Consider the following 45,487-nt stretch of genomic DNA (forward strand, 5'->3'; position numbering starts at 1 on the left):
CCCGGAAAATTCCATTTTGAAAACAAGGATTACGCAGCGGCCAAACCTGAACTTGAGCAGGCGCTGACCAAGGAAATCACGACGCTTCCGGCCAAAAAGGAAATGGAGAAAATGCTGCGCAAAATCAACAAGAAATTACGATGATTCCCACCATAGAAACTGCACCGCTGTCAGAAATCAAGGCTTTTCAAGAAGCAAAATTGCGCGAGACGTTGGCCTATGTGCAATCGCATTCGCCATTTTATCAAAAAAGATTTGCCGATGCGGGAATTTCGGTTTCGGACATCCGAACGCTCGAAGACTTGCAAAAGCTGCCGGTCACGACCAAGGCCGATTTACAGCAATTCAACGACGATTTTTTGTGCGTCCCGCGCCATCAAATCATCGATTACGCGACCACGTCGGGCACGTTGGGCGATCCGGTCACTTTTGGCATGACCGACAACGACTTGGACCGACTGGCCTACAATGAAGCGATTTCGTTCGACTGCGCAGGCATCAAACCGGGCGATATCGTCCAGTTGATGACGACGATGGACCGCCGATTCATGGCCGGGCTGGCTTATTTCCTCGGATTGCGCAAGATGAAGGTGGGCGTCGTCCGCGTCGGCGCTGGGATTCCCGAACTGCAATGGGATTCGATCCGCAAGTACCAACCCTCGCATTTGATTACGGTGCCATCGTTTCTTCTGAAAATGATCGAATTTGCAGAACAGCGCGGCATCGACTACAAAAATTCAGGTATCAAAGGCGCCATTTGCATAGGCGAGGCGTTGCGCAACCAGGATTTCTCGCTCAGCACGCTGTCGAAGAAGATCACCGAGAAGTGGGACATCAAACTCTATTCGACCTACGCCTCGACCGAAATGAGCACGGCCTTTACCGAATGTGAACATGCGATTGGCGGCCACCACCACCCTGAACTCATTGTCGTCGAAACGTTGGATGACAACAACCAACCCGTTCAAGATAGCGAGCCCGGCGAACTCACCTTTACGACGCTAGGCATCGAGGCCATGCCTTTGGTGCGCTTCAAGACAGGCGACATCGTCAAATTGCACCATGAGCCGTGCGCGTGTGGCCGCAATACGTTGCGCGTTGGCCCCGTGATCGGACGCAAGCAACAGATGATCAAATACAAAGGCACGACGTTGTACCCGCCCGCGATGACCGACGTGTTGAGTGGTTTTTCGAACATCGAGAACCACATCATCGAGATCTATACGAACGATTTGGGCACCGACGAAATCGTCATCAAGCTCGCGGTCAAGCAAGAATCGGAAATATTTTTGCGCGAGATCAAGGAGCATTTTCAAGCGAAATTGCGTGTGACGCCCAAGATTGTCTTCACATCAAACGCCATTCTGAACCAACTCGTCTTTAATCCGATGAGCCGAAAACCGATTCATTTTTTTGATCACCGGACGCATTGATTTAGGGTGTGCGCCCGTTCCAGATGAATTTTTCAGACGACGCGGGGATATCGGCTGCACCGCGACGCCCGCCTCCTAGGGTGTTGGGACTTCACGAAGAACGGTTGATATTTAGATTGCGGCGCTTGAAAAAGTATAGTTTTTCTGTGTCTACGGTATCGAAAAATTTTGTATTTTCTACCCAATAGGGTAGGGGAAATAGGGTTTATCCCTACGAAACGGCGGCCAATCTGCGCTACAGAAAATCTGTATATTTTGTTAAATGTTGCCTTTATACACAGGGGCTAATCAAAAGTACAAGTTTCGTGCGTCGTCGGGCTGTTAGCGCCACTTGGGAGTCTGTTGTATTCGATGCGTCAGGATCCGCGTAAGCCCAATCCACTTTCGGTTTTCGACATTTGACTTTAAATCGTACCTTTGCGCCATGGTCAAAATCGGCAACATCGAACTTCCAGAATTCCCGCTCTTGCTTGCACCCATGGAGGACGTGAGTGATCCGCCATTCCGACGCCTGTGTAAGACGCACGGCGCCGATTTGATGTTTTCGGAATTCATCTCGTCCGAAGGATTGATCCGCGACGCGATCAAAAGCAGGCAAAAGCTCGATATTTTTGATTACGAACGCCCCGTTGGTATCCAGATTTTTGGTGGCGACGAAGAGGCGATGGCGATGTCGTCTAAAATTGTATCGGCGGTAAATCCAGATTTGATCGACATCAATTTCGGATGCCCGGTCAAAAAAGTCGTTTGCAAAGGCGCGGGTGCTGCCGTGTTGAAAGACGTCGACTTGATGGTGCGGCTCACCAAGGCCGTCATCGACGGGACCAATTTACCAGTGACCGTAAAAACACGCCTGGGCTGGGACGACGACTCGATCAACATCGATGAGGTAGCCGAACGTTTGCAGGACATAGGTGTCAAAGCCTTGTCGATCCATGGGCGTACGCGCGCGCAACTCTACAAAGGCGAAGCCGATTGGTCGCACATCGCGCGTGTCAAGAACAACCCGCGCATCACCATGCCGATTTTTGGCAACGGCGATGTCGATTCGCCCGAAAAGGCCCTCGAGTACAAAAACCGCTATGGCGTCGACGGCATCATGATCGGGCGCGCCGCAATTGGCTATCCGTGGATTTTCAACGAAATCAAGCATTATTTCAAGACAGGCGAAAAACTATCCGCCCCGACCATGCAGGACCGTATCGAAGCCGCGCGCAATCATTTGACGTGGGCGATGGAATGGAAAGGCGAATGGGTGGGCATTGTAGAAACGCGACGTCATTACACCAATTACTTCAAGGGCATTCACAACTTCAAGGAATACCGACAGAAATTGGTCACGATAGACAATGCACAAGGGTTGTATGCGGCCTTTGATGAAATTTCACAGGCGTTTGCCGACTATCAGTTTGTATCGTAAACCAGATTGCGGTTCAATTGCATTGGTGCCGAAGCATCGAGAGGGCAAGCTGCAATAGTGGCCGAACGCCAAATCACTCCATCAATTTCTTGCTCACGCGGCTCGACGCAATCCACGACGCGATAAAGCCAAGCGAAACGATCGTGGCAAAAACAACCAGCACGTTTTGCCAGGAATAGACCACGGGATAGGCCAGGCTGGGCGTGATCATGATAAGCTGGAATTGTTGCTGCACCAATACAATGATCGATCCGAGCAACAGCCCGAACAACCCGCCAATGACGCAAACCAACGTGCCTTGTAGTAGAAAAATGCGACGCAGATCGGCCATTTCGGCGCCCAGATTGTAGAGTGTCTTGAGGTTTTGCTGTTTGTCGATGATCACCATAAAAATCGACCCCGAAAACGCGAACAAAACCAAAATAATCACCAGCGTAAAGATCAGGTAAATGGCCACATTTTCTGTGTTGAGCATTTTGTACAAACTGTCGTTGAGCTGCGCGCGGTTCTTGACCTCGATTTGATCGGGGAAAATTTTTGCAAGCGATGCACGTACGGTTTGTTCGTCCACGCCGGGTTTGAGTTTGATTTCGATGCCCGAGATTTGGTTGGTTTTGAACTCGAGCAGCGCTTGGGCCAGCCGCAATTCGCAAAACACAAACTTGTCGTCGAGCTCTTCGCTCAGCGCATAAATCCCAACGGGTGCCAACGTGAATTGGTTGAACGCGTCTTCGGGACGTTCGATGGTTCCCGTGCCGGGTTTGGGGACGTATACTTCGAACGGATGGTTAAAATCCATAAGCCCGAGCGAGAGTTTTTGCGAGGTACCGTTGCCAATGACCACCTGAGAGGTGTTGGGTTCGAGCCAATCGCCCTGGTAAATGATTTTGGTGATGTCGTTGACTTTGGAAAAAATCGAATCGACGCCTTTGAGATATGCCACTTGTTCCTTGCCATCAAAGACAAACAACACGCGTTCTTCGATGATCTTGGTTTGGTGGTCGATGCCTTGAATTTGATGTAATTTTTGCTCCTGGTCTGTCGAAACCAAAAACGACTTGCCGCTTTTTGGGCCTACTTTCAAATCGGGATCAAAGTCGTTGCTGAACGACAGGCTAAAATCGCGCAGCCCGCTAAAAACCGACAACACAACAAACAACGCCATCGACCCGACCACAATGCCCACCGACGAAATGCGGTTGATGATGTTGATCGCATTGTTGGTGCTTTTGCTGCGCAGGTAGCGGCCGGCTATGTAGAACGGGAAGTTCACTACGATTTTTTGCGGCGTTCGAGCAAATCGCGGTTCTCGATCGGGTTTTCGGTGCCTTTGAGCGCGTTGTCGATTTTTTCGATATAATCGAGCGAATCGTCCAGGTAAAAGTTAAGGTTGGGCACCTTGCGCAGTTGCAATTTGACGCGTTGCGCGAGGTCGTGCTTGATCAGCGGCCCGTTCGACTTGATCGCGGCCAGCGTTTCGGCGGCTTTGTCCTGCGGGAAAATGCTCAGGTGTACGCCCGCAATCGACAAATCGGTGGTGACGCTCACCTTAGACACCGAAATCACGAGATTCGAGATGTTGTTCTTGCGTATTTCGCCTTGCAAAATATCGACCAGGTCTTTTTGCAATAGCGCGCCGATTTTCTTTTGTCTGTTCGTTTCCATGGGGCAAAAGTACGAATTATAGTCGAACGTCGAATGTCAAAAGTCTGAACGATGTTGACGTTGGGTTCGATTTTTTGGAGCCGGGAACCTGCTATCCGCTCTATCTTTCACTTCGCTACGCTACGTGAAAGGATGCCGCTGCTATCAGGGCTAGGGCATTTTGGTTCGCATGAAATAAATCCAAACTTTGAAGTCTTTGGGAAAAACTTTGCGAACTTTGCGGCAAATCAACATCCATGAGAAAAATCGAACACATCGGCATCGCGGTCAATAGCCTCGAGGTATCGAATGAAGTTTTCGCCAAGCTCTTCGGCGCGCCGGCGTATAAAATGGAGGAAGTCGCGAGCGAAGGCGTCAAAACTTCGTTCTTCCAGAACGGTCCCAACAAAATCGAACTGCTCGAAGCAACCAGTCCCGACAGCCCGATTGCAAAATTCCTAGAGAAAAAAGGCGAAGGCATCCACCACATCGCCTTCGACGTCGAGGACATCGTTGCCGAAATCGCCCGACTAAAATCCGAAGGGTTCACCGTCCTGAACGAAACGCCCAAAAAAGGCGCCGACAACAAGCTTGTGGCATTCCTGCATCCCAAGACCACCAACGGCGTGCTGATTGAATTGTGCCAGGAAATTCGGTAGTCGAAAAACCCGCGAACATTTGGCGCAATGCAAAAATAGTAGTATTATTGCATCCTCTTTAACCGGTCCTATAGCTCAGTTGGTTAGAGCACCTGACTCATAATCAGGTGGTCCTTGGTTCGAGCCCAAGTGGGACCACACTATTTGAAGGCTTTCTAAATAAGGAAGTCTTTTTTTATCGGCGATGGCGGTAAATGGTGCGTAATTTTTGACGAACAAAAACTAAAGTGCTCAATTTTACGTTAATATAACCGTTTGGATTAGGAATTTTGGCTGGAAGTCGTATTTTTGCAGTCGGTTTAGAAATTTGGAATTAACAAACAAAAAATTTTGTTAAATAGATTTTTTATTTATTTTTACACCCTATGAGAATTGTCCCGAATAAAAATTTTTGTGGTTTGGCGCTACTTTTTTCAAGTTTCGCGTTTGCCGGACCTACCGGACCGCCACCACCCCAAGTACCGCCACCACCAGGATTACCTGTGGACGGAGGTGTCGTTTTGTTATTCGTTGCAGCAATCTCCTACGGCCTTTACAAAGTATACCAATACAAGAACCATAAAAAAACTCCGGCTTAAACCGGAGTTTTCTTTTTTTATATCCTCAAGGCGTTGAGCCGCGAAACGTATTTTCCGATCACATCAAACTCCAGATTGACCCTTGTGCCCACTTTAAAATCCTTGAAGTTGGTGTGCTCATACGTATAAGGGATGATCGCCACGCTAAAATGGCTCGCTTGTGAGTCTACTACCGTCAGGCTGACGCCGTTGACGGTAATCGATCCTTTCTCTATCGTAAGGTTGTGCGTCGAGGCATCGTATGCAAAGGTGTAGTAAAAGCTTCCGTTGGCATTTTCGATCCGCGTACATACGCCCGTTTGGTCGACGTGGCCCTGCACGATATGGCCGTCGAGCCGGTCGCCGAGTTTCATGGCGCGCTCGAGGTTGACCGCATCGCCTACTTTCCAGTCACTCAAGTTGGTCTTGTCCAATGTTTCGCGTATGGCGGTTACCGTATACTGGCTGCCGTTGAGGTCTACCACGGTCAAGCACACGCCGTTGTGCGACACGCTTTGGTCGATCTTGAGTTCGCCTGTGATCAAAGAATCGATGGTCAGGTGAAGGTTGTCGGCCTCATGTACCAATTGTTTTACCGTGCCCAGTGTTTCGATTATTCCTGTAAACATTGGTATATTTTATTAAATTTGCACTTCAAAATTAGCCAAATTGGCCGTCACGCAAATGAAAAAAGCAGAAAATATTATCGTTGGCATTTCAATCGGAGACCTCAATGGCATCGGCCCTGAAGTGGTGCTCAAGACTTTCGAGGATTCGCGCATGCTCGAGTTGTGTACGCCGGTCATTTTTGCGAATGTCAAGATCCTTTCGTTCGTCAAGAAAACGTTCGAATCTACGGCCAACCTGCACGGGATAGACCATCTCGACCAAATCATCACGGGCAAGATCAACGTGCTGAACGTGTGGCGCGAAAACGTCGATTTGAATTTTGGCGCCAACGACGATGCCGTCGGAAGCTACGCCATCAAATCGTTCGTGGCCGCTACGCAGGCACTCAAGGAGGGTGCGGTAGATGTGCTCGTGACGGCACCCATCAACAAATACAACATCCAATCCGATGAATTCAAATTCCCGGGGCACACCGATTATTTGAACCAGGAACTCGAAGGCAACGCGCTCATGCTGATGGTACAAGACAACCTGCGCGTTGGCTTGCTTACCGACCACGTCCCGGTGAACGAGGTATCGAAACACCTGACACCGGCATTGATCGCACAAAAAATCGAGACCGTCAGAAAAACACTGGTGCAGGATTTCAGCATCAACAAACCCAAGATTGCGGTGTTGGGCCTGAACCCGCACAGCGGAGACAACGGCGTGATCGGCAAGGAAGAGCAGGACATCATCAAACCCGCGATCAAAAAATTGTTCGACAAGGGGACGTTGGCGTTTGGTCCGTTTCCGGCCGATGGTTTTTTTGGCAGCGGGCAGTACGAAAAATACGACGCCATCATCGCGACCTATCACGACCAGGGTTTGATCCCGTTCAAGACGTTGTCTTTTGGCAAGGGCGTGAATTATACGGCAGGGCTCGACAAGATCAGGACGTCGCCCGACCACGGCACGGCCTATGACATTGCGGGCAAAGGTGTTGCCGATGCGCAGTCTTTTCAAGAGGCGGTGTACTTGGCCATTGACATCTACAATGCGCGAAACCAGTATGCCGAAATGAGCGCCAACCCGATGAAAGTCAAGGAAAAGCGCGAAGAAAAAAATAATCGATAAAAAATAAGGCCAACCGTTTTGTTTGTACAATAATTTTTTATCTTTGCACTCCCGAAACATCGGGACAAATTGTTGTGTGATGAAAGTAACGAATGAATTTTTAATTCCTTTCGTGGGATTAAAACAAGGCAAACACCAATTTGATTATCAGGTTACAAAAGCGTTCTTTGACGACTTTGATTTTGACGAATTTGAAAGCGCAGACATCAAAGTCCATGTAGTTCTTGAGAAAAAAAGTACGATGCTCGAGTTGGCATTCAAACACGCGGGGACGGTTCATGTTCCGTGCGATTTGACCGGCGAGATGTTTGATTTGCCTGTCAAAGGAAAAATCAAACTGGTCGTGCAGTTCGGAGACGAATTCAACAACGACAACGAAGAGTTGCTGATTTTGCCCCATGGCGAGCACCAGATCGACATCAAGCAGTACGTCTATGAACTGATTGCGTTGTCCATCCCGCTCAAAAAGGTGCATCCGGGAATCAAAGACGGGACGCTGCAATCGGCGGCGCTCGACAAGCTCAAGGAACTGTCGGTCAAAGACCACAAAAAAGAAGAAAAACAAGAAGAAACGGACCCGCGTTGGGACCAATTAAAAAAACTATTAACGGATAAATAATAGAATAAAATGGCACATCCTAAAAGAAAAGTCTCCAAAACCAGAAGAGATAAGAGAAGAACGCATTACAAAGCAACCGTTGCTACCATCGCAACTTGCCCAGTAACTGGAGAGGCACACTTGTACCACAGAGCATACTGGCACGAAGGCAAAATGTATTACAGAGGACAAGTCGTTATCGACAAATCGCCTGCTGCCGTTGCCTAATACTGCACGATAAAGAACAACTGAACTCTCACTTGCTGTGGGAGTTTTTTTGTTGCGGGATGTTGGAAATAAAAAGCGATTCTAAACCATAGTTTTAGAATTTTTTGTAAATTCCACCTCTTTACGAAGTACCTTGTTTCGGGTGGAACAATAACTCAAGAATATGAATACAATTACAGCCGCTATTACTGCTGTGGGGGCCTATGTGCCTGATTTCGTGCTCTCTAATAAATTGCTCGAAACAATGGTAGACACCAACGACGAATGGATCACGACGCGTACCGGAATCAAGGAACGTCGCATTCTCAAAGGCGACAAGCTCGGAACGTCGTATCTCGCGATCAAAGCAGGCGAAGATTTGATCAAAAAAAGCGGTCTTGACCCGGCCGAAATCGATTTGGTATTGGTGGCCACCACCACACCCGACATGCCGGTAGCCGCAACGGCCGTTTACGTAGCCACACAGCTTGGCGCCGTCAACGCTTTTGCCTATGATTTGCAGGCCGCTTGTTCGGGATTTTTGTACGGTATGTCTACGGCTTCGGCGTTTATCCAGTCGGGCAAATACAAAAAAGTACTCTTGATCGGTGCCGATAAAATGTCATCCATCATCGACTATACAGACCGCGCCACGTGCATCATCTTTGGAGATGGCGCTGGCGCGGTTCTCTTTGAACCCAATTTCGAAGGGCTTGGCGTCATCGACGAAATCCTGCGCAGCGACGGCATTGGCCGCGAATACCTCAAAATCGACGCGGGCGGATCGATCCTTCCGGCGTCTAAGGAAACCGTCGAAAACCGCCAACACTATGTGTTCCAGGACGGCAAAACCGTGTTCAAATATGCGGTGACCGGCATGGCCGATGTGAGCGAGAAGATCATGAAAAAGAACGATTTGACCAAGGACGATGTCGATTGGCTCATCGCACACCAGGCCAACCGACGCATCATCGACGCCACGGCGCAGCGCATGGAACTCGATGACGACAAAGTGCTGGTGAACATCGAAAAGTACGGCAATACGACTTCGGGCACGCTTCCGTTGTTGCTGGCCGATTTCGAGCACAAATTCAAAAAAGGCGACAACCTGATTTTTGCAGCCTTTGGCGGCGGATTTACCTGGGGTTCGATTTACCTCAAATGGGCTTACAACAAACTATAACTAAACGATAAAAACAAATAATTATGGATTTAAAAGAGATTCAAAACCTGATTAAATTCGTGTCCAATACGGGCGTGGCCGAGGTCAAGCTCGAGATGGACAATGTCAAGGTTACCATCCGTACGACACTCGAAGGCAACTCGCCAGACATCACATATGTACAGCAAGCACCGGTACAGGCCTTGCCGCAAGCCGCTCCTGCTGCCCCATCGGCACCAGCCGCCGCGCCTGCTGCTCCATCGGCACCTGCCGCCGCTTCGGACGATGCCAAATACATCACGATCAAATCGCCGATCATCGGTACGTTCTACAGAAAGCCGGCGCCAGACAAGCCGATGTTCGTAGAAGTAGGTTCAACCGTAGCCAAAGGCGATGTGCTGTGCGTGATCGAAGCGATGAAACTCTTTAACGAAATCGAATCAGAAGTAGCGGGCAAAATCGTCAAGATTTTGGTAGACGACTCGTCGCCGGTAGAATTCGACCAACCGTTGTTCCTGGTAGATCCTTCTTAATTATTTTAAATTTTGGCCCGAGAGCTTTGCTCGAACTGGCGAAGCAATTATAAATTATAAATGGACGCTTCGGCACCGTTTGTAATAATTTAAAATTTAGCATTTAAAATTTAAAATATTTCTAAAGATGTTCAAAAAAATATTAATCGCAAATAGAGGCGAAATCGCATTGCGCGTCATCCGTACGTGCCGCGAGATGGGCATCAAGACGGTGGCCGTTTATTCGACTGCCGATGCCGAAAGCCTCCACGTGAAGTTTGCCGACGAGGCCGTATGTATCGGGCCGCCGCCGAGCAATTTGTCCTACCTTAAAATGTCCAACATCATCGCCGCGGCCGAAATCACCAACGCCGACGCGATCCACCCGGGTTACGGATTCTTGTCCGAAAACGCCAAATTTTCTAAAATTTGTCAGGAGCACGGCATCAAATTCATCGGTGCCTCGCCCGAAATGATAGAGAAAATGGGCGATAAGGCCACGGCCAAAGCGACCATGAAAGCCGCAGGCGTACCATGTGTTCCAGGTTCCGATGGCATCCTTGAGTCGTTCGCGCAAGCCGCCAAAATCGCCAAAGACATGGGTTATCCCGTGATGCTCAAAGCAACTGCGGGCGGTGGCGGAAAGGGTATGCGTGCCGTCTGGAAAGCCGAGGAACTTGAAAAAGCCTGGGAGAGTGCGCGTATGGAAGCAGGCGCCGCATTCGGCAACGACGGCATGTACATGGAAAAATTGATCGAAGAACCGCGCCACATCGAAATCCAAGTGGTTGGTGATTCGTATGGAAAAGCGTGTCACTTGTCTGAAAGAGATTGCTCTGTCCAGCGTCGTCACCAAAAACTCACCGAGGAAACCCCGTCGCCATTCATGACCGACGAACTCCGCAACAAAATGGGCGAGGCCGCGGTGAAAGCAGCCGAGTACATCAAATATGAAGGTGCCGGAACCGTCGAATTCTTGGTCGACAAGCACCGCAACTTCTATTTCATGGAAATGAACACGCGTATCCAGGTCGAGCACCCGATCACCGAGCAGGTCATCGATTACGACTTGATCCGCGAACAAATATTGGTAGCCGCAGGCATTCCAATCTCTGGGAAAAATTATTTCCCGAACCTGCATTCGATCGAATGTCGTATCAACGCCGAGGATCCGTACAACGATTTCCGTCCGTCACCGGGCAAAATCACGACGTTGCACGCACCGGGCGGGCACGGCATCCGTCTCGATACGCACGTTTACGCGGGCTACACGATTCCACCGAATTACGATTCGATGATTGCCAAGCTCATCACGACGGCGCAAACCCGCGAGGAGGCCATCAGCAAGATGAAGCGCGCGCTCGACGAATTCGTGATCGAAGGCATCAAGACCACCATCCCGTTCCACCGCCAACTCATGGACGAACCGGATTATGTCGCCGGCAATTACACGACCAAATTCATGGAAGGTTTCCAAATGAAGGAAGTCGAATAAATCAAAGCCCCACTTTACGGTGGGGTTTTTTGTTTTTGGGCGTGCCGGCGCTGGTGTTTTTCTTCTTTTTCAAGCTTGTCGGGCGCCGTCGGGCTTTCGCACTCGCTTTTGCGCACTCCCGAGGTTTCGGTCGTGCGCAAAGAGCTCAAACAATTGCTCAATCCCTCACGCAACCCGCAAAAGTTTATTGAAAATCGGCAGAAAATCTGTAATAAAGCCAGTTGGGCATTTCCTAGTTTAGCCTTGGGAATATTCCCGTAAACTAAAATCTAAAAGTCATGAAGAAAATGTTGTCGATCGTGGTCCTGCTGTTGACCGCCAATTTGTCTGTAGGACAAGAAAGTAAAATGGTGAGTGTCGTAACGACCGAAGAGTACAAGAGCCTGGACGAAACCGAAAAGCGTCTGGCCGATTATGTCAACGGTGCCGTCGCCTCGCTCAAAGCGCTAAAGCTCAACAAATCGACCAACTACGCCAAGTATGAAGCGTCCATCAGCATCAGCTTGAACAGCAAGGACAAATTGTCCAACAACATTGCCGTTGGCGAGTCAGACGGCCCGCCAGTGGCCAACGCGCAATCCTGCACGATTTGCGGCGTCGGAAGCGCCCGAAACTGTTTCAAACGAATCCGGACCGTTTTGGCCAACGGTCAGCCGTTGGTGATCACCGTCATTGAAACCAACGGAGGCGATTGTTACCAAATCACCTGGAATTAAAAAAGCCCGCCATTGGCGGGCTTCTTGTTATTTGTTAGAGCGTTTCGTTCAGCCATTTGAAAAACTCGCGCTGCCAGACAATGGCATTCTGCGGTTTCAACACCCAATGGTTCTCGTCGGGGAAATACAACAAACGGCTCTTGATGCCGCGCAACTGTGCCGCCTGAAATGCTTCCTGCGCTTGCCCAATCGGGACGCGGAAGTCTTTGCCGCCCTGGATGATCAAGATCGGCGCGTTCCATTTGTCGACGTTGTTGATCGGGTTGAATTCGTTGTAGGCTTTTTGCGCATCGGCATTGTCCTTTTCCCAGTAGGCGCCGCCGTGGTCCCAGTTGTTGAAGAACAATTCTTCGGTGGTACCGTACATGCTCTTGAGGTTGAACACACCGTCGTGCGAGATGAACGTCTTGAATCGATTGTTGTGGATGCCCGCCAGATAAAACACCGAATAACCGCCAAAGCTCGGTCCTACACAACCCAATCGGTTTTTGTCTACATAGCTTTCCTTGGCCACATCGTCAATCGCCGACAAATAGTCGCGCATCACCTGTCCGCCCCAATCCTTGCTGATCGATGCGTTCCATTCGACACCATGCCCCGGCATCCCGCGGCGGTTGGGCGCCACGACAATGTACCCTTGCGCGGCCATCAACTGGAAATTCCAGCGGAAAGAATACATCTGCGTGAGCGGCGATTGCGGACCGCCTTGACAATAGAGCAGCGTCGGGTATTTTTTGGTCGCGTCAAAATTGGGTGGCAGGACCACCCAAACGAGCATTTTTTTGCCATCGGTTGTGGTCACGTAACGGCGTTCGGTTTTGCTCATGGCGACGTTGGCGTAGTTCGATTGGTTGACATCGGTGAGCTGTTTCCAGGTGTTTTTCTTCAAATCGTAATGGTACAAATCAGACGCATGGTTCATGTCGTTGCGCGCGACGATGATTGAATTGCCACTGAATCCCACCAGATCCACGACGTCGAATTCGCCCTTGGTCACCTGTTTGACAGTCACCGCAATGCGTGTACGCCCCGGAAAGTTCACTTCAAACAATTGCTTGGTACCGTCCACAGCCGCAATGAAATACACTTTCTGGCCATCGGGCGCCCATTTGAAACGGTCGACCGTGCCATCCCATCCGCCGGTCAAATTGATGTCGATGCCTTTGTGGCTTACAATGATGTCGTTCTTGTCGGCTTCATAACCGTCGCGCTTCATTTGCAGCCAAGACAAATCGCCGGCAGGAGAAAATTGCGGCGCCACGTCGTAACCCAGGTTCTTTTCGGTACGGTTGGTGGTTTTTCCCGTCGCCAGATCGTATTGGTAAATGTCGGTGTTGGTGCTCAGCGCATATTCGGTACCCGATTTTTTCTTGGTGACATACAAAATGCTTTTGCCGTCGGGTGCCCACAAATAATCGGCTTCGTCGCCGAACGGCTTGGTTGGCGAATCGAACAATTCGCCTTTCAAAAGATCGATTCCCTTGGCGCCGTCCTTGTTTTCCTTGTAAAAAACGTGGTTGTATTTGCCTTCGCTCCAAGTGTCCCAATGACGGTAATCGAGCGCGTTGTAGACTTGCGCTTCCGATTTTTTCAAATCAGGATGCAGCTCTTTCCCGAGCACATCTTGCAGCTTGACTTCTTCGTGGTAAACTTTATAAGCGCCATCGGGCGACAGGCTTTTGTCGGCGAGCAGCGATTTGTGCTCGGCAACTTCGACCGATGGCCCGCCCGCAACCGGTACGGTAAAATACTTGGAGGTCGATTTGTTGTCGGCTACAGATGGCGTCGATACTTTGTACACGACATTTTTGCCGTCTTTCGAAATGCCCAGGCCGGTCACGCGGCCGAGTTTCCAAAGCAATTCGGGCGTCATGGTGGTTTGGGCTGTTGCAGATACACTCATCAGGAGTAAGGTTGAAGCGATTATTTTATTCATTCGAATTGATTTTTGAACGCTAAAAGTACGCAATCCTAACAAAAAAAGCTACCCCAAACGGGATAGCTTTTCAGTTTTGAAGGGGTGTTGTTTATTGTCTAACGAAACGCTTGGCGGCAACTTGGCCGTTGGCGGTTACTTCGAGCAAATAGGTTCCCGGCTTGACATTGGCTACCGAGACCGCGCCATTTTCAACCGTTCCTTTGGCGACTTCCTGTCCCATCAGATTGAAGATGCGGAATGTGGCCTGATCGACATCCGAAACATACAGCACATCAGATTGCACCGGGTTCGGATAAACGGTCATCTTGAGTTGCGCAACCGGAGCGGTTTCTTCGGCTTCGCGTGCGGCCGATACAATGTTCACGGTATAGTCTTCTACTTGTCCGTACGTAAACGATCCGCAAGCCGACGGTACGGCGTTGTAACGCATCGAAACACGCATACGGGTAGCGCCCAATGCCGCGGTGGCAGGAATCGTAATCGTACCCGAGACAGGCGTCGTAGTCGTAGCCGAACGCGTCCAGGCCGTTTCGCCCGAATCGCTGAAATCGCCGTCCTGATTGTAATCGATGAACACCGCATAGCCTTCGCTGTATACGCTGCCGAGCCAAGTTGGCGTGATGGTGATGGTGTTGGCCGTGCCGCGCGTCACATTGGTCGATAAGGCTGTAAAGTTTTCATATCCCGCCGATCCCGTCGATGGGTTGTTGATGGTTCCGAAAACCACGCGTCCGATGCGTTCGTCGTTGGTGTTGGTGGCCGCCGAAGTACAATAGTTCAAACTCACGCTAGACGTGGTCACGTTTACCGTGTTGCTGTTGCCCGAGATGTTCCCTGCAGCATCTTTGGCGCGTACAAAGAACGAATACGCGGTGGCTGCGGTGAGTCCGGTGACGGCATACGACGTCGTGGTCGTGGTCGTGCGGAAGGTGCCGTTTTGGTATACGTCGTATCCGGTTACAGCCACGTTATCGGTAGACGCTGTCCACGATAGGTTGGTTGTGGTGGTTGTGGTTCCCGAAGCGGCCAAATTGGTCGGTGCCGATGGAGCGGTCGTGTCGGGCGCCGGTGCCAACGTGGTTACGTTCACCGTATTGCTGTTGCCCGAGGCGTTTCCGGCCGCATCTTTGGCGCGCACATAGAATGAGTAGGCCGTAGAAGCCGTCAACCCAGTTGCGGCATACGAAGTCGATGTGGTGCTCGCGCGGAACGTGCCGTTTTGGTAGACGTCGTATCCGGTTACACCTACATTATCGGTCGAAGCCGTCCAGGTCAAATTGGTCGCGGTTTGCGTGGTTCCCGAAGCCGCCAGGTTGGTCGGCGCCGATGGTGCCACGGTATCGCTTGAACCCGCCGTGATGGTAAAGTTGGTGTTCGAAACGTCAAAAAAGATGTGGTTTGTACCCTTGACCATGATGCGGTTTTGCGTACCCGGTGTGTTCGGGATGGTTACGGCCTGAGAACCGTCGTTGGGTGTCGCGGCGAGCAATGTTGTCCAAGTGGTTCCGGCATTGCTGGAAATCAAAATGTCGACATTGGCGCAATTGACCCCATTGGCTGTAGTTCCGGCCACCGCCCAAGTTACGGTTTGCGAGCTGCCGCCCACATAAGAAACCGCCGTGTTGGGTGAACTGACGGTAAATGGCCCCGCTGTCGCGTTGACGGTAATCACGGTGTCGTCGCTGTTGTTTCCGCCGCCGCCTGCGCGGTTGTCACGCACGGTAAACCTGAAATTGAAGGTACGTGCTACCGACGAAAGCGCTTCGTGTGTCACCTCGGTTCCGGCTGTAGTGGTCGCGCCGGTCAGCACCGATTGCATTCTTGGAAAATAGCGCGTCGGGGTAGTCGTCGAGTTGTACGATCTGAAGTTAGGCCCAGAGGTCTTGGTTGCGGTCGGCACGGTAGTCGACGAGGTTCCCGAATTCATCTGCTCCCAGTTGTAAGTAAGCGCATCGCCGTTGGCATCGGTCGCGCTACCGGTAAGCATGAACGGCGTGCTCTTTGGGATCGTATAGTCGGCACCCGCGTTGGCCGTTGGAATGGCATTGCCCGTAGCCGTATTGACCTGGCAGGTCTTGGTCTTGACGTTGTTCGTGACTTGCTGGATACTTACCGCGTGAAAGTAGGCGTCCGAGTGCGGTTGCACGTCGCGCGAGGTAATGCCCGCATAACCCATGATGGTCGAGCCCGAACCGGGTTCCATCTGTACACCCGTGCCTTCGTTGCTGTGCGTGAAGGTGTGGTTGGCACCAAACTGGTGGCCCAATTCGTGGGCTACATAGTCGATGTCGAAATTGTCGCCCGAAGGGATGCCGTCTGCAGGCGAGGTGTAGCCGCTTCCTTTTTGATTGGCCACACATACACAACCGATACAGCCTGCGTTTCCGCCGCCGCCCGAGGCACCGAACAAGTGCCCCACGTCGTAGTTGGCGTTGCCGATGACCGAATTGAGCGTGTTTTGCAACTCCGAATTCCAAGCACCGCCGGCTCCTGTCGAAGCGTTCGAGTACGGATCTGTCGAAGCCGAAGTGTAAATCACCGCATCGGTATTGGCGATGAGCGTCATCCTGACGGCAAAATCCTTTTCAAAAATAGCGTTCACGCGCGTCATCGTCGTGTTGATGGCTGCCAGTGCAAGGGCTTTTGTGCCGCCAAAGTAGGCCGTGTATTCGCCCGTGACCGACATGGCCAGACGGAACGTGCGCAACGTGGCATCGTCGGCATTCGGGCGTAAGGTGTTTTCGCGGATGTGGTCGTGCGCTACATCGGCTACTTTACATTCGAAAGCGCCCATGGCGGCCGACTTGTCCGATTTTTTGTAGACACTGTAGGTGCTGCGGTCGGTGGTGTACGGCTCGATGAATTCGGCCGATTGGTCCCCGCGAACCACCATGGTCTGTACACCCAACGGCGATACGCTGAAGTGAATGGTCGACGCCTTGTTGTCGACGCCTTGGCCGATGTAGGATTTGATCTCGGGGTAACGCGCCGCGAGTTCCGGATCCATGTTCGACGACTCCTGGATACGGAAATTTTCGAGTTGGCCCGAAGCATTCGGAAACGCCACGACAATGCCCGACTGACCCGCCGCAAAACGGCTCGGGGCGTTCAAGAGCTGTTGCTTGAGCGCCGCTACATCGAGTTCAAAAAGCCTTGGGTTGGTGAGATTGGTTTTGTTGGCGATCACGACCGTGTTGGGTTTTTGCGCGGTCGATTTCCAGATGGTTTTTCCCGTTTGGGCGAAAGAAAAACCAGAGATTGCGACGAGCGCAACCGTGAGTAACCTGTTTTTCATAATTTGGGATGAATTAGTTAGAAATTAGCGAGTCAAATATAGAAGTATAATCGAAACTTTATTCAACAATTAAAGAAAATAGTTAACAAATCGACAAACTACGTGTTATACTATTGTCAGATACTCAATAATTGTATTACTATTCTGATGTTATCGCAAATTCAAATTTTGTGTTGTCGGTGTCGCCGATGTGCTTTCCGTTTCAATCGAAAAAAACTACTTTTATAAAAATTTTTTGTCGATGGATTTGAGTTTTTGGGAATTGAAAAACTGGTTTACCGATGTCGATTACGCCATAGTCGGCAGCGGTATTGTGGGTTTACACACCGCGCTCAGGTTGCGCGAACGTTTTCCCGACGCCAAGATACTGGTGCTCGAAAAAGGGACGTTGCCGCAAGGCGCCAGTACCAAGAACGCCGGTTTTGCGTGTTTTGGTTCTATTTCGGAAATCATCGACGATTTGCGCACCCACAGCGAAGAAGAAGTCCTTGAACTGATCCAGAAACGCTGGCAGGGGTTGCACCTCTTGCGCAGGAGATTGGGCGATACAGCCATCGACTTCAGACCTCACGGCGGCTACGAGCTTTTTTTGAAGGACGACCAAAGCGGCTATGAGGAGTGTGTTTCGAGAATCCCCTTTCTCAATCAAATCCTGCAACCGCTGTTCAAAACCGACGTATTCGCCAAAGAGGTCGATCGGTTTGGCTTTGGCGGTGTGCACGAATATCTGGTGTTCAATCCGTTTGAGGCGCAAATCGATACCGGAAAAATGATGCAGGCTTTGCTCAAAGAGGCGGTCGCCCAAAACATTTTGATCCTGAATAGACAAACTGTAACGTCTTTCCACGAAGCACATGATGGGGTCCAAGTGGCGCTCGAAGATTTGACATTCAAGACCAAAAAAATGTTGTTCACGACCAACGGTTTTGCCGAGAAGCTCACAGGTGGTGCCGTCAAACCAGCGCGCGCACAGGTGTTGATCACCGGGCCCATCGCCAACCTCGACATCAAGGGCACATTCCATCTTGACAGGGGCTATTATTATTTCAGGAATTTCGAAGACCGGATTTTGTTTGGCGGCGGACGGAACCTAGATTTTGAAGGCGAAACCACTACGGCCTTTGGGCAAACAGACCTCATTCAAAATCAGCTCGAGAAGTTGTTGCGCGAGGTCATTCTCCCGGGACGCGATTTCGAGATCGCGCACCGGTGGAGCGGGATCATGGGGATGGGTGCCACCAAAAAACCGATTGTAGAACAAATGTCCGAACACGTCTACTGTGGCGTTCGGTTGGGCGGAATGGGTGTGGCCATCGGTAGCGTGGTTGGGACCGAATTAGCAGATCTGGTATGAAAAGAAAGTTGCAAAGACTCAAACGTTTTTTGTTCAAGGCGATGTTGTGGTTCATCGGATTGTCGATTTTTGGCGTGATCCTGTTTCGGTTCGTGCCCGTTTTTTACACGCCGCTCATGACCATACGCGCGGTCGAGAATTTGTTCGACGGCAAGGACATGGTGTGCAGCCACGATTGGGAGCCGCTCGAGAACATATCGCCCAACCTTCAAAAAGCCGTGATTGCGAGCGAAGATGCGACTTTTTTGCAACACCACGGGTTCGATTTCAACGCGATCCAAAAAGCCATGAAGAACAACGAAAAAGGAAAAAAACTGCGCGGTGGCAGCACTATCTCGCAACAAACGGCCAAAAATGTATTCCTGTGGCAAGGCCGAAGCTGGCTCCGCAAAGGACTCGAAGCATGGTTCACCGTCCTGATCGAAGTGTTCTGGAGCAAGGAGCGCATCATGGAAGTATACCTGAACAGCATCGAAATGGGCAACGGCGTATACGGTGCCGAAGCGGCCTCCCAATATTGGTACCGCAAAAGCGCCGACAACCTCACCAAGCGCGAAGCGGCGGGCATTGCGGCCATATTGCCGAACCCGCGTAAGTTTACGGCCACCAATTCGTCGGCGCGCATCAACCGCAAAAAAGACCGCGTGATGGCGGGTATGGCATCGGTCAAGCTCGACTATTGAGCCATCAATGGAACAAGGGCCGGTACAATTTCCAGTATTTGTAGATCAAGATCACGTTGAAGGCCAGCACGACTGCGGCAATCCAAAGCCCCGGGACGTCAAAAAACGCGTGGTAGAGCAGGATGTTGAGTGAAATCGGCGCCAGGACAATGATGCCAAACGGAACGCCTCTTTTGAATACCAGCATCGCGCCAATGCACAGTTCCACAAATCCCAATACAGGAAAAAAATAGCCCGAAGCGCCCAATACGTTCAAGAAATCGCCGGCAGACCCTATGGGTGGCGACATCGGAATAAAGTGCAAAAACTTATTGCTCCCAAAAACCATCAGAATAACGCCCAGAACGATCCTGACAAGCGTCGTAAATTTTGAATCCATACACGAAATGTTTAAAAGTTACAATCGCGGGGCAATACCTAAAGGTACTAATTTTTTTTACAAAACGCGTTAAAACACTGACTTTGTTTTGTTTACGTTTGGATGCAATGTCCGGTTGGCATCTCGAAAATTATGAATAACTTTACGCATCATCCATTAAAAAACAACAACATGTTAGCACACGAAATTGACTACCAGATTTACGGCGAAGAAATGCAATACGTCGAAATCGAACTCGATCCGCAAGAAGTGGTGGTTGCCGAGGCCGGCAGCTTTATGATGATGGACAACGGCATCCAGATGCAAACCATTTTTGGCGACGGATCGCAGCAACAAACCGGGCTGTTCGGCAAACTGCTTTCGGCGGGCAAGCGCGTCCTCACGGGCGAAAGCTTGTTCATGACCGCCTACCAAAACCAGAACATGCACAAAAGCAAGGTGTGTTTTGCTTCGCCTTATCCGGGTAAGATTTTGCCGATAGACCTCACCCAATTCCAAGGGAAATTCATTTGCCAGAAAGACGCATTCCTGTGCGCAGCCAAGGGTGTTGCGGTGGGCATCGAATTCTCGCGTAAACTCGGTCGCGGACTTTTCGGCGGCGAAGGATTCATCATGCAAAAAGTCGAAGGCGACGGGATGGCGTTCGTGCACGCCGGTGGTACGCTAGCGCAAAAGGAACTCAAGTCGGGCGAGGTGCTCAAGGTTGATACCGGCTGTATTGTAGGTTTCACGAAAGACGTCGACTACGATATCGAATTCATCGGCGGGATCAAGAACTCGCTTTTTGGCGGCGAAGGCTTGTTTTTTGCGACGCTTCGCGGACCGGGAACCGTATACATACAATCGTTGCCGTTTAGCCGATTGGCCGACCGCATCATCGCGTCGGCACCCAAATCGGGCGGCAGCAGCCGAGAAGAAGGCAGCCTGCTCGGCGGATTGGGCAATTTGCTCGACGGCGACAACCGTTTTTGACACCGTTTTCCCAAAAATAGAAAAGCCCGACAATTCGCCGGGCTTTTTTCTTGTCAAAGGTTTTTACTCCATGATTTCAATCGGGTAAACCACCTGCGCATCGGTTGCTCCACCCGCGTTGGTGATGTCGCCGTCTGCTACACCCGCGCCGTCTTTGTTGGGCTCGTGCACCAAAGAAACGATCAGTTCGCCCGTAGCGGCGTTGCCGGTCGTATAGGTAAAGGTCAGGCCGACTGGTTTTCCGTTGGCGTCGGTATCGGTGTAGGTGAAATCGCCCAAAATGGCAGGCGCCTGAAAGAAAATCTGGTGCTCGGTGCCTTCTTCTTCGACTTCCATGGTAATGTCCTCGGCCGGCGAATCGAGCTCGTTCAAAAAGGAAACCGTTCCGGTATAGGTCGTATTGGCTGCCAATGGCCCAGAAACGGTTACTACCGGGTCGTCTGGTCCGTCGCCATCCAGATCGCGCGAGGTAAGCGTAATGGTCGTCCCGCCATTGGTAAGCGTCGTGGTCACGGTCGTGATGACTTCTTCTTCGTTGACCGGGATGTAGATTTGCGGGTTGTCGTCGTCGCTACAAGATGTGAAAGCGGCAAGGGCCAAAAGGGCGAATGTGGTGATTTTTATATTTTTCATGTTTTTGAATTTTAATAATTGAACTTTAATTGAATTTGAAAATTTCTGCCCGTCTCGTCGGCATAAAACCGCTGACGGTTCAAATAATCCCGGTACCGGGTGTCTAAAATATTCTGGACAGCAAACGCGAGCGTGGTTTGTGCGCCCAGCGTCTTGAATTTTACTTCGGAATAAAAGTGCAGCAAATGATAAGCAGGCGGCGGTGTGCTGATGTCAACGATGACGGGAACTTGCACCCCATCTACCACGATGTTCGTCTCGAAATTGTTCCGCGGATACTGCGACTGGTGCGTGACCCATTCGCTTTTGAGTTCCAACAGCAAACGGTTCCATTCTTCCTTGGCAAACTGGATTTTGTTGCCGATGTTCAGCGGCGGCATATCGATCAAATCGGCACTTCCCGACACATCGCGGCCGTTGACGTAAGCAAGCGAGAGTTCGTGTCGCCAATGTTTGGTCGCTTGGAACTTCGATTGGAAATCGACACCGGCCAAACGCGCATTGGTTTGACGGTACTCCCAAACCGGGAACGCCCCGCGTATCGTGGTCTCGAACCCGACAGGTTGCAGGAACATGTAATCCTGGATGATGTTGAGGTACGGATTGAAGTCTATCGAAAGCCGTTGCCAACGTTTGCCGACGCTGGTCGAGATCTTGAACGCGCGTTCCTGTTTGAGCCGCAAGTCGCCGAGTTCGATGACGCCCGTGGCGTGGTGCAACCCATCGCTGAACAATTCGGACGGATTCGGATTGCGCGACGCCAGGCTAGCATTGGCGTACCAATCCCATTCGTGGTGGAATTGCTTCCGGAAACCCAAACTGGCCGACACATTGTGGTAGGTAAACGACGGCTTGGTCAAATACTGGCTGCTTTGTTCGCCGTAGATGATGTCGGCAAAATCGGCGTCGTAGCCACGTTCTTCCCAACGCGAAACCTGGTAGAATTTGACGGCATCGATTTTCGAGAAATCGTAACGCACACCCGATTCGAGCACCAGCGACGGCGAAACAGCCCAGCTCGCAATGCCATAAACACCAGCATCGTACTTTTTATACGTAGGGATCAGCGGACGCACACGCGTTGCGGGATCGGCAAAATTCGATTGGTAGGCCCCGCTAGCGCCGGTTTTGAGCGTCCAATCGCCCAACAGGTTTTTGTAATCGATTTGCGCCGAATGGGTTTCAAGGTCCAGATCGAGCGCGGCCAGGTTGCTGTAGTTGCCCCTGCGGACGTCGAATTCCTGTCGGTTGTTGAACTGGAACGCGTATTGCGCAGACAAATCGGCATTGTCGCTCAAATGATAGTTGAACGCCGTCTTGAGCAAGTGGTGCGCGACTTTTTGTTTGGGGTTGCCGATGTCGTACGTAAAATCGTCGATGACCGAGGGCACCTTGCCGTTGATCGACCGGTACAAATCGTTGACGTTGCCCGTGTGCGAAGCGCTCAATATACCGATTTGCGCCCGATAATAGCTGTAAAACACCGACGCCTCGTAACGCGACGTCGTATAGTTGACATCGCCCGAGAAATTGGCCTCGCGGTTCCCGGTGTTCGACAATACGTAGTCAGGGGCCTCGCGGTCGCCAAAGTACTTGAAAGTACCCAGCGCGTTCCAGCTCCAGCCTTCGACGTTGCCTTTGTGCAGGCCCGATGAAATCGATCCGCCGCGGCCGTTGCTCGAAAAATCGACGATGGTTTTGCCCATCAACGTGTCTTTCTTGACCGACAACGGTTCGAGCAGCACCAGTCCGCCCACGGCATCGCCGCCATACTGCAATCCCGACGCGCCTTTGATGACAGTGATTTTACCGGCGGCGTTGACATCGAAATTGGGTGCGTGCTCGGTGCCCCATTGCTGGTCTTCGAGCCGAACGTTGTTGCTGATTACGGGTACACGGCTGCCGTACAGCCCGTTAATAATAGGCTTGACGACGGTGCTCCCGGTTTTGAGACTGGACACGCCCGCCACTTCCTTGAGCGCGTCGCCCAGGCTTTGGCTGCTGTATTTCTCGATGGTTTCGGTTTTGATCCTTGCTTCGCGAACCGTGCCCCGACTGCCCGCCGGTTGCTGTATCGCCACTTCTTCCAGGGCCGAAACCGACACGCGGAGTTTGAAGTCGAGGACGATGTCGCCCGAGACCACAACGGTAGTGTCGATGGGTTGGTAGCCGATGTACGAAACGTGAAATTTGACTTTACCTGCGGCCAATCCGGAAACGGTGTAATGGCCCGTTGCGTCGGCGGCGATTTGCCTCGAGCCAATGTGAAGGTGGGCTCCGCCGAGTGCAATCCCGGTGGTGCCCGTCACGGTTCCGCTGGCCGAAAACTGCGCCAACGCCCCAAACCCGCACAGCAGCAGGCAAGTCAAAATAATAAGTCTTTGCTGCATTTCTGTTCAGAATAAAATAAAACAATGCCTGTTGTAGGCCTCGAATGATCTTATGCTGTGGGTGGTCCGCGGAGCAGGTAGGAAATCCCCGCAAAAGCGTGCGGCGCTTCAGATGGCGTGAAAAAATAAGGAATCGGTCTTTGGAAAACCAAAGATTCGAACGCGTAGATTTCTGGTGTCACAAAGCCGCTTAACGCAAATCCGCAAACATAGCAATGGTCGAGGTGGCTGTGCTGGTGCGTGATTTGTTGTTTTCCGTCGGCCGGTGGATGGTGGCAATGGTGTTTGGTGTAGTCGTGGGCGATGTGCTCAAACGCGTGCAACGCCGGAAACACGACCGAGGATACGATCGAGAACAGCAAAGCAAGGTTGAGTAAGGCCAGACGCTTTTTCATCGTTACAAAAATAAGCCGCTAAATGTTAAAATTATCCAAACGTTATGACAAATCGTTTAAAAAGCTAGCTTTGCGCCAATTGTAAGATAAAACTAACCAAAACCAAACAAAAACATGAAAAAATTATGGCTGTTGACCCTGCCAATGTTGCTGCTTTCTTGTAGTTCGGACGAAAGCACCCTGTACTATCCTACCTTAAACAACCCATCGGGCGAGCCGTATGCGTACATGCGCGGCAACAAAGACGGTGCGGCGTTCGACTACACCTTTCACCTTAACAACGCTTCGAGTCCTATCATGTATGGGCCAATCGTTAGCGTTTCCTCGTTGGATTTCGACCGTTGGTTTTCGTACGGCGGACAATTCGCGCCCGAATTCATGGCCGACGAAAACATGTATGTGTCTTTCGAAAATGTCTACATGGGTAGCTATGAGGAAGAATCGAATGAATTCTACGATGCTTTCGAAACCATCCCGACCAACTTTTTGACTTATGCGCAAAACAACGACCAACACCTCAAAGGCGTCAGCGTGGGTTACAAACAGGAAGAAGGCGTGTATTATTATTCAGACGGCGGAAGCCAAGCCGGAAGCACCTTTACCATCACCAGTTCTTCCCAAGGCGAAGAGATGGGTGTCAAGACCAAAACCATCGTCGGTACGTTCAGCTGTAAATTGTACAACCAGGACGATGCGACCGACGTGATCAACATCAGCAACGGCTCGTTCAAAGTCGTGGTGACCGAAGACCACTGATTCGATACAAATAGAAACAAAAAGAGCGTCAACCGACGCTCTTTTTTATACCAAATTGTTGGCGACCAGATATTCTGCTATCTGCACCGCATTGGTCGCGGCGCCTTTGCGTAAATTGTCGGCCACGATCCACATGTTGAGCGTGTTCGGCTGGCTTTCGTCGCGACGGATACGGCCCACGAACACATCGTCTTTGCCTTCGGCGTACACCGGCATCGGATAGGTAAAGGTGTCGATGTTGTCCTGAACGGTAATGCCTGGCGTGTCGTGCAGTATTTTGCGTACGTCGCTTACATTAAAATCGTTTTCGAATTCGATGTTGACCGATTCGCTGTGCCCGCCAACCACCGGAATCCTTACCGTAGTCGAGGTAACGGCGATGTTTTTATCGAGGATCTTGTGCGTCTCGCGCACCATTTTCATTTCTTCTTTTGTATAACCGTTTTCCTCAAACACATCGATTTGCGGAATCACATTGCGGTGGATCGGGTATTTGTAAGCCATTTCGCCTTGAATGCCCGCGTATTCGTTTTCGAGCTGCTTGACCGCTTTGACGCCCGTGCCTGTCACCGATTGGTAGGTCGATACCACCACACGTTTGATCTTGTACTGCTTGTGCAACGGCGCCAGGGCCAACACCATTTGGATGGTCGAGCAGTTTGGGTTGGCGATGATTTTGTCGGTCTTGGTGAGTTCGGACGCGTTGATTTCGGGGACGATCAATTTTTTGGTCTGGTCCATACGCCAAGCCGACGAGTTGTCGATTACCGTAGTGCCCGCCGCCGCAAAAGCCGGCGCCCATTCGAGCGAGGTGCCACCGCCTGCCGAAAAAATCGCGATTTGCGGTTGTTGGTTTACGGCGTCCTGCATCCCCACGATTTTGTACTTTTTGCCTTTGAATTCGATTTCCTTGCCGATCGATTTTTCGGAAGCAACGGGAATCAGTTCGGTGATCGGGAAATTGCGTTCGGCCAACACTTTGAGCATGACTTCGCCTACCATTCCGGTGGCGCCAACAACAGCGACTTTCATAATTCGTTTGATTTAAATTCGTTGCAAAAGTATACAGAAATTGGCGAAAAAATCTAAATATTTTGCAAAGAAAAACCGCCCAAGGGTGCGGACGGTTTGTGTGAGACATTAGAATATGTAATGTAGCGGAACGTTACCTGTTTTTGAGTGCATCGCGGATTTCCATGAGCAATTTTTCTTCGTTGCTCGGTGCCGGTGGCGCCGCTGGAGCTTCCTCCTCTTTTCTGCGCATGCTGTTCACGCCTTTGACGAGCAAGAAAATCACGAACGCGATCACGATGAACCCGATCACGGCGCCGAGGAATTTCCCGTAAAGGATTCCCCCATCGGTCTTGAGTTGCTCGATGTTTTCGAGTTGTGCAGCCTTGAGTGCTGGCGTCAGCAAGGCAGGCGTGATCACGTCTTCTACCAACGACGTTACGATTTTTCCGAACGCCGCGCCGATGATTACACCGACAGCCAAATCCATGACGTTGCCTTTGGCGACAAACTCCTTAAATTCTGACATCATTCCCATAATTAATAGTGTTAGATTAGAAATTGGTTATTAACAGTTGGTCTAATGTAGTTAAAATTTTTAATAAAACCCATTATTCCCTGTAAAAAACGCGCTTCACGCGCTGCGAAATGCTGGTGAGTATTTCGTAGGGAATCGTTTCGAGTTTTTGCGCCATCTGAATTACCGTCGGGTTTTCGCCAAAGATGATGACGGCATCGCCTTCTTTGCATTTGATCTCCGAGACGTCTACCATCAGCATGTCCATACAAACGCTGCCCAAAATAGGCGCTTTCTTACCGTTGATCACCACATGGCCGTTGCCGTTGCCCCAATGCCGCGAAATACCGTCGGCATAGCCAATCGGGACCGTGGCCACTTTGGTAGGCGCCGTTGCCATAAAACGTCGGCCGTAGCCCACGCTGTCGCCCGCCGGAATGGTACGCAATTGCGAAATAATCGACTTGAGCGTTCCCACGTTTTCCAAAAACTTTTGTTCGTCGGCATCGTTGGATATCCCATACAGCCCGATCCCGAGCCGAACCATGTCGTACTGCGCCTGCGGAAAATTCTCGATGCCCGATGTGTTTAAGATGTGGCGTATCGGCTTGATTTTGAGTTCGGTCATCAGCCTTTCGGACAACCTGTCGAAAAGCGCAATCTGCGACAACGCAAAATCTCGGTGGTTCAAATCGTCGCTCGTAGCCATGTGCGACAATATGCTTTTGACCTGTACCGCCGGATGCGCGCGCAGGATAAAAATCAGTTCCTCGAGTTGTTTTTCTTCGAATCCCAAGCGGTGCATGCCGGTGTCGAGTTTGAGGTGAATCGGGTAGCCTTCAAGTTTCTTTTGCTCGGCCACGCGCAAAAAAGCGTTAAGCCCTTTGATACTGTAGATCTCGGGTTCCAACCGGTGTTGGATGATGGCCGTAAAACTCGTGGTCTCGGGGTTGAGTACCATGATGGGTAAGGTAATGCCCGCGTTTTTGAGCGCAATGCCTTCGTCGGCAAATGCCACACCCAAATAATCGGTTTTGTGGTGCTCGAGCAGCTTGGCGATTTCGAATCCGCCGTTGCCATAGCCGAAAGCTTTGACCATGACCATGAGTTTGGTCTTGGCGTCGAGCTTCGAGCGGTAATAATTCAGGTTGTGGCTGATGGCGTTGAGGTTGATTTCGAGCACGGTTTCATGCGTCTTTTCTTCGAGCAGCGCGACCACTTCTTCAAATTTAAAATCACGCGCGCCCTTGACCAATATGGTTTCGTTGCCAAACGACAGCGTGTCGATGGCGGCCATCAAATCCTTGGTCGACGCAAACGCCGTACAGTTCAGGAATTTGTTCTTGAACTTAGAAATCGTTTCGCCCACCACAATCATGCGGTTGATTTTGTTCGAGATGACAAGCTCCGAAACCTGGCTGTACAATTCGTCGTTGGACAATCCGCTTTGGAAGATGTCCGACAAGATCAGCGTTTTCTTTTTGTAGTGTTTTTGGTTTTCCAGAAAATCGAGCGCAATCTTCAAGGATTGAAAATCAGACGAATAACTGTCGTCTATAATCATCGAATTGTTGATCCCGTTCTTGACCTTGAGCCGCATTTCTACCGGAAACAGCAAGCTCATGCGGTTTTCGATCACGGTCGGCTCGTAGCCAAAATGAAGCATCACCATCATGCACTGGATGGCGTTCTCGACCGAAGCATCGTCCTGGAACGGCACCTTGATTTCGAATTCATCGGCGCCAAGCCGCACTTTGAGTTGGGTTTTGTCGACTACCAATTTTTTGGTGATCAACACATCGGCCTCGTCGTGCTTGCAACTCCATGTAAACGTCTTGACCGATGGATTCAAAAACGCGTCAATTGTCTTGTTTTTGTGGCAAATCAGCACTTCGGCGTGTGCAAAAAGTTTGAGTTTTTGTTTGATTTTTTCGCCAATGTTCGCAAATCCTTCGTCGTGTGCCGATCCAATATTGGTCAGCAGCCCGATCGTGGGACGGATGATGCGTTCGAGCTTTTCCATTTCGCCCGTCGTCGAAATCCCTGCCTCAAAAATCCCGAGGTTGTGTTTTTGGTTGATCGACATCACGCTGAGCGGTACGCCCACCTGCGAGTTGTAACTTTTGGGGCTGCGGATGATGTTGTAGTCGGGGCCGAGCAAAAAATTGAGCCATTCCTTGACAATCGTCTTGCCGTTGCTGCCCGTGATGCCGATGATCGGAAAGTGAAACTGGTTCCTATAGAACGCCGCAAATTGCTGCAAGGCCGTAAGCGTATTGTCGACGACCAAAAAATTGGCCTGTCCGCGCACCTCGTCGGGAATACGCGTCACGACAAAATTCACCACGCCCGTATCGATCAATTCGCCGATGTAGTCGTGTGCGTCGTTGTTGGGCCCGGCCAAGGCAAAAAATAAGGTGCTTATGCCGTTTTGGAGCGATCGGCTGTCGATCGAAATGTGGTCGATGGCCATTTCGTCTGATTCTCCAAGCCATTGCGCCTGGATGACCGGAATGATATGTTTGAGTAACAAAGGCAAATTAATCTTGTTTTGGGTCTGGATTGACAGGGATTTCATGCGCCGATTGGCTCCACATGGCGTTAAAGTAGGCCGCGCGGCTCAGCGGCTCGTATTCTTCGGTTTCGCCAAGCAAAACCAAGCTGTCGTTGTCGGCCTTGCGGAAACTGTAGTTGGCCAGGTTGCCCGTTCGCGTACACACGGCGTGCACCTTGGTCACATATTCGGCCGTGGCCATCAGTGCGGGCATCGGTCCAAAAGGATTGCCCTTGAAGTCCATGTCGAGCCCGGCCACGATCACGCGGATGCCTTGGTTGGCCAGGTCGTTGCACACGGCCACGATCTCGTCGTCAAAAAACTGGGCTTCGTCAATCCCCACCACTTGGCAGCCCTGCGCCAGAATACGGATGTTGGCCGCGGCAGGAACAGGCGTCGACCGGATTTCGTTCGAATCATGCGAAACCACCATTTCGTCGTGGTAGCGCGTATCGATCGCAGGCTTGAAGATTTCGACTTTTTGTTTGGCGAATTGGGCGCGTTTGAGCCGTCGGATCAATTCTTCGGTCTTTCCCGAAAACATCGAACCGCAGATCACTTCTATCCAACCAAATTGTTCTTTATGATTTACCGTATTTTCGAGAAACATTTTGTAATTTTCAACCTGAAAACAGGAATGTTTTATTATGTTTGGGCCAAGTAAAAATTTGCTATTTTTACATCGTTTCAAATGTAGAAAATTTTTCCAAATACGGCGACTTCGCCGCAGGAATAACAAAAAATTAAAGTTGCACCAAACCTATTCGAACCGCTAATTCCATGGTCATGAAAAAGAAACTCGAAGCCGAATTGATGAGCATCGCGCACCGGATTCTCAAAATGAAAAACAAATCCGATTTGGTCGAGCTCCAGCAAGAAACCCAACGCCTGTACGAGAAATTGTCGGTGCTTCGGTTTGTAGAGGATCATTTTGCGGGTTCGCAGCCAACGATCGGGCAAATCGAGGAGCAACTTGACGCGCAAGTTTCAAACGACGCCGTGGTCGAAGCACCCGAAGTTGCGGCGATAGTAGAACCATCGGTGGAACCCGAAAAACAAGAAGCCCTTGGCGAAATCATTTCGGGCGTAAGTGAAAACGCATCCAAACAAGAAGTCGAAGACGAACCTGTCGTAGCGGTCGAACCTGAAACAACCGAAGTCGAACCTGAAACAATCGAAGAAGAAGTCGCGCCCGTAGCCGAACTCGAGTCGCCCGAAGAGCAAGTCGCGCCGGTCGAAGCCGAAGCCACCGCAGAACCCGCACCCGAGCAAGCCGAAGAACCCGCTGCCAACGAAAAAGCAGAAGACGTTTTCAAACCCGCATTCGAATGGGCATTCGACGCGAAGAACGAAGAAAAAGAACCGACACCCGTAGAAGCCAAAATCACCCCGGCGCAAATCTCGTTCGACGATTTGCTCGGACAGGACTATGTAGATCCGGTTTTTGTCAAGCCAGAGGAAGTCGAAACCCCGACGCAAACCCCGTCCGAAGAAGACCAGCGTGCCGCCGAGCTTGCCGAATCGAACCGCCGTTTGGCCGAGTTGCGCGACGCGACCAAAGATGTCATCCAGCCGCGCGAACTCAAGCCCGAGATCAAACCCGACGTGATTCCGATCTCGCGCAATTTCAACGATACGGCCAATGTGATTTCGCTCAACAAGGAAACGCTCAACGAGCGCGTGTCCAAGGGCATCACCATTGGGCTCAACGACAGGATCGCTTTTATGAAGCATTTGTTCAACAATTCGAGCGAAGATTACAACCGCGTGTTGTCGCAACTCATCACGATCGATACCATCGACGAGGCGCGCAATTTTATCGAAAACATGGTCAAACCCGATTACAACAATTGGGATGGCAAGGACGAGTACGAGCAGCGCTTCATGGAGATCATCGAGAAGAAATTCGCGTGATCAAAAATATAGATTGCACAACGGGCCACGAAGTTTTCGTGGCTTTTCAATTTTTGGGAGGAAATGGTTTTCTTCGCAAGAAATACAGTTTTTCTGCAGCAAAGGCATTTTAAAAAACCGTATTTTGCTGTCGTGGAGGGGGCGGGGGATGTGTAGGTTTACCCCACAAAAACAAAAAATTATTTCGATACAGATAATCTGTACATTTTGTTAAAGTTCAGTCGACGCAAACCGACGAACGCAACACAAATATTAAATCATGGGCAAACTTTACATCGTCCCGACACCCATCGGCAACCTCGAAGACATGACCTTTCGCGCCATCCGCGTGCTCAAGGAAGCCGATCTGATCCTGGCCGAGGACACGCGCACCAGCGGCAAATTGCTCAAGCATTTCGACATCGCCACGCACATGTACAGCCACCACATGCACAACGAGCACAAAACCGTCGAGAGTTTGATCGCGCGGCTTAAGGCGGGCGAAACCATTGCGCTGATTTCCGATGCGGGAACGCCCGCGATTTCCGACCCTGGATTTTTGCTCACGCGCGCCTGCGTCGAAAACGGCATCACAGTCGATTGTTTGCCCGGCGCCACGGCGTTTGTCCCGGCGCTCGTCAACTCGGGGTTGCCCAACGACCGTTTTGTGTTCGAGGGGTTTTTGCCCGAAAAGAAAGGACGTCAAACGCGTTTTTTATCGCTCGCCGAAGAAAGCCGCACGATGATTTTTTATGTCTCGCCACACAAACTCGTCAAGACCTTGGCCGAATTTGTGCAGTATTTTGGCGCCGAACGGCCAGTTTCGGTCTCGCGCGAATTGTCCAAGTTACACGAACAAACGGTGCGCGGAACCGCCGAAGAAGTATTGAAGCATTTTGAAAAAAACGCGCCAAAAGGCGAGATTGTGGTGGTCGTGGGTGGGAGAACAGACAGGAAAGAGCCAAGAACCAAGAGCCAAGAGTAAAAAGGCGGGATTGATTTTTGGGCGTTCCGGCGGCAAGACGCTTTTCGCGCGGTACACCATCCCGGGCCGCCGTCGCGCTTTCCGCTTTATCTTTTATGGCTTCGCTGCGCTTTGCCACAAAAGGATGCCGCTGCAATCGCTAACGCAAACGAATCAGACTTCCAAATCCACGAAAGCAAAAGATTTTCCGCTAAACAATCCCTTGTCCGACAACTTCAAATCGGGAATCACGAGCAATGCCATAAACGACAACGTCATGAACGGTGCTTTGAGCGGGCTGCCCAACGCTTTGGCCATCGCATCGATTTCCTGGTACAAACGTCCGGTTTCCCATCCGTCCTTATCCGAAATGATTCCCGCAACGGGCAACCCCAACACCTTCGACTGGTCGCCGTCTACGGCACAAACACCGCCGCGGTGCTCGACGATCAAATTCACGGCTTTGCAAATCTCCTCGTCCGAGGTGCCCACCACCACAATATTGTGGCAATCGTGCGCCACCGAACTCGCGATCGCGCCGCGCTTCAAACCAAAGTTTTTGATGAAGGCAATCGCCGGTTTTTCGTTGCGGTAGCGATTCACCACGGCCATCTTGAGTACGTCGTTTGCCGTGTCGGAAACCAAATTCCCGTTGTCGGTTTTTGCGGGACAATGGATTTCGTTGGTGATCAGTTGGCCTTCGAACGCTTCGATTACACGAATCTTGGAAGCGGAACTCTTAATCGCAAAATCGCCAACATCCTTTTTTGAAATGTTGAAATTGTTCGGCGTTTCAAATGCCACCGGTTCCACGAAGGACTTTCCATTTTCGGCCACCAATTCACCGCCAATGTACGTCTGCAAAACCTTAAAATCTTTGAGGTCTTCGACCAAAATAAAATCGGCCGCATCATGCTCGCGAAGCAAACCGACGGTCATGTTGTAATGCTTGACCGGATTCACGCAGGCGGCCTGCAATACCTTGAACACATCGATCCCTTTGGCCACGGCCCGCGCGCACAATTGGTTGATGTGGCCCACGATCAAATCGTCGGGGTGTTTGTCGTCTGAGCAAAACATCATGTTTTCGAAATGTTCGGGCAGCAAATCGATCAACGCGTCAAAATTCTTGGCGGCGCTGCCTTCGCGGACAATGACTTTCATGCCAAGTGCTAACTTCTCGGCGGCTTCGTCATGGGTAAAACATTCGTGGTCGGTCGAAATACCGGCACCAATATATTTTTTCAAGTCTTCGCCGCGAAGCCCGGGCGCGTGCCCGTCGATCGGTTTTGCCGCAAGTTTCGCGTATTCGATTTTTTTCAATACCTCGGCATCGTCAAAAATGACCCCGGGATAGTTCATCATTTCGGCCAGATAGAAAATATCGGGCGAAGCCAATAAATCCCTGATGCCGTTCGCGTCGATGACCGCGCCTGCCGTTTCAAACGACGTGGCCGGAACGCAAGACGGCGCGCCAAAGTGAAACTTGAGCGGGACTTTTTTGCCGTTTTCGATCATGTAAAAAACGCCTTCCGAGCCCAACACATTGGCAATTTCGTGCGGATCCGAAATCGTGGCGACGGTGCCGTGAACCACCGCCAACCGTGCAAATTCCGAAGGCACCAGCATCGAACTTTCGATGTGGATGTGCGCATCGACAAAACCGGGTAAGATGTATAGTTTTTCTGTATGGTTTTTTTCGACGATTGATTTAATTTTACCGTTTTCGACGGTCACTTCGCCCGAAAAAATACGGCGGTTCACCAGGTCGACAATTTGCCCGAGAATTTGCATGTTGCTTGCTTTTGTGGCTACAAGAAACGAAAAATCTGCCCGCTTTTTCGCTACATTTGGAAAAAGATTTTCACCCGATTATACACCATACAAATTGTTGTCTATGCGCTGGACCTTCAAACCAAAACCCGATCAGGGTATCGTCAAACATCTTCAGGAAACACTCAATCTCGACCCCATCGCGGCATCGCTGCTCGCGCAACGGGGCGTAGAAAATTACGAAGAAGCAAGGCTTTTCTTCAAGCCAACGCTCGACGATTTGCACGATCCGTTTCTCATGAAAGACATGGACAAGGCAGTTGGCAGGATAGCGCGGGCCATCGAAAACCAGGAACGCATCCTGGTGTTTGGCGACTATGATGTAGACGGTACGACAGCCGTGGCGCTGATGTCGTCCTACCTCAAAACGCTGACACCGCACGTAGATGCCTATATTCCGGACCGCTATAACGAAGGTTATGGCGTATCGTACCAAGGTATCGACTATGCCGACGACAACGGGTGCGCACTGATCGTCGCGCTCGACTGTGGCGTCAAATCGGTCGATCATGTGGCTTATGCCAGCGCAAAAAATATCGACTTTGTCATTTGCGACCACCATTTGCCCGGCGAAACGTTACCCGATGCCGTGGCGGTACTCGATCCGAAACGAAGCGATTGCGATTATCCGTACGACGAGTTGTGCGGGTGTGGCATCGGATTCAAATTGATCCAGGCTTTGGGTCGAAACCGTGGGCAAAACGCGGGCGATTTGACCGAATACCTCGATTTGGTGGCTACGGCCATCGCCGCCGATATCGTCCCGATAACGGGCGAAAACCGCATCCTGGCCAAATTCGGACTCGACGTGATCAATACTGCTCCAAGGCCAGGGATCAAGGCGCTGGTGGGTTCGGTGAAAAAAAAGCAGCTCGACATCACCGATGTGGTCTTTGTCGTGGCCCCACGGATCAACGCCGCCGGACGCATCAAACACGGCGACCATGCGGTGAAATTGCTGACCGAATTCGACATCGAACAGGCGCAGCAAGTGGCCAAGGATATCGAACAATACAACGTCGACCGCAAGGATTTGGACAAACAAATCACCCAGCAGGCGCTCGCGCAAATCGAGCGGCATGCCGAGCAAGATCGGTATACGACGGTGGTGTTCCAAAAAGACTGGCACAAAGGCGTGATCGGGATCGTGGCGTCGCGGCTCATAGAAACCTATTACCGGCCCACGTTGGTGTTTACGCAAAGCGGCGACAAGTATGCGGCGTCGGCGCGGTCGGTCAAGGATTTTGACGTATACAACGCGTTGCAGGCCTGCGCCGAGCACCTCGAACAGTTTGGCGGGCACATGTATGCGGCCGGCATGACACTCAAACCAGAAAACTACACAAGTTTTAAGCAAGCATTTGAGCGCGTGGTTAAGGAAACCATGCCCGAGCATTTGCGAACACCCGAAGTTTTGATCGATGCCGAAATTGCGTTCGACCAGATTACCCCCAAATTGATCCGGATCCTAAAGCAGTTCGAGCCTTTCGGGCCGCAAAACATGACGCCGGTGTTCGTCAGTTCGGGGTTGATTGATACGGGCTACGCCAAAACGCTCGGCAAGGACAACGAGCATTTGCGTTTGTTTGTCAGGCAAGCCGATTCGCAAGGCGTTGCGGCCATCGGGTTTGGGCTCGGCGACAAAATGGCGCTGGTAAAAAATCAAAAACCGTTCGAGGCCGCGTTTTGTATAGACGAAAACGAATGGAACGGCACAGTGACCACGCAGCTGCGGTTGAAAGACTTGCGTTGATGCGGCGCGTGGGCCCCGAAGCATCGCAAGCTGCCGCGTAGCGCGAGTCCGACTGCGACGTTGTGTCGGATAGTTCGCGGATGTCGATTGCCGGCGCGTCCAAAAAATTTAACAAATACTTATTTAGAATCGATATAAATAAATCGCTACATTTGTCTCAAACCAATACCCATGAAGCAAATCGAGCAATTGTACGTGAATGACACCGGAATGGCGTTTTTTTGGCGCGAGCAAGAACGCGTAATATCGGGGAAGGTGCAATTGGTTTTCAAGGAAACGGGTTTTTATTTCACGATAGACGAGTTGGATCGGTTTCTAACGCTGATCGCCGACGCGTGCCGCCGCAACCATGCTTGTGAAAGTTGCGCGATGAAAAACAAATGCCACAAATTTTTACTCAAGACACCCGTCAAACAAATTGATTTGGCCGTGTCGATGCACGAATTGGAAGGCATTAAAGATTTGGTCGAGGGCGCGCTGTTTAAAGCCCAATTGCACGATTACCTGTTTGGATTGGGGCGCAATTAACGCTCAAATTTTTTGAGTTCGAAAGTTTGCCCGTCGAATACGCCGTAGGTAAAATAGCCGATCCAATCGCCAAGGTTCACATATTCTGAATCGGGACCCACCGAAATCTTCATCGGCAGGTGACGGTGCCCAAAAATAAAATAATTGTAGTGTTTGGTTTCGAGCTTGCGCTTGGCGTATTGCACGAGCCATTCTTTGTCTTCGCCCAAGAATTTAACGTCGGCATCGCCCGAAATTAACTTGTTCTTGACCGACAGGTGTTGCGCGAGCCGTACGCCGATATCGGGATGAAGCCAACGGTACAACCATTTTGAAAACGGGTGGACAAATACCTTTTTCATGCGTTTGTATCCCTTGTCGCCGGGGCCTTTGCCGTCGCCATGGCCAATCAAGAACGTTTTGCCGTTGAACTCGTATTCCTGGTTGTCGTGAAACACCGGAATGTTGAGTTCCTTGGCGAAATAGTCGGTCATCCACAAATCATGGTTGCCCACAAAAAAATAAATCGGGATGCCCGAATCGCGAATCTCGGCCAGTTTGCCCAAAACACGAACAAATCCGCGCGGTACGACCGTCTTGTACTCGAACCAAAAATCGAACAAATCGCCCAAAAGAAAAATCGCTGCTGCATCGCCCTTGACTTCGTCGAGCCATGCCACGAACTTTTGCTCGCGCGGAAAACTCTCCTCGGCTGTGGGCGCGCCCAAGTGTTGGTCGGAGGCGAAATAGATTTTCTTGTCGGTCAGTTGCATGTTACAAATTGTCGCTGGCGTACCATTCGGCGTAGGACGTTTCGGTTTCCTGCAAACGCAACGAGTGCAGGGCAATCGAATTGGGGAGTCGGTTTATGATTTTTTTTGCAAAGTCGACGACCATGTTTTCGCTGGTAGGCTGGTAGTCGACCAAAATCACATGGTGGCCGCGTTGCTTGAGTTCTTTGGCCAGTTCTACGTGCGGTGTGGTTTGGTTGAACACGGTGGCGTGGTCGAACAAATCGACGATTTCTTCCTTGACGATGGTCTTGAGGTCCGAAAAGTCGATCACCATCCCGAACTTGACGTTGTCGCGATCGGTAATGGGCGTCCCGATGACCGTCACCGAGAGCTTGTAGCTGTGCCCGTGCACGTTCTTGCATTTGCCGTCGTAACCAAAGAGCGCATGCCCGGTTTCGAAACTGAACTGTTTGGTGATCCTGATCTTGGTCATCGTCTTTACTTTAGGCCGCGGCCGTTGCGCAGCAAAGGTAGTGTTTTTTGCGCGCGAACAAAAAAAAGGCCACCCGAAGGCAGCCTTGATAAAATATAGTAATCTGTAATTATGGGTTTTCTTGGAACGCCTGCGACTCGTTCGGGTAGGCCGAGCGCGCATTGATGGCCTGGTTGTTCGCATCGACCACCATGGCTACAAAACTCATGTTTTCGGCGTTGCTGACATCGGCAGGAACCGGTACCGAAAAACTGGTCGTAACGGTTTGGTCAAAATTGGTGCCGCTGATTGGGTTGCCCAGTACATGCGTCAAAGACGCGCGCAAAACGTGGTTGTGTTCAAAGTCGAGCACGCGGTGTACACCGTTGTAATACGTCGAATAATTCACTTGCGGATAAACCAAATGGTCTTCGAGCACGTAAACGACCAATTTGAGGTTCGAGAAATTTTGGGCAAACTTGACGTTGACATCGAGCTCGATGTTGTTGTCCGAAACCGTCGATGTCATGGCAATACCAAGCCCGCAGTTGTTGCTCGTCAAATTGAGCACATCCTGTGTATTGGTGTCTGGATCGAGCCAGTTGATGATGCGGTTCAGGCGCGCCTGCGGCAATTCGAGGTCGTGGTCTGGCGAAATCAGGTTCTTGAGCGGCATATAGTCGTCAAAATGGTACGGATCGTTGCCGTTGTGGATGGCCACGACTACGGCGCGATCGGTTGCGTCGAGTACGCGTTCTATGCCATACGAAACCCTGGTACAGTTGCCACACCAAGTACCGGTGTAGTCCTCGACAAGGACATTTTTCTCAAATTGGCCCGAAACAGGGGGCGCGTCGGGGGCAGAATTGACCGGAATTTCGGCATAATAGTGGTTGGTGTCGTTACACGAAACCGCGCATCCTACAATGGCGAAGAATCCGAAAAAACGTAAAAATTTCATAGCGTAATAGTGTCGGTTGTAGCTTGCAAATAACGCAAAAAAAATTTTATTTTCACCCATTAAATTCATTTATTTGCACACCTAACACAACGAATTATGAAAATTTTCCATGTATTGTTGCTTTTTGTGGGGTTTTCGGCCCTCGCGCAAAAGGAACTCCCGAATCTAAAGCTCAACTCGCTCGAAGGCCATACGCTTTCGCTTAAAAACGACTTCACCGAACAAGACAAAATCTATATTTTTTCGTTCTGGGCCACGTGGTGTACGCCATGCATCCAGGAGTTGGACGAACTCAACAGCCTGCAGGACGAATGGAAGAAGGACGTCAATTTTGAAATCGTCGCCGTTTCTACCGACGATGCCCGTACGCAAAAACGCGTCAAGCCGCTCATCAACGGCAAGGGCTGGGAGTACAATGTGTTGCTCGACACCAACCAGGATTTCAAGCGTGCGTTGTCTATCGTCAACATTCCGTACACCATTGTCGTCAAAAACCAGAAAATCGTCCACATCCAAAACGGATATGTTCCGGGCAGCGAAAACGAGTTGCTTGCGAAACTGAAAACCCTCTAGCATGAAGAAAATCGCTTGCCTCATTTCGCTTTGTGCGATGGCTGTTTCTGCGCAAGAAAAAACCAATCCTTTTTCCGTCTTTGGCGGACTCGAATCGAACTCTACCTGGTACATGAACGACCCTGGGCTCAATGTGGTACATCCCGACCCGGCCATCCGTTCGAACAACTACCTGTTCGTCAACGGCAAATACAAAGGCTGGACGGCCGGAATCCAGGTCGAATCCTACGAAGACAAGGCGCTTTTGAACTACAACCCGCGTTACATCGATACCGACGTGGCCACTTACTATGTGCAGTATAAGAACGACATGATCGACATCACGGCCGGTTATTTCTATGAGCAATTTGGCAGCGGATTGCTGTTGCGCAGCTGGGAAGACCGCCAACTGGGCATCAACAATGCCTTGCGCGGAGGCCGCATCGTTTTTACACCTTGGAACTGGCTCCAGATTAAAGGTCTTTACGGACGTCAGCGCACCGGGTTTACCGTGGCCGATTCGGATATTTACGGAACCGATCTGGAATTAGGACTCGGCGATATTTTTGGCTTCACGACTACAGAATTGTCGATTGGCGGCAGTTACGTAGGGCGCGACCAAAAGGTATTGACGATCCCAGACCCGAATTTCCGCGACCGCACCGATGCCTATGCCGCGCGCATCAATTTTGGACACGGCGGATTCTATGCCTCGGGTGAGTACGATTACAAATCGGACGATGCGGTGGTCGAAAAACAAGACCAGGTGCGCAACAATTTTGTCAAGCCGGGCCAGGCGTTGCTCGTCAACATGGGCTACACCAAGAAAGGTTTTGGCATCGACGGTACGTTCCGACGTTTGGAAAACATGAGTTTCTATTCTGAAAGGGAAGCGGCTAAAAATGCGTTCAACGACCGCATCATCAACTACATTCCAGGTCTTACCAAGCAACAGCATTACAACCTGGCCAACATCTACGTTTACCAAGCCCAACCAGGTGTTGCGATGCCCGATTACACCGTGCTCAAGGCAGGTGAGATCGGCGGACAGGTCGATATTTTCTACAATTTCAAAAAAGGCAGCAAACTCGGGGGCAAGCACGGTACCAAGATTGCGCTCAACTATTCCGAATGGCATGCATTGTCAGGCGATTATTATTTGCCCGCCAAAGACTACAACGTCGATTTCCTTGCGTTCGGCAAAAAATACTTCTCGGAATACAATGTCGAGATCGACAAGCGCTGGACCGACCGTTGGCATACGATGTTCGCCTACATTCACCAGTACAACAACCTTAAATTGGTGCAGGAAACCTACGACATTGTCAACGCCGACATCGTCGCGGCCGAAACAACGATCAAGTTCGGTAAAAGCCGTTCGATCCGCGTCGTGGGCGAGCACATCTGGGCCGATGCCGACAAAAAGAACTGGGCCGCCGGAACCGTCGAATTCAACGTCAATCCGAAACTTTCGTTTTACACCAACGACATGTGGAATTACGGCAACGACGACCCCGATGCGCGCAACCATTACTACAATTTCGGGACGGCGTTCCGCTACAAATCGATCCGCGCGGCACTCAATTACGGTCGCCAACGCGGCGGATTGGTCTGTGTAGGAGGGGTTTGCAGATTCGTGCCCGAAAGTTCTGGATTATCTTTGTCGGTTAACGCGGCGTTTTAAAATTAATTTATATATTTGCCGAGCCAATGGGGATGTAGCTCAGTTGGCTAGAGCGTTTGGCTGGCAGCCAAAAGGTCGTGGGTTCGAGCCCCATCTTCTCCACAGAAATTATTCTGAAATTTCTCAAAACCCTTGAAATCGTATGATTTTGAGGGTTTTTTGTTTGAACCCACATAAGATTCGGCGTTATCCGATCTGCAGTTGCTATCTTTTCAACGAAAAATGCGACTTGAAACGCTGGGGCAATCCGTACCTGTCGCTATAAAACAATTCGAACCAATAGTCGGTCGCAGGCAGCGGTTTTCCATTGTAGGTGCCATCCCAGCCCGTTTCATCCGACGGTTTCAACGACTTGATCAGTTTGCCATAACGATCGAACAAATAGATTTTGGCATCGCGCTGGTCAGACAATCCACCAATATTCCAAACATCGTTGTAGCCATCGCCGTTGGGGGTAAAGAAGCGCGGATAGTCAAGCAGGAATACTTCGAGCGTTTGGCTCGCGCATCCGTTAAGATCGGTCACCACAATGGTATGCCATCCCGCATCGACATTAAAAAATTGGTTGTTTTGTTGTGTCCATTGGCCATCCAATTCAAATTCGTAAGCGCCCGTTCCGCCGCTCACCACAAAGGTAATGGTGGCGTTGTGGTCAAAGTCGGTGCCGGTGAGGGCCGTTGCGACAAAACCCGTCACCGATGAGACCTGGGCCTGTGCTTGCGCCGTACATCCAGTGAGCAAATTTGTCGCGATCACGCGATACACACCAGGCAATACCGCCAGGTGTGAACTTCCGCTTGTAGCCAGCGGTTGGTCGTCCCACGTCCAACTGAAAGAATATCCAGTAACGTTGAGTCCCGTATCGAGCAATGCCGGATTGACTACACCGCCGTTCGCGTCCAAACAAATGGCCGCATCGTTCAGCACGGGCTGCGGTAACGCGTGTAACGTAACGGCCAACGTCGTGGTGGTTGCGCATTGCCCTGTATTCGGCGTAAAAGTGTAAATGTCAGAAACTGTATTGTCGATCACGGTCGGCGACCAGTTTCCGCTGATCCCGTTCGGCGATGTGGATGCCAATGTCGGAACGGTATCGCCCGTACAGATCGCGAGTGTCGTCGTAAAGTCTGGCGTTATGGCGCTACCGACGGTCACGGTCAAAGTCGTGGTCGTTGCGCACTGTCCCGCATCCGGGGTAAAGGTATATATGTCCGATGTAGTGTTGTCGATCACCGATGGGCTCCAACTTCCGTTGATCCCGTTCGGCGACGTGTTGCCCAATGTCGGTACGGCATCGCCCGCACAGATCGCGAGTGTCGTCGCAAAGTCCGGCGTTATGGCGCTACCGACGGTCACGGTCAATGTCGTGGTGGTTGCGCACTGTCCCGCATCCGGGGTAAAGGTATATATGTCCGATGTGGTGTTGTCGATTACGGTCGGCGACCAACTTCCGGTAATCCCGTTCGGCGAAGTGGATGCCAATGTCGGCACGGCATCTCCCGCGCAGATCACGAGTGTCGTCGCAAAATCCGGCGTTATCGCGCTTCCGACGGTCACGGTCAATGTCGTGGTTGTGGCGCACTGTCCCGCATTTGGTGTAAAGGTATACGTGTCCGATGTAGTGTTGTCGATGGACGATGGGCTCCAACTTCCGTTGATCCCGTTGGGCGATGTGGATGCCAAGGTCGGAACGACGTCGCCTGCACAGATCGCGAGTGTCGTCGCAAAGTCCGGTGTTATCGCGCTTCCGATGGTCATAGTCAATGTCGTGGTGGTTGCGCATTGCCCTGCATTCGGGGTAAAGGTATACGTGTCGGATGCGGTGTTGTCGATTACTGTCGGCGACCAACTTCCGTTGATCCCGTTCGGCGAGGTGGATGCCAATGTCGGTACGACGTCGCCCGCGCAGATCGCCAGTGTCGTCGTAAAGTCCGGTGTTATCGCGCTTCCGACGGTCACAGTCAATGTCGTGGTGGTTGCACATTGCCCTGCATCCGGCGTGAAGATGTACGTGTCAGATGTGGTGTTGTCGATCACGGTCGGCGACCAGTTTCCGCTGATCCCGTTCGGCGATGTGGATGCCAATGTCGGCACAGTGTCGCCCGTACAGATCGCGAGTGTCGTCGCAAAGTCCGGCGTTATGGCGCTTCCTACGGTCACGGTCAATGTCGTGGTGGTTGCGCAATGCCCTGCATTCGGTGTAAAGATGTACGTGTCCGATATGGTGTTGTCGATTGTCGTTGGCGACCAAGTTCCGCTGACACCGTTGGGCGACGTGGCGTCGAGCGAAGGAGGCGTTTCTCCGCCGCAAATCGTGAGCAACGCGTGAAAGTCTGGGGTAATGGCCGATTGAACGGTTACAGCAAGGGTTACCGAGGTGGCACATTGTCCTGCGTTCGGCGTGAATGTGTAGGTATCCGATGTGGTGTTGTCGATGACCGGCGGACTCCAACTTCCCGTCACGCCGTTGGGTGACGTCGTGTCCAGCAGGGGCGCCGTATCGCCATTACAAAGCGACAATGTTGTGGCAAAATCAGGAATGATCGGCGGATTGACCTCGAGTTGCGCGGCATTACTCACCGAATTGGTCGTAGGCGACGTGATCGCGCAATAATACTGGCTTTCGTTCAAAGAAGCGGGTGTCGGGTTGATCGTGAGCGTGGCGGTTTGCGCACCCGTAAACGGCGCGGTGTTGGGCACATTGACCCATAGGCCCGAGGCGTCGACCATTTTCCATTGGTAGGTATAGGTGCTTGGGTTGGCCAACGACACGTTGAACACTACCGCATTCGTATCGCAAATGACTTGGCTTACCGGACTGGTCACCGTTGGCGGATTGTTGACCGGCACGTTGTGGATGTTGATGTTGGCGCAGCTCTCGGTCGTATTCGTATTCCAGTCGGACGGGTTAAATACCGGATTGGGCGCCACGGCATTGAGGTTTCTGATGACCGAATAGCCGACGTTGACCGGCGCGTGCACATTGTCGATCATCGTGCCGCCGTTCCACAACTGGAATTCGTCGTTCGAATTGAATCCGGTGCCATAATGCAGGTCTTCTTCGACGGCCATCCCGCAAGGCGTGGTGCCGGTTCCGATGCCAATCAGGTAGATTTCGCCGGGTTGGATGGTGCCCGACAGGTTGATGGTGTAAAAGGTCGGTCCGCCCACATCGCCATAGCGTCGGATAAAGTAGCCCGCGAGGTTGACAGGATTGGCCGTTCCGTTGTAGATCTCGATGAGTCCGCCATCGCCGGCCTGCGCATCGTAAAGTTCCGAAATGTAGATGTCCGAAGTATAGGTGGCCGTGGCCGTCGATAGCAGTTTGGTGAAAGTGGCCGCGCCAAAAGCCTCGCAACCGTTGGTGGTTACGCTCACCGCTCCCGAGGCATTGCCTGCCGGGACATAGGCTTTGATGACAGTGTCTGAAACCACTGTAAAACTGGCCGCGGGGATGCCGTTAAAGTGCACGGCGCTCGTACCGCTTCCGGCCAAAAATCCGCTGCCGGTAATGGTGACCAGGGTGTTTTGCGGTCCCGATGCAGGTAGGATCGTGGCTATGGTCGCGCCTGTACAGGTCGAGGTTACGGTGCCGTAAAGTGTAAAATCGTCGAGCCTGAACGTGCCGTTGCCCGTGCCTCCCGTCAACGAGAGTGCGACGGTAATTGTTCCCGTCAACCCCGAGACCGTATTGGCCACAGGCGTATTTCCAAGCGCGGCGCCGGTCACGTCGGTAGTGCCGTTGCCCGCCGCGATGCCGTTGATGGTCATGCTCCAGTTTTGTGGGCCGAGGTTGCTGCGCATACGCCAAAAGTCAAACGAAGCGATGTCGACTTGAAAATTGGCTGCAACGTTAAAAGTGAGTGTGATGGTCGCATCGGCATTGCCCGTCCAACGGATGGCTTCGCCCGTCGATCCCGCCGTACTGGTCCATACGTTTGAACTGTTGCTCCACGACGCGCCCGACAGGTGCGATTCGAGCGTGACGGGAGCCACCGTGTACGGATGGCCGGCAATGGCCGTCGTGCCAAAGTTATGGACATAAATCTGCGCATTTGCCCCGACAAACGGCAGGAAGGCCATCGTCAAAAACAAAAAAAGAATCCAGTGATGGGGCAAATGCGAGGGGTAATTTTTAAGCGACATTCCAAGTGATTTAGCTGGACAAAATTAACGCATCACCCCAATCGGGACTTCCGGAAACCGTTTATTAAATGGTTAATAAACAATAATTTAATCTTTAGTTTTGTGTTAACTCGGGCCAAATATTCGCAATAGCGTACTGGCTTTTATCGGTTTAGGTAGACCCAGCCGGTTTTGGTTTCGCCCATAGACGTTTCGATCACGTAGTAATAGGTTGCATCGGGCAGTTCGTTGCCGTTGTCCGACTGTCCTTGCCACTCGTTGGTATAGTTGCGTTTGCCGAACACCTTGGTGCCGTAACGGTTAAAGATTTGCAGCTGTGTGACGCCCATACCCGTCAAATCAAACGCATCGTTTTGTTGGTCGCCGTTGGGCGAAATTCCTTTCGGGATGGTACAAAAAGTGCCGTACACCACTGCGTTTTCGGTAACTGTACAACCACCTGGTTGCGTGACCGAAACTTGAAAAGTGAGCGGATACGTTTCGGATCCGTCCAGCAGACGCGATACGTTGAGCAACGCTTCATTTCCTACCACCTGACCGTCCCAAAGCCACGTGAAATCAAGACCACCCGTATTGATGCCCACGGCTTCGAGGTGAAAATCCGTTCCAAGACAATATTGGTTTACGGTAAAGACGATTTCAGAAACCGTCACGTTAAGGGTCACGGGCGTTGCGCATTGCCCGAAATTCGGCATAAAGACATAACTTCCGCTCGCGGTATTGCTGATTACAGATGGGTTCCATGTTCCGGTGATGCCGTTGGGCGAAGTCGTGTTCAATACCGGCGCGGTCGTTCCGGTGCAAAGTGAAAGCGCGGTCGCAAAATCGGGGATGATGCTAGACGATACGGTCACGTTCAGGGTTACTGGCGTTGCGCATTGCCCTGCATTCGGCGTAAAGACGTAGCTTCCGCTCGCGGTATTGTTGATTGCTGATGGATTCCACGTTCCGGTGATGCCGT

At 51.2% G+C, this 45,487-nt stretch carries 41 protein-coding genes and 2 tRNA genes (1 of these 43 cut by a window edge); 24 read left to right on the forward strand and 19 right to left on the reverse strand.

The genetic code is table 11. From position 1 onward, the window contains the following. The 3 genes from BLP55_RS08650 to dusB all read left to right on the forward strand — a co-directional run. On the forward strand, positions 1–144 hold the final stretch of the coding sequence (locus BLP55_RS08650; protein WP_091142062.1) for a C45 family autoproteolytic acyltransferase/hydrolase. 1,509 nt of this gene lie to the left of the window's left edge; the window shows 144 of its 1,653 coding nt (coding positions 1,510–1,653); its start codon lies off the left edge, out of view; its stop codon occupies positions 142–144. Further along, a complete protein-coding gene (locus BLP55_RS08655) occupies positions 141–1,433 on the forward strand; it encodes a flexirubin biosynthesis putative acyl-CoA ligase FlxY (RefSeq protein WP_091142065.1) in 1,293 nt (430 codons plus the stop codon). Before BLP55_RS08650 ends, BLP55_RS08655 begins: the two co-directional genes overlap by 4 nt. A 424-nt stretch (positions 1,434–1,857) precedes the next feature. After that, the gene (gene dusB, locus BLP55_RS08660) at positions 1,858–2,853 is read left to right on the forward strand and encodes a tRNA dihydrouridine synthase DusB (protein WP_091142068.1); all 996 of its coding nucleotides are present in this window, start codon (positions 1,858–1,860) and stop codon (positions 2,851–2,853) included. 73 nt (positions 2,854–2,926) lie between these two features. Here dusB and BLP55_RS08665 read toward each other — a convergent pair whose 3' ends face one another. Both BLP55_RS08665 and rbfA read right to left on the reverse strand, forming a co-directional pair. Further along, positions 2,927–4,126: an ABC transporter permease gene (locus BLP55_RS08665; protein ID WP_170826823.1), complete on the reverse strand. Its 1,200-nt coding sequence runs from the start codon at positions 4,124–4,126 to the stop codon at positions 2,927–2,929. Further along, positions 4,126–4,518 (reverse strand): 30S ribosome-binding factor RbfA, encoded by a 393-nt coding sequence (gene rbfA / locus BLP55_RS08670; protein WP_091142071.1) that lies wholly within the window; start codon positions 4,516–4,518, stop codon positions 4,126–4,128. The genes BLP55_RS08665 and rbfA overlap by 1 nt, the downstream gene beginning before the upstream one ends. 236 nt (positions 4,519–4,754) lie before the next feature. On the opposite strand from rbfA, the gene mce reads away from it, so the two are divergent. The 3 genes from mce (at position 4,755) to BLP55_RS17440 (ending at position 5,734) form a co-directional block, all read left to right on the forward strand. Continuing rightward, the gene (gene mce / locus BLP55_RS08675) at positions 4,755–5,156 is read left to right on the forward strand and encodes a methylmalonyl-CoA epimerase (RefSeq protein ID WP_091142073.1); all 402 of its coding nucleotides are present in this window, start codon (positions 4,755–4,757) and stop codon (positions 5,154–5,156) included. Positions 5,157–5,220: 64 nt separating this feature from the next. Beyond that, positions 5,221–5,294, forward strand: a tRNA-Ile gene (locus BLP55_RS08680). 227 nt (positions 5,295–5,521) lie between these two features. Next, positions 5,522–5,734 carry a PID-CTERM protein-sorting domain-containing protein gene (locus BLP55_RS17440; protein ID WP_394331918.1) on the forward strand — a complete coding sequence of 71 codons (213 nt, stop codon included), beginning with the start codon at positions 5,522–5,524 and terminating at the stop codon, positions 5,732–5,734. A gap of 17 nt (positions 5,735–5,751) precedes the next feature. Here the strand turns inward: BLP55_RS17440 and BLP55_RS08690 are convergent, their stop codons facing one another. Next, on the reverse strand, positions 5,752–6,342 hold the full coding sequence (locus BLP55_RS08690; protein ID WP_091142075.1) for a riboflavin synthase: 591 nt from the start codon (positions 6,340–6,342) through the stop codon (positions 5,752–5,754). Between the two features lie 55 nt (positions 6,343–6,397). Between BLP55_RS08690 and pdxA the strand changes: the two genes are divergently transcribed. The 7 genes from pdxA (at position 6,398) to BLP55_RS08725 (ending at position 12,149) form a co-directional block, all read left to right on the forward strand. Then, complete coding sequence (gene pdxA / locus BLP55_RS08695) at positions 6,398–7,459, forward strand: 4-hydroxythreonine-4-phosphate dehydrogenase PdxA (RefSeq protein ID WP_091142210.1); 1,062 nt, start codon at positions 6,398–6,400, stop codon at positions 7,457–7,459. A 79-nt stretch (positions 7,460–7,538) separates the two neighbouring features. Further along, positions 7,539–8,078, forward strand: a complete 540-nt coding sequence (locus BLP55_RS08700) for a YceD family protein (RefSeq protein ID WP_091142078.1) — start codon at positions 7,539–7,541, stop codon at positions 8,076–8,078. A 9-nt stretch (positions 8,079–8,087) separates the two neighbouring features. Further along, positions 8,088–8,285 carry a 50S ribosomal protein L32 gene (gene rpmF, locus BLP55_RS08705; protein ID WP_091142081.1) on the forward strand — a complete coding sequence of 66 codons (198 nt, stop codon included), beginning with the start codon at positions 8,088–8,090 and terminating at the stop codon, positions 8,283–8,285. A 163-nt stretch (positions 8,286–8,448) separates the two neighbouring features. Further along, positions 8,449–9,447, forward strand: coding sequence for a beta-ketoacyl-ACP synthase III (locus BLP55_RS08710; RefSeq protein ID WP_091142084.1), 999 nt, complete (start codon positions 8,449–8,451; stop codon positions 9,445–9,447). Between the two features lie 23 nt (positions 9,448–9,470). Further along, on the forward strand, positions 9,471–9,959 hold the full coding sequence (accB, locus tag BLP55_RS08715) for an acetyl-CoA carboxylase biotin carboxyl carrier protein (protein ID WP_091142086.1): 489 nt from the start codon (positions 9,471–9,473) through the stop codon (positions 9,957–9,959). 127 nt (positions 9,960–10,086) lie between these two features. Beyond that, a complete protein-coding gene (accC, locus tag BLP55_RS08720; RefSeq protein WP_091142089.1) occupies positions 10,087–11,433 on the forward strand; it encodes an acetyl-CoA carboxylase biotin carboxylase subunit in 1,347 nt (448 codons plus the stop codon). A gap of 278 nt (positions 11,434–11,711) precedes the next feature. Then, positions 11,712–12,149: a hypothetical protein gene (locus tag BLP55_RS08725; protein WP_091142092.1), complete on the forward strand. Its 438-nt coding sequence runs from the start codon at positions 11,712–11,714 to the stop codon at positions 12,147–12,149. Positions 12,150–12,183: 34 nt separating this feature from the next. On the opposite strand, the gene BLP55_RS08730 is transcribed toward BLP55_RS08725, so the two are convergent. Both BLP55_RS08730 and BLP55_RS08735 read right to left on the reverse strand, forming a co-directional pair. Beyond that, the gene (locus BLP55_RS08730) at positions 12,184–14,085 is read right to left on the reverse strand and encodes a S9 family peptidase (protein ID WP_091142094.1); all 1,902 of its coding nucleotides are present in this window, start codon (positions 14,083–14,085) and stop codon (positions 12,184–12,186) included. Positions 14,086–14,176: 91 nt separating this feature from the next. Continuing rightward, positions 14,177–17,383 (reverse strand): reprolysin-like metallopeptidase, encoded by a 3,207-nt coding sequence (locus tag BLP55_RS08735; RefSeq protein ID WP_091142096.1) that lies wholly within the window; start codon positions 17,381–17,383, stop codon positions 14,177–14,179. 241 nt (positions 17,384–17,624) lie between these two features. On the opposite strand from BLP55_RS08735, the gene BLP55_RS08740 reads away from it, so the two are divergent. Both BLP55_RS08740 and mtgA read left to right on the forward strand, forming a co-directional pair. Further along, on the forward strand, positions 17,625–18,737 hold the full coding sequence (locus BLP55_RS08740; RefSeq protein ID WP_091142213.1) for an NAD(P)/FAD-dependent oxidoreductase: 1,113 nt from the start codon (positions 17,625–17,627) through the stop codon (positions 18,735–18,737). After that, positions 18,734–19,420 carry a monofunctional biosynthetic peptidoglycan transglycosylase gene (gene mtgA / locus BLP55_RS08745; protein ID WP_091142098.1) on the forward strand — a complete coding sequence of 229 codons (687 nt, stop codon included), beginning with the start codon at positions 18,734–18,736 and terminating at the stop codon, positions 19,418–19,420. The genes BLP55_RS08740 and mtgA overlap by 4 nt, the downstream gene beginning before the upstream one ends. A 4-nt stretch (positions 19,421–19,424) precedes the next feature. Here mtgA and BLP55_RS08750 read toward each other — a convergent pair whose 3' ends face one another. Next, positions 19,425–19,799 carry a DoxX protein gene (locus BLP55_RS08750; protein ID WP_091142100.1) on the reverse strand — a complete coding sequence of 125 codons (375 nt, stop codon included), beginning with the start codon at positions 19,797–19,799 and terminating at the stop codon, positions 19,425–19,427. Positions 19,800–19,970: 171 nt separating this feature from the next. On the opposite strand from BLP55_RS08750, the gene BLP55_RS08755 reads away from it, so the two are divergent. After that, positions 19,971–20,771, forward strand: a complete 801-nt coding sequence (locus tag BLP55_RS08755) for a TIGR00266 family protein (RefSeq protein ID WP_091142216.1) — start codon at positions 19,971–19,973, stop codon at positions 20,769–20,771. Positions 20,772–20,834: 63 nt separating this feature from the next. On the opposite strand, the gene BLP55_RS08760 is transcribed toward BLP55_RS08755, so the two are convergent. The 3 genes from BLP55_RS08760 to BLP55_RS08770 are packed head-to-tail and all read right to left on the reverse strand — an operon-like array spanning position 20,835 to position 24,189. Further along, entirely contained in the window at positions 20,835–21,404 is a 570-nt protein-coding gene (locus BLP55_RS08760; protein WP_091142104.1) for a type 1 periplasmic binding fold superfamily protein, read from the reverse strand. Positions 21,405–21,415: 11 nt separating this feature from the next. Further along, positions 21,416–23,794 (reverse strand): TonB-dependent receptor, encoded by a 2,379-nt coding sequence (locus tag BLP55_RS08765; protein ID WP_091142107.1) that lies wholly within the window; start codon positions 23,792–23,794, stop codon positions 21,416–21,418. A 50-nt stretch (positions 23,795–23,844) separates the two neighbouring features. Next, positions 23,845–24,189: a hypothetical protein gene (locus BLP55_RS08770; RefSeq protein WP_091142109.1), complete on the reverse strand. Its 345-nt coding sequence runs from the start codon at positions 24,187–24,189 to the stop codon at positions 23,845–23,847. A 114-nt stretch (positions 24,190–24,303) separates the two neighbouring features. Here BLP55_RS08770 and BLP55_RS08775 point away from each other — a divergent pair, with 114 nt between their 5' ends. Then, positions 24,304–24,945 carry a hypothetical protein gene (locus tag BLP55_RS08775; RefSeq protein ID WP_091142113.1) on the forward strand — a complete coding sequence of 214 codons (642 nt, stop codon included), beginning with the start codon at positions 24,304–24,306 and terminating at the stop codon, positions 24,943–24,945. A 45-nt stretch (positions 24,946–24,990) separates the two neighbouring features. Here BLP55_RS08775 and BLP55_RS08780 read toward each other — a convergent pair whose 3' ends face one another. The 4 genes from BLP55_RS08780 to BLP55_RS08795 all read right to left on the reverse strand — a co-directional run bounded on the left by BLP55_RS08780 (position 24,991) and on the right by BLP55_RS08795 (position 29,637). Continuing rightward, positions 24,991–25,977: an aspartate-semialdehyde dehydrogenase gene (locus BLP55_RS08780; protein WP_091142116.1), complete on the reverse strand. Its 987-nt coding sequence runs from the start codon at positions 25,975–25,977 to the stop codon at positions 24,991–24,993. 133 nt (positions 25,978–26,110) lie between these two features. Further along, the gene (mscL, locus tag BLP55_RS08785; protein ID WP_091142120.1) at positions 26,111–26,494 is read right to left on the reverse strand and encodes a large-conductance mechanosensitive channel protein MscL; all 384 of its coding nucleotides are present in this window, start codon (positions 26,492–26,494) and stop codon (positions 26,111–26,113) included. Between the two features lie 73 nt (positions 26,495–26,567). Then, positions 26,568–29,051 carry a bifunctional UDP-N-acetylmuramoyl-tripeptide:D-alanyl-D-alanine ligase/alanine racemase gene (locus BLP55_RS08790; protein ID WP_244503444.1) on the reverse strand — a complete coding sequence of 828 codons (2,484 nt, stop codon included), beginning with the start codon at positions 29,049–29,051 and terminating at the stop codon, positions 26,568–26,570. Further along, a complete protein-coding gene (locus BLP55_RS08795) occupies positions 29,014–29,637 on the reverse strand; it encodes a thymidine kinase (protein ID WP_091142123.1) in 624 nt (207 codons plus the stop codon). The genes BLP55_RS08790 and BLP55_RS08795 overlap by 38 nt, the downstream gene beginning before the upstream one ends. A gap of 176 nt (positions 29,638–29,813) precedes the next feature. Here BLP55_RS08795 and BLP55_RS08800 point away from each other — a divergent pair, with 176 nt between their 5' ends. Together BLP55_RS08800 and rsmI are read left to right on the forward strand one after the other, a co-directional pair. After that, on the forward strand, positions 29,814–30,941 hold the full coding sequence (locus tag BLP55_RS08800; RefSeq protein ID WP_091142224.1) for a hypothetical protein: 1,128 nt from the start codon (positions 29,814–29,816) through the stop codon (positions 30,939–30,941). Between the two features lie 259 nt (positions 30,942–31,200). Beyond that, entirely contained in the window at positions 31,201–31,905 is a 705-nt protein-coding gene (rsmI, locus tag BLP55_RS08805) for a 16S rRNA (cytidine(1402)-2'-O)-methyltransferase (RefSeq protein ID WP_091142127.1), read from the forward strand. 153 nt (positions 31,906–32,058) lie between these two features. On the opposite strand, the gene ade is transcribed toward rsmI, so the two are convergent. Continuing rightward, positions 32,059–33,678, reverse strand: a complete 1,620-nt coding sequence (gene ade, locus BLP55_RS08810; protein ID WP_091142131.1) for an adenine deaminase — start codon at positions 33,676–33,678, stop codon at positions 32,059–32,061. Positions 33,679–33,781: 103 nt separating this feature from the next. Between ade and recJ the strand changes: the two genes are divergently transcribed. After that, a complete protein-coding gene (recJ, locus tag BLP55_RS08815; protein WP_091142227.1) occupies positions 33,782–35,470 on the forward strand; it encodes a single-stranded-DNA-specific exonuclease RecJ in 1,689 nt (562 codons plus the stop codon). A gap of 171 nt (positions 35,471–35,641) precedes the next feature. Further along, positions 35,642–35,998: a hypothetical protein gene (locus tag BLP55_RS08820; protein ID WP_091142135.1), complete on the forward strand. Its 357-nt coding sequence runs from the start codon at positions 35,642–35,644 to the stop codon at positions 35,996–35,998. Here BLP55_RS08820 and BLP55_RS08825 read toward each other — a convergent pair. From BLP55_RS08825 to BLP55_RS08835, 3 genes are all read right to left on the reverse strand, one after another. Beyond that, positions 35,995–36,750, reverse strand: a complete 756-nt coding sequence (locus BLP55_RS08825; protein WP_091142139.1) for a UDP-2,3-diacylglucosamine diphosphatase — start codon at positions 36,748–36,750, stop codon at positions 35,995–35,997. The two genes, BLP55_RS08820 and BLP55_RS08825, sit on opposite strands and share 4 nt — an antisense overlap. A gap of 1 nt (position 36,751) precedes the next feature. Continuing rightward, entirely contained in the window at positions 36,752–37,204 is a 453-nt protein-coding gene (locus tag BLP55_RS08830; protein WP_091142143.1) for a 6-pyruvoyl trahydropterin synthase family protein, read from the reverse strand. 109 nt (positions 37,205–37,313) lie between these two features. Continuing rightward, a complete protein-coding gene (locus BLP55_RS08835; RefSeq protein WP_170826824.1) occupies positions 37,314–38,144 on the reverse strand; it encodes an Omp28-related outer membrane protein in 831 nt (276 codons plus the stop codon). A 96-nt stretch (positions 38,145–38,240) separates the two neighbouring features. On the opposite strand from BLP55_RS08835, the gene BLP55_RS08840 reads away from it, so the two are divergent. The 3 genes from BLP55_RS08840 to BLP55_RS08850 all read left to right on the forward strand — a co-directional run bounded on the left by BLP55_RS08840 (position 38,241) and on the right by BLP55_RS08850 (position 40,482). Then, on the forward strand, positions 38,241–38,717 hold the full coding sequence (locus tag BLP55_RS08840; RefSeq protein ID WP_091142150.1) for a TlpA family protein disulfide reductase: 477 nt from the start codon (positions 38,241–38,243) through the stop codon (positions 38,715–38,717). A gap of 1 nt (position 38,718) precedes the next feature. Further along, positions 38,719–40,380 carry a DUF6029 family protein gene (locus BLP55_RS08845; protein ID WP_091142154.1) on the forward strand — a complete coding sequence of 554 codons (1,662 nt, stop codon included), beginning with the start codon at positions 38,719–38,721 and terminating at the stop codon, positions 40,378–40,380. A 28-nt stretch (positions 40,381–40,408) separates the two neighbouring features. Next, positions 40,409–40,482 (forward strand) — tRNA-Ala (locus tag BLP55_RS08850). 102 nt (positions 40,483–40,584) lie between these two features. On the opposite strand, the gene BLP55_RS08855 is transcribed toward BLP55_RS08850, so the two are convergent. Next, positions 40,585–44,526, reverse strand: a complete 3,942-nt coding sequence (locus tag BLP55_RS08855; RefSeq protein ID WP_091142157.1) for a T9SS type B sorting domain-containing protein — start codon at positions 44,524–44,526, stop codon at positions 40,585–40,587. Between the two features lie 143 nt (positions 44,527–44,669). After that, the coding region (locus tag BLP55_RS08860; RefSeq protein WP_139149634.1) for a T9SS type B sorting domain-containing protein at positions 44,670–45,487 on the reverse strand (818 nt) is incomplete at its 5' end.

Source organism: Flavobacterium caeni, from assembly GCF_900101895.1.
Taxonomy (GTDB): domain Bacteria; phylum Bacteroidota; class Bacteroidia; order Flavobacteriales; family Flavobacteriaceae; genus Flavobacterium; species Flavobacterium caeni.

Coding starts and splice junctions, on each gene's coding strand:
- BLP55_RS08655 (WP_091142065.1), top strand. CDS start 141: ATGATTCCCACCATAGAAACTGCACCGCTGTCAGAAATCAAGGCTTTT.
- dusB (WP_091142068.1), top strand. CDS start 1,858: ATGGTCAAAATCGGCAACATCGAACTTCCAGAATTCCCGCTCTTGCTT.
- rbfA (WP_091142071.1), bottom strand. CDS start 4,518: ATGGAAACGAACAGACAAAAGAAAATCGGCGCGCTATTGCAAAAAGAC.
- mce (WP_091142073.1), top strand. CDS start 4,755: ATGAGAAAAATCGAACACATCGGCATCGCGGTCAATAGCCTCGAGGTA.
- BLP55_RS17440 (WP_394331918.1), top strand. CDS start 5,522: ATGAGAATTGTCCCGAATAAAAATTTTTGTGGTTTGGCGCTACTTTTT.
- BLP55_RS08690 (WP_091142075.1), bottom strand. CDS start 6,342: ATGTTTACAGGAATAATCGAAACACTGGGCACGGTAAAACAATTGGTA.
- pdxA (WP_091142210.1), top strand. CDS start 6,398: ATGAAAAAAGCAGAAAATATTATCGTTGGCATTTCAATCGGAGACCTC.
- BLP55_RS08700 (WP_091142078.1), top strand. CDS start 7,539: ATGAAAGTAACGAATGAATTTTTAATTCCTTTCGTGGGATTAAAACAA.
- rpmF (WP_091142081.1), top strand. CDS start 8,088: ATGGCACATCCTAAAAGAAAAGTCTCCAAAACCAGAAGAGATAAGAGA.
- BLP55_RS08710 (WP_091142084.1), top strand. CDS start 8,449: ATGAATACAATTACAGCCGCTATTACTGCTGTGGGGGCCTATGTGCCT.
- accB (WP_091142086.1), top strand. CDS start 9,471: ATGGATTTAAAAGAGATTCAAAACCTGATTAAATTCGTGTCCAATACG.
- accC (WP_091142089.1), top strand. CDS start 10,087: ATGTTCAAAAAAATATTAATCGCAAATAGAGGCGAAATCGCATTGCGC.
- BLP55_RS08725 (WP_091142092.1), top strand. CDS start 11,712: ATGAAGAAAATGTTGTCGATCGTGGTCCTGCTGTTGACCGCCAATTTG.
- BLP55_RS08730 (WP_091142094.1), bottom strand. CDS start 14,085: ATGAATAAAATAATCGCTTCAACCTTACTCCTGATGAGTGTATCTGCA.
- BLP55_RS08735 (WP_091142096.1), bottom strand. CDS start 17,383: ATGAAAAACAGGTTACTCACGGTTGCGCTCGTCGCAATCTCTGGTTTT.
- BLP55_RS08740 (WP_091142213.1), top strand. CDS start 17,625: ATGGATTTGAGTTTTTGGGAATTGAAAAACTGGTTTACCGATGTCGAT.
- mtgA (WP_091142098.1), top strand. CDS start 18,734: ATGAAAAGAAAGTTGCAAAGACTCAAACGTTTTTTGTTCAAGGCGATG.
- BLP55_RS08750 (WP_091142100.1), bottom strand. CDS start 19,799: ATGGATTCAAAATTTACGACGCTTGTCAGGATCGTTCTGGGCGTTATT.
- BLP55_RS08755 (WP_091142216.1), top strand. CDS start 19,971: ATGTTAGCACACGAAATTGACTACCAGATTTACGGCGAAGAAATGCAA.
- BLP55_RS08760 (WP_091142104.1), bottom strand. CDS start 21,404: ATGAAAAATATAAAAATCACCACATTCGCCCTTTTGGCCCTTGCCGCT.
- BLP55_RS08765 (WP_091142107.1), bottom strand. CDS start 23,794: ATGCAGCAAAGACTTATTATTTTGACTTGCCTGCTGCTGTGCGGGTTT.
- BLP55_RS08770 (WP_091142109.1), bottom strand. CDS start 24,189: ATGAAAAAGCGTCTGGCCTTACTCAACCTTGCTTTGCTGTTCTCGATC.
- BLP55_RS08775 (WP_091142113.1), top strand. CDS start 24,304: ATGAAAAAATTATGGCTGTTGACCCTGCCAATGTTGCTGCTTTCTTGT.
- BLP55_RS08780 (WP_091142116.1), bottom strand. CDS start 25,977: ATGAAAGTCGCTGTTGTTGGCGCCACCGGAATGGTAGGCGAAGTCATG.
- mscL (WP_091142120.1), bottom strand. CDS start 26,494: ATGGGAATGATGTCAGAATTTAAGGAGTTTGTCGCCAAAGGCAACGTC.
- BLP55_RS08790 (WP_244503444.1), bottom strand. CDS start 29,051: ATGAAATCCCTGTCAATCCAGACCCAAAACAAGATTAATTTGCCTTTG.
- BLP55_RS08795 (WP_091142123.1), bottom strand. CDS start 29,637: ATGTTTCTCGAAAATACGGTAAATCATAAAGAACAATTTGGTTGGATA.
- BLP55_RS08800 (WP_091142224.1), top strand. CDS start 29,814: ATGAAAAAGAAACTCGAAGCCGAATTGATGAGCATCGCGCACCGGATT.
- rsmI (WP_091142127.1), top strand. CDS start 31,201: ATGGGCAAACTTTACATCGTCCCGACACCCATCGGCAACCTCGAAGAC.
- ade (WP_091142131.1), bottom strand. CDS start 33,678: ATGCAAATTCTCGGGCAAATTGTCGACCTGGTGAACCGCCGTATTTTT.
- recJ (WP_091142227.1), top strand. CDS start 33,782: ATGCGCTGGACCTTCAAACCAAAACCCGATCAGGGTATCGTCAAACAT.
- BLP55_RS08820 (WP_091142135.1), top strand. CDS start 35,642: ATGAAGCAAATCGAGCAATTGTACGTGAATGACACCGGAATGGCGTTT.
- BLP55_RS08825 (WP_091142139.1), bottom strand. CDS start 36,750: ATGCAACTGACCGACAAGAAAATCTATTTCGCCTCCGACCAACACTTG.
- BLP55_RS08830 (WP_091142143.1), bottom strand. CDS start 37,204: ATGACCAAGATCAGGATCACCAAACAGTTCAGTTTCGAAACCGGGCAT.
- BLP55_RS08835 (WP_170826824.1), bottom strand. CDS start 38,144: ATGAAATTTTTACGTTTTTTCGGATTCTTCGCCATTGTAGGATGCGCG.
- BLP55_RS08840 (WP_091142150.1), top strand. CDS start 38,241: ATGAAAATTTTCCATGTATTGTTGCTTTTTGTGGGGTTTTCGGCCCTC.
- BLP55_RS08845 (WP_091142154.1), top strand. CDS start 38,719: ATGAAGAAAATCGCTTGCCTCATTTCGCTTTGTGCGATGGCTGTTTCT.
- BLP55_RS08855 (WP_091142157.1), bottom strand. CDS start 44,526: ATGTCGCTTAAAAATTACCCCTCGCATTTGCCCCATCACTGGATTCTT.